Below are 57,671 nucleotides of genomic sequence, written 5' to 3' on the forward strand. Positions count from 1 at the left end.
TGGGCACCCTCTGGCATTTATCTTTTCCGTTTATGCAAGCCGGTCACATAATACAGGACTACCAACAGTAAGATCCAAATCGGACCAACGATTAGAGCGATTCTTGTATCTGCTGAAAAACCGAGTACGATCATTACGAATACTAAAAAGGCTAAAGTGAAATAAGAAGTGAATGGGAAAAGAGGCATCTTGTAAGATAAGCCTTGTTTTTCTCCCTGACTCATTTTTCGTCTAGACATAATCTGTGTGACAAGTATCGTTCCCCATGTCCAGAGGGCGCCGAATGTAGCGACACTTGTGACGTAAGTGAAAACTTTATCGGCTTCCATGTAGTTAAGGTAAACGCCGAAAAGTAGTACGATAGCCGAAACGATAATGGCCACGCCAGGAACGCCTGACTTTGTTGTACGTTCGAAACTTTTTGGTGATTCACCTTGCTGTGCCAGGTTGAATAACATTCTTCCCGTACTGAAGATCCCGCTGTTACAAGATGAAAGGGCTGCTGTCAGTACGACAAACTGAATGATTCCTGCTGCGCCTGGTATACCGATTTTATCAAACATCATAACGAATGGGCTGTTTTCTCCATTCATTTCATCCCATGGAGTGATGGATAAAATGACCGTCAGAGCTAAAACGTAAAAAAGTAAAATCCGATAAAAAACGGTATCGATGGCTCTTTTTAAAGATTTTTCAGGGTTTTTAACTTCACCTGCGGTTACACCGAGCATTTCAATTCCCAAATAGGCGAACATGACCATTTGGAACGAGAGGATGACCCCAGAAATCCCATTAGGGAAAAATCCGCCATTTTCAACAAGGTTGCCGAAACCGACCGCGATTCCGCCATTCCCCAAACCAAAGATGATCATTCCGAAGCCAAGGACAATCATCAGGATGATCGTTACGATTTTAATAAGGGCGAACCAAAACTCCAATTCGCCGTAAGCCTTTACAGCAAGAAAGTTAATTGTTGTCATGATGGCAAGTGCGGCTAATGCCCAAGCCCATTGCGGAGTATCAGGGAACCAAAATTGCATGTAGATTCCGACTGCCGTAATTTCAGCCATACAGGTGGCGATCCAAACGAACCAGTAATTCCATCCGGTTATATATCCGGCAAGAGGACCGACAAATTCGCTTGCGTAACGGCTGAAGGAGCCTGCGACTGGATTTTTTATTGCCATTTCACCCAGAGCACGCATGATAAGATAGATCATAAGTCCGCCAATGGCATAAGAAATGATGATGGCTGGACCGGCTAATTTAATGGCAGATGCCGAGCCGAGAAATAAACCGACTCCAATGGCTGCGCCAAGAGACATTAATGCGATATGTCTTTCTTCCAAACCTCTATGTAGTTGAGATTCTTTGGAGTTTTGCATAATTTTCCCCTTTTCTATGTTGGAGTTTAATTTTCTCTATCTAGCATTTTATCACTAGTAGAGGTGAATACATATTATTTATTGATTTTTCACATAATATTACAATTAAATAATATATTTTAATAGTTAGAATGTAAAGAAAAATATGAAAACGCTTACTAAGAAAGTGTTCCAAAGATTTTTCATCGTAATATAATCTCTAAAACTAATTATAATGCTATACAAACAAAAAATAATTATGTGATTTTTCTAAAAATTTAGACATTTGAAAGTGAAAAAAGGCTGTCCCGAAGATAAGGGACAGCTTGAATCGTTTCATCATTGCCAGATGGCGGAGGCCCATTCAGGATGATCAATGAAAGGGTTGCGATTATGCTGATATTGATTATAAATGATCTCATTTCGGTTAGGCTCGAAGGCATCTACAGGATCCTGTTCATTCCACTCCAGTAAGACAGCCAATTTACCATGATAAGGGGCGGTACCATTGTTCACTTGATTATTCAGCTCCAAATTGACTTCCCCTGCATCACCTTCGTAACGAACCGCCATATAAAACAGCATCCGGGCGACATCACCTTTGACGCTATCGCGAGGTTCCCACGAATCAGAATCATAGTAATTTCCTGTCGCTTCGGAATGTTCAGAACCTCCATTATCAAAGTCCAGGTTGTTTCTTGTACTGTTGACGGAGACATCAGCAGGCCGAAGGTGATGCAGGTCGGTGCCGGGTCCTAAAGAGGTACCAAAATCACCATGTGATTTTGCCCATACATGCTCACGATTCCAATCATTAACACCTGATCCGTTCAGCGTTTTTCCTTGGGAACGCCCTGTATAAAGTAGAATGACATTATTGGCGTTATTTGGGTCCTCATCGGTTATCCGTAAAGCTTCCCAGACATTTGAATATGATATTTCCGTATGGTCATCGATGATTTCATGGAGGGCTTTCTTTAATGACGCCCCTGATTTTCCGCTGGCTGAATCATAGTATGAGCCAACCCCCGGTGTCTCCGGTTCCGGTGAATCATTCCCTGAAGACATGGCAGATACATCTTTTAAGCCAGGATGGGTGAAATAGGCACTCAGAGTACCGGTGACGGTGACTTTTTTTCCTTTTAATGCAGGATTTGTTTTTAACCCAAATTCTGAGCGGAAGGAGGATGGAACCTGAACATAAACCATATTGGCAATGTTTGTTTCCGATGAGCTGTCTGCCAGTGCTATGGCATAATCATTCGGATAGCCGCTCGTAATGACGGTATTGGCTGACGTGGGCTGTCCCACCACATATCCATTGACCGCTTTAATCGTGCTGTCTTGATTCGCAATGGCTTGGGAAACGGAGTAAGGAGATGACAAGCTGCCATCGCCAGCCGCGGCTAGTGATGGAGTAATGAAAAGAGCGGGAATAAAGAAAGCGAGCACGAGTAAAATGGACAGGGCAAATCTTGGTTCATGTTTTGTGAACATGTGATTCCTCCATAATTCGATTCATACCCATTTCCAGAGAAATTGGCATGTATATGTAAAGTTATGGATATTAGCCGCTTTTTCCTTCTGGATTGTCAAAAATGAGTGAAAACAGCTAGTGATACTTAGCGGAATTTAGTGAAATAGCCCGGGAAATATCGAAGGCTGTCATGGAAATGACACGAAAAAACCGTCAGCATGCTACTGACGGTTTTTTTTACTCTGTTTTATAAGAAGACTTTGAATGAAACTCAATAAAAATGATCCGATTAAAGCCCCCCAAAAAGAATCTATTACAAAGCCACTGACAACATAGGAAGTGATTTGGAATGTGAAGGCATTGATAATGAAAGAAAACAACCCGAACGTCAGGATGGTGATCGGCAATGTGATAAGTTGGAGGATGGGTCTAACCAGCAAGTTCATGATCGATAATATAAAAACCGCCAGCAAGGCAGTTCCGTAAGATTTGATCGTGATGGAGTCGAGAAGCCAGTCAATAACGAGCAATACAAGCCCGTTGATAAGAAAACGCATGATTATGTTCATGAAAAACTCCTCCTGAAGTCACTTTCTACAAGTCATTATACTAAAATTTGATGAATTTCAGTTATATGTTTGCAGAATTGTCACAAAAAAAAGAGGATACGATATGCATTCCCCCAGAATGGAATAGACGCTTTTCATTTAAAAGGTCCAGTCGATTTCAAAAATCCGCTCCCTTTCCGCCGACCGTCTGCCAAGCCTCCTCGGCGCATGCGCCTGTGGGGTCTCGGCTAGCCAGTTATTCGGCAGGAGTGTCGCAAATTTCTTCAATCCAATATAGGTTTCATCAATATAAAAGTAAACCATGAAGGTAAGCAAGTCTTGTTTTAAAAACACGGTTCGGCTACAGGCTTTTTATTTAAAAGGTCCAGTCGATTTCAGAAATCCGCTCCCTTTCCGCCGAAAGAGCCCCATTTGTCTACAAAATGGGATTCATGAGGTTCTCTTTAGTTGTTGGCAATGATCTTTTCGAATTCACTTAATTCCAAAGTGTTTTTTAATTTGGGATTGGTGTTTAAGGAAAGCAGGGCACTTTCAATAAGAAAGGTTCGCGGTTCAACGTTTTGTAATAGTTCCTCTTGGATAAAGTGAATCAATTTTAAGTTTTTAACCCGTTCCGCTTCATCATCTTGGCAAAGCCTCAAGATCATCTTTTTTAGGTCATTTGCAGAGTGCAGGAGTGCTGTATGAAAATCCTGCTGGTTATGGAAGCACTCAGGCAGCCATTGCTTGATGAGATCGGGTTCCAAAAGCTGTGCATTTGACTTGCTGACATCTTCGAAAATCGATTTAATCCTATCGACACAATAACGGATAATTTCAGTAGGGTTGAACTCGGGCTCTTTAGCCAAGGCATTAAAATGAATCGTTTGATGCATCATTCCCGAGTAAAGAATGGCACAGTCCAAAATATAAGGTTTTTTATCAGCACCGAAAATATCCAGAAACCGTTTTGATAACCAATGGATATGCTGGAATTTAGCATGTGTTATGAAGTTCTTAAGTTCGTTATCATTTGAAATCATTACTTCTTCATATAAGAAAAAGATTTTGTTGTTTTTGTTTGAGTGCATTTGTAATTCTGATTGTTTGATGAATATTTCAATATCTGCAAGGTTTTGCCCAATCAGCAATTCATTCCGCTCTTTTTCGAATTTCTCTTGCGAAGTTAAGAAGACTGCCTTAAGCAACTCGCTTTTAGAAGAAAAATAGTTGTAAAATGTTCCTTTTGAAATGCCGCTATAATCTAAAATATCCTGAATGGAAGTTGCTTGGTAACCCTTTTCAATAAATAATTGGTGCGCATATTTAACTACCAGTTGTTTGCGCTCATTCATATATATCACCCTTACTCTTATTGGACGGTCATTTTAACGTAATAGTATCTTATTTTCTATATGAACACAAACCGGTATGTTTACAAATTCTATAGCAAAATAAGGGGGATGGCCTTTTGTTTCAGCTGATTCAGGAAGGGTTCTGCTGAAAGATAGGATTCACAAAAAGCAATGAAAAATTCAGTTTCCATGCATGCATCCGGTTATTCTCATTCTGTAAATAAAGGCTGAGGAAGTGAACAAAGTCACAGGAGAACAATTTGGTTTGTTATAAGATGAATAGAAGGAAAGAGGTGAAGTAGTTCAAAGTATCTATGATTATTCGTTAACCATTCTCGATTGCTATCCCATTGGTAGGAGAAATGATAAAATCACTCGTCATGAAGGAAAATCGCCTATAAGGGTCGTATACCATTATTAGGAATGGGGTTATGTGGATAGACTGTTACCCCAACGTTTATACCTTTTGCACTATCCATATTATGGATTTGTTTGGTGTATATCATCAGTGAGTTAATAATGAATTGATTATTATATTAAAATTATTATAAATAAGTATTGATTTTTTTCTGAGAAGCTTTATCATTATATACATAAATAATAATGAAAAGGTGGTTCAATTATGTCGAATAAGAAAAACCTTACTACAAGCTGGGGAGCCCCAGTTGGAGACAATCAAAACTCTATCACTGCCGGCGAACGCGGCCCTGTGCTCATTCAAGATGTACACTTATTGGAAAAGCTAGCCCACTTCAACCGTGAACGTGTCCCTGAACGTGTGGTTCATGCGAAGGGTGCCGGTGCATACGGCACTTTCGAAGTAACGAACGACCTTTCTCAGTACACGAAAGCTAAACTTTTCAATGGTGTGGGCAAGAAGACGGATCTATTTATCCGTTTCTCCACGGTTGCAGGTGAATTGGGTTCTGCAGATACAGTCCGTGACCCGCGTGGATTTGCCGTTAAATTCTACACCGAAGAAGGAAACTACGATATCGTCGGTAATAATACGCCAGTATTCTTTATTCGCGATGCGATTAAATTCCCCGACTTCATCCATACACAAAAGAGAGATCCTAAAACACATTTGAAAAACCCTACGGCTGTTTGGGATTTCTGGTCACATTCACCGGAATCTCTGCACCAAGTGACGATCCTGATGTCCGATCGGGGCATTCCTGCTACACTTCGTCATACACATGGCTTCGGTAGCCACACATTTAAATGGGTGAATGCAGAAGGAAAAGGCGTCTGGGTGAAATACCACTTCAAAACAGAACAGGGCATCAAAAACCTCGATGTGGATCTTGCTGCAAAACTAGCAGGGGAAAACCCTGATTACCATACGGAAGATCTTTTCAATGCCATTGAAAAAGGGGACTTCCCTGCATGGAAATTATATGTTCAAATCATGCCTCTGGAAGATGCGGATACATACCGTTTCGATCCATTCGATGTGACGAAGGTATGGTCTCAAAAAGATTATCCGCTGATTGAGCTTGGCCGTATGGAATTGAACAGAAATCCTGAAAACTACTTTGCAGAAGTAGAGCAAGCTACATTCTCACCGGGAACATTCGTACCGGGAATTGAGGCTTCCCCGGACAAGATGCTTCAAGGGCGTCTATTCGCATACGGAGATGCACACCGTTACCGTGTGGGCTCGAACCATAACCAGCTTCCGGTTAACCGTCCGAAAGTGGAAGCGAACAACTATCAGCGTGATGGCTTCATGCGTGCAGATGACAATGGCAAGGGATCGGTTTATTATGAGCCGAATAGTTTTGGCGGCCCTGCCGAATCAACGGAAAATAAAGTCACTCCTTTCGAGGTGACAGGGAAAGCTGCACAAGTTGGTCATAATAGTGATGATCACTACACTCAAGCAGGTGACTTATACCGTCTATTGAGTGCCGAAGAGAAAACGCGCCTTGTTGACACGATCGTGGGCGCAATGAAACCTGTGGAATTAGAGGAAATCAAGCTTCGTCAAATCGGTCATTTTTATAAAGCCGATCCTGAATACGGAACACGCATAGCAGAAGGTTTAGGTTTATCAGTACCGCAAGAAGTGTAATATATGGTACTCCCAATCTGGTAAATGCAACAGGCATCCATTCATGAATGGATGCCTGTTTTGTTTACGCAGGACGCCGTTTTTAAATGACATCCGACAAGTTCGGTAAGAATATATAGTTATAAATGTCTTCAGGGAAAGTTTTGCAGTCAGATTAATTGGGGGCCAGTTAAGATTAATGGTAAAGGGTGGTATTAATGACGAGTAAAAAGGTTCGGGTGTTAGTGGGCAGTCCAATTTACCCAAAACCACATATTTTACAAAAGTTCCTGCTTTCACTCAAACGGTTGGATGCGGCGGGGAAGGAACTTGCCTATTTCTTCATTGATGACAATGAAGATGAGCGATCAAGCAAGATGCTCGAAGATTTCAGTCAGGAGCAGAACAATGTCAAATTACTGGCATCCAATCAAAGCGATGTTTATGTGTGTAATGGCACTACCCATTACTGGAATGAAAATCTGGTATGGAAGGTCGCGGATTTCAAAAATATGATAATCGAACACGCGATTAAAGAACAATATGATTATTTATTTCTAATCGATTCAGACCTCCTGCAGATGAGTCATTGAGAGGACGGCTCATCGAATGGAATAATGGCAGCGAAGACTTCTCTGGCTGGAAAGCCAATATTAATGGGGTGGATCTGAATGATCAATTTCCCGCCGAATGGGAACTGGAACAAGCCCGTAATAATGTAACGGAGCCAGGTCCGGCTAATTATCCAGGGGAAGGGCCGCTTACACAGCCAGAGGCTATTGCAATGTCAGAGTTGACAAAAAAACGTGATTTTGGCAAAGTCCTTGCGTTTCACACCCAAGGAGAGGTGATTTTTTGGGGGTTTGAAGGTTTGGAACCACCCGAGTCGGAAACGATAGTCAATGAGTTTGCGAGGGTCAGTGGATATGAGCCTGTTAAATCCGCCAATAGTTATGCAGGGTATAAGGATTGGTTCATTCAGGATTGGCGCAGGCCGGGATTTACCGTGGAGCTGGGCAAAGGAACGAATCCCCTCCCCATATCACAGTTCGATGAGATTTATCAGAAGTCGCTTGGGATTTTCTTGGCAGGGTTATATATGTGAAATCTGACCAAATGAAAAAGCTCAACTCCGTTTCCATGGGGTAGAGCTTTTTAGTCTTATAAACTATTAGACTTGAAACGATGAGGGCTGCTGCAAAAAATAAGTAAAGTTATGCTTTACTTATCGATTGCATGATTAACTCGCTTTTCAACTTGAAATGAACGGGCATTTTCCATGCCTCGGTGATTTTGCAGCCCCTACCAAAAGGAAATCTAATAGTTTTACGTTAAAGAAGTTTACCTTCCTTAGCGCTAGTATTGGCCCCACCTACGCCAGATACTGTGACGGCCACGCATGCCATCCAACCTAATTTCATTATAATAGAAAGCGCTTACATTTTCAAAAATTATCGTAATGCAAATTTCGACATTTGCTTCATTTCAGCAGAAGATAATGGGGATTCGATTCTTTGCGGAGTGAATTTCACCGTAATCAATGTTGAATGGGGAGGATCCAGTGAACGGGTCAGCTTATGAGGTGTTTTTTTAAAAAACTTAAATCAATAGCTGTATTTATATTTATAAAAGTAATACTAAGTGTAAATACGAATAAATATTTATGTTTATTCGTTTATAGTTCGTATATAATGTTTTTGAGGAATTAAGGAGGAGAGACTGAATGTATAAATCGAAAAAGATTTTATTATTAGGCTCGGGTGAATTGGGGAAAGAGGTCATACTGGAAGCTCAGCGACTTGGTGTGGAGACCGTTGCTGTAGACCGCTATGAACATGCCCCTGCCATGCAAGTCGCTCATCGCAGTTATGTGATCGATATGCTGGACGCGGAACAACTAAGGGAAGTTGTAGAAAAAGAACACCCCGATTTGATTGTACCGGAAATAGAAGCCATCGCCACATCCGAATTAGTCAAGTTGGAAGAGGAAGGCTTTCATGTCATTCCGACAGCAAGAGCCGCAAAATTGACGATGGATCGTGAAGGGATCAGGAGGCTTGCTTCTGAAACTCTGGAGATTCCGACAGCAGCCTACAAATTCGCAAACACTTATGAAGAATTTGTCCAAGCTGCCAAGGAAGTTGGATTTCCCAATGTCGTAAAACCACTGATGAGTTCTTCAGGTAAAGGGCAAAGTGTGTGCCGTACGGAAGGTGACCTGGAGGATTGCTGGAAAACCGCGATGGAAGGCGGCCGGGTTCAAAATGGACGGGTGATCATTGAAGAATTTATCCGTTTTGATTCGGAAATCACGCTGCTTACTGTCAGGGCCGTAAATGGTACCATGTTTTGTGCTCCCATCGGTCACATTCAGCAGGGCGGGGATTATATTGAATCCTGGCAGCCGCATAATATGACAGAAGCACAAATAATGGAAGCGAAAAGAATTGCCCATGCCATTACGGATGAACTTGGCGGGTACGGATTATTCGGGGTAGAGCTGTTCCTCTCAGGGGATAAAGTCTATTTCAGTGAAGTTTCCCCACGTCCGCACGATACGGGGCTAGTGACATTGGTGACTCAGAATTTGTCCGAGTTTGCCCTCCATATTCGGGCCATTCTAGGATTCCCCATCCCGGAAATCAAGCTGATCAGTCCGGGTGCCAGCCGTCCATTAAAAGCGCAAGATGAGTTGTCGGAATATTCAATAGTCGGTGTTGAACAGGCTTTGGCTTTACCTGATACACAAGTGCGTCTTTTCGGAAAACCTGTTACAAAGGCAGGTAGAAGGGTTGCGGTCGCCCTGTCGTCTGCCGATTCCATCGAGGTTGCGAGAGTGAATGCGGCCCGTGCTTTGGAATGTTTAGTTGTAGGGAAAGAATAGTGAAAAAAGCGCTTCAGATTGTCGGACAAGAGGAAGCGGATTTCTGAAAACGACTGAAGGCTTGGCAAAAGGTTCAACTGAAACGTTTTATAAAAAAAATGTAGGTAAACTCACTTTCTTTGACTTTGTCTGCTGTCTGACTATGAAGCATCCTAATTCGGATGCTTTATTTCTTTACTCCATTAATAGCACATTAAACTCCTGACAACCACCCGATTTGAAGACGCAAAATGGCCTGTAATATACCCCAGATACTGATGGTTGCTATGAATAACCAATTCCACATGCTGTCTTTACTTTGTCTTAACAATTATCCTGTCGCTTTTTTACATAGCCTTGACATTGAGTTCATTTTCTTCACCTATAGTTAAATTAAATAGAAAACATTAACGGGAGGTCATTCATTTGAATCGCACTTGGAGTAAAAAGGTTTTACCCATCACGCTCGTTTCTGCATTGGCATTTGGAAGTTTATCATGGTCCGGTGCGGATCGAGTTTCGGCAAAGGGGAACCCAAATAAAGAACCGGAAATCAAGAACGTCATTTTCCTTATCGGTGACGGCATGGGAGTTTCCTATACCTCCGCTTACCGGTATTTAAAAGATAATCCTGGTACGAAGGTGGCAGAACGGACAGAGTTTGATAAATACTTGGTTGGCCAGCAGATGACTTACCCGGAAGACTCTGCACAGAATATAACGGATTCAGCTTCAGCCGCTACGGCAATGTCTGCAGGAGTGAAAACTTATAACGCTGCCATTGCAGTGGATAATGATAAATCCGAAGTCAAAACCGTATTGGAAGCAGCAAAGGAAAAAGGAAAAGCGACGGGATTGGTTGCCACTTCGGAAATCACTCATGCTACGCCTGCATCTTTTGGCGCCCATGATGAAAATCGGAAAAACATGAATTCAATCGCAGACGATTATTATAACGAATTAATCAAAGGTAAACATAAAATTGACGTCCTATTGGGCGGAGGGAAGTCCAATTTTGTCCGGCCTGATGTCAATTTGGCGAAAGCCTTCGAAAAAGACGGTTACAGTTATGTGACGGATAAAAATCAAATGCAAAAGGACAAAAATGAGCAGGTCCTTGGTTTATTCGCTTCTGAAGGACTTCCGAAAATGATTGACCGCCCAAGTGAAACGCCTTCTTTGGCAGACATGACAAGTTCGGCGATCCAGCGCTTGAATAAAGATAAAGATGGATTCTTCCTTATGGTCGAGGGAAGCCAGGTCGATTGGGCAGGACATGATAATGATATCGTAGGTGCAATGAGTGAAATGGAAGACTTTGAAAAAGCATACAAAGCGGCCATTGAATTTGCGAAGAAAGACAAACATACCTTAGTGGTGGCTACTGCGGATCACTCTACAGGAGGATTCTCGATCGGAGCAAAAGGAATATATAACTGGTACGGTGAGCCAATCAAGGCAGCCAAGCGCACTCCTGACTTCATGGCGGATGCCATCGTCAAAGGCGCTGATGTCGAAAAGACGTTAAAGCAGTATATTAACCAGAATGTAGTGAAGCTGACTGACGGTGAAATCAAAACGGTAACTGAAGCTGCCAAATCAAAAAATGTGACGAATGTCGATAATGCCATCGAAGCCATATTCGATAACCGGACCAATACTGCCTGGACTACTGGGGGACATACGGGTGAAGATGTTCCGGTCTACGCATACGGGCCATATAAAGAACGTTTTGCCGGGCAGGTCGATAACACGGATCAAGCCAAAATCATTTTTGAGCTATTAAAGAAATAATGACTTTAGGGAGGGATTCAATGAACAGACTGATGATTGGTGCCCTGTTATTAACGGCATTTGGTGCTCTTAATACCCAACCAGCTTACGAAGAAGAAACGACAGCTAAAGAAAAAACAGAGGAAATTGCACGACCACTGGAAAAAAGGGATGTCTATGTTCCGAATCCGCAGCTTCCTGATGATATATACTTGAACAAGATCGGACAGAACGTTTCCGATGCCAAAGGCGAATTAACTTTGAAGGCCTATAAAAAAGTGAATGAAACGTTGAATGTTGGCCCGATCGAGGTTAAAGTCAAAGAAATGAAAGTGATGCATGCCACTCCGGATTACAGTATGATCGATTTCTTCCACGGCTATACGCATGATGAAGATTTCGATATCGTAAAAGTGAACGTGGAAATCAAAAACAATTCGGATACAAAAATTAAGTTTTCGCCAGTTGCTTTCCTTGAAACGGACAGAGGAGAACATCTGACATGGGAAGATGAGATCTATTTGGAAGAACTTACTGGTGAAATAGAAGGAAACGGTTCAAAAAGCGGAAACATTGGTTTCATTCTAAATGATGGAAACATAAAAGGCATATCCGTCATGTCAAGTGATGCGGTGGATGACGAAGGGAAAGTCCTTGCAAAAGGCAAGTCAGCTGAATTCACTTTTTAAAGGATATGTATAATTGCCTTGGAAAAATAAAATACTAGAACAAGTGATGGGGATTACTATCACTGAACGGAATATCCAAATCCTAATGATGAGGTGACACAGAATGAGTTATAAAGATCAATTAGATCCACATTCTCAAAAGTTTCACCATAATTGGACAAGACCTAAGCGTTCAAAATCTCAAGTTAATGGCCATACGCAAGAATCGCAAACAAACATTATACTAAGAAGCAATGCAAAGGCTCACAGGTGGTAACGGATATTTCCGATAAAGAAGGAGGCTCCCAGCGGGTCTTCTTCTTTATATTTAGAATCATCTTAAACTAATCAAGGCATACATGGCTTTTCATTCATAATTATGATACCATTTACCTTTAAGATTATAGTGATTAGCTTCCGTGAAACCGTATTTTGATTCCGATTGAAAGTTTCACCTTATACAAATAGAGGACGTGAATTGTAATGATTAAAATTGAAATCCCTGCAGCGGATATAAGCATCAAACAAAGAAAGCAAGTGATTGAAGGAGACGAGCCTGTCATTCCTGAAATTTACGGGTTTATCGATTTTCATTTGATTCCCCGTGATAAAGGCGGCATCATCTTGTTTTACAATGAAAACGATGAGCTGATTTTTGTCGGTAAAGCACGTAAATTAAGACCAAGGGTCAAGAAGCATTTCGAGGATAACGTATCTCCGCTTAAAGAGCATCGTAATGAAGTCAAGAAAATTGACATTATTTTAGTTGAAGATGCTATGGAACGTGAAATCTATGAAACGTACATGATCAATAAACTTCATGCTAAATACAACGTCGATAAAGTGTTTTATAAATAAGAAACACCTATGAAAAGCTGACTGCATATGCACTCAGCTTTTTTATGTTTACATATGTACAAAAATAATTTCGTACATTTACAGCAGCTACATGTTAGGTTAACAATGTTGGTTTATATTTAGAGTATTCCAATACATTCTCGGGAGGAAGCTATTGAAGAAAATACTTTGTAAAAAGGTGTTAGTTATCTCGATCGGGACAGTGATTGCCTTTGGGAATTTAACTTGGTCCGTATCACAAGCTTCTAAGCTGGCGAAAAAGAGAGAGATTGAAACTTTTGAACAAAAGACAGCAACATCTTCAGGGTGGGAAATGGCGGAATAAGCACAATGGCCAATAATTTTTTCCTCGATTAGCAACAAAGAAAAAGAAAAATGTATTGGATAATGAAACGTTGTTAATGAGCAGCTGTTTGTAAATATAGAAGTACATTAAAAAGATTAAACTGCAATGGAGGTTCCTTGCACATGATGTAATGTGTGATTGGGCTTCCATTTAATTTTATTGTTTTAATGTCAGCCCCTTTCGTTTATCCGTTTGTCGGTGCAAGCGTGGTTACATGGGTTCAGGAGAAGTATTCGTAAGCAATTTTGAAAAAAACTTGCAAATAGTAATGATTACGTTTTATTATTAGAGAGTGTTTTTATATGGAGATTGCTTTGATATTTAAATCGTAATGATTTTGATTTAATTGCAGCAAAGAAATTAGGTAAAGGAGTGGTATGGGATGGAGATGAAGAAAATTCCGGTTACGGTATTGAGTGGATACCTTGGTGCGGGAAAGACGACGCTTTTGAATCATATTCTTGAGAATCGGGATGATCTGAAGGTTGCCGTCATCGTTAATGATATGAGTGAAATCAATATTGATGCTTCGCTGGTCAAACAGGGAGGGTTTACCCGGACGGATGAAAAACTGGTGGAAATGCAGAATGGCTGCATTTGCTGTACGCTTCGTGAGGATTTGATGATTGAAGTGGAGAGATTGGCGAAACAAGGGGACATTGATTACATCGTGATTGAATCGACTGGGATAAGCGAACCGGTCCCTGTAGCCCAAACCTTCTGCTATGTTGATGAAAGCATGGGAATTGATTTATCGAAATCTTGCCGGCTTGATACGATGGTTACCGTTGTTGATGGGTATAATTTTTGGCAAGACTTCACTTCCGGAGAAACGCTTATTGACAGGATGCAGGCAACTGATGCTGCGGATGGCAGGGAAGTGGTCGATCTATTAATAGATCAGATAGAGTTCGCCAATGTCATCCTATTAAATAAGGTCGATCTGATGGATGCTGATTCCGTTGCGGAATTGAAGGCGGTTCTACATAAAATGAATGCCGATGCGAGAATTATCGAAACAGACCATTCCAAGGTGCCGCTAAAGGATGTATTGAATACACATTTATTTGATTTTGAAGAGGCAAGCCAAGGAGCCGGCTGGATAAAGGAATTGAATGAAGAGCATATCCCGGAGACCTTGGAGTATGGGATTTCTTCCTTTGTTTACAGGAGGGGAATACCCTTTCATCCAGAACGGCTGATGGAGTGGTTGGAGAACTGGCCCGTACAAGTGGTGAGGTCGAAGGGATTCCTTTGGCTGGCATCGAGAAATGATACGGCAGGCTTGCTTTCGCAGGCAGGACCGTCATTGACTTTACAAGCAGCCGGTAAATGGATTGCAGCTTACCCTGAGGAAGAACAGCGCCAAATTTTAATGGAAGCACCTGAATTATTGGAACGGTGGAATGCAGTTTACGGTGACAGGATGACGGAGCTTGTGATGATTGGCATTCAAATGAATCAACAGGAAATCGAAAATGAATTGGATCAATGCTTATTGACGGAAATGGAGATGCAGCAGGATTGGTCTCTTTATGAAGATCGATTGCCTGCATTTACGGAAATCGTTCATTAAAAAACTTTAGGAGGAAATAGAAATGAGAGTAAACATTACGTTAGCATGCACAGAAACAGGGGACCGAAATTATATTACGACGAAAAACAAGCGGAATAATACGGACAGGATCGAATTGAAAAAGTACTGCCCGCGATTGAAGAAACACACGCTCCACCGTGAAACGAAGTAATTTTAAGGTTTAAATCGTAATGATTATGTTTTAACAAGAGAGAATGGATGTAAAAGGAGGGAAGATTGGCTGACGCCAGTCATCCTGTCGCATGATTTACGCTGCGCGGAATGTGGTTATCCAACTGTATCGCAGTCGCTGCAGTGGGGACCTGGTTTATATGTCACGGGTGCATTGGATGAACTTGAAATGGGACGGATATCCAGGAATATATCGGGAGCAAGACAGGCATCGGAACGAATCGTGAATAGTTTATAGATTTTTCATACATTCAAGATCTTAAAAAAGGAGAATATAAATGGCGAAAAAATCCAAGGTGATAAAAGCGCAAAAACAGTTGGCAATGGTCGAAAAGTATGCAGAACTTAGAAAGGAATTGAAGGAGAAAGGGGATTATGCCGCATTGGCCAAACTCCCTCGTGATTCCTCGCCTACAAGGGTTCACAATCGTTGTGGAGTAACGGGGAGGCCCCGTGGATATATGCGCAAATTCAACATGTCGCGTATCGTTTTTAGGGACCTTGCTCATAAAGGGCAACTGCCGGGTGTCAAAAAGTCAAGCTGGTGAAGCGGGGAGTTCAGAATCATTCATAAGAAAAGGGCCATTGTTAAAAAAGGGCCCATCAGTTTGGCGACAAAAGGGGGATGGAGTCCGAATAAGGGGCATTGTAGTGCTTGTTTATACGGACGAAACCTCATTAGATTGAAGAATATTTGCAACACTCCTGCCGAAAAACTGGCTAGCCGAGATCCCACAGGCGCTTGCGGTGAGGAGGCTTGGCAGACAGTCGGCGGAAAGGGAGCAAAATCAGATATTAGCTGGAATGTTTCTGGAAAAAACAGTAAGCTGGTCTCATCCCAACTTATATTTAAGACCAGTTTATCCTTTAAGTTTTTCACCTGTAATCCTCATTAGATTGAAGAAATTTGCGACACTCCTGCCGAAAAACTGGTTAGCCGAGACCCCACAGGCGCATGCGCCGAGGAGGCTTGGCAGACAGTCGGCGGAAAGGGAGCGGATTTCTGAAATCAACTGGAATGTTTTCTAGAAAAAACTGAGGGCTGTCTCATCCCAACTTATATTTAAGACTAGTTTATCCTTTAAGTTTTTCACCTGTAATCCCCATAAGATTGAAGAAATTTGCGACACTCCTGCCGGAAAACTGGCTAGTCGAGACCCCACAGCTGCTTGCGTTGATAAGGCATGGAAGGCAGTCGGCGGAAAGGGAGCAAAATCAGATATTAGCTGGAATGTTTCTAGGAAAAACAGTAAGCTGGTCTCATCCCAACTTATATTTAAGACTAGTTTATCCTTTAAGTTTTTCACCTGTAATCCTCATAAGATTGAAGAAATTTGCGACACTCCTGCCGAAAAACTGGTTAGCCGAGACCCCACAGGCGCTTGCGCCGAGGAGGCTTGGCAGACAGTCGGCGGAAAGGGAGCGGATTTCTGAAATCAACTGGAATGTTTTCTAGAAAAAACTGAGGGCTGTCTCATCCCAACTTATATTTAAGACTAGTTTATCCTTTAAGTTTTTCACCTGTAATCCCCATAAGATTGAAGAAATTTGCGACACTCCTGCCGAAAAACTGGCTAGCCGAGACCCCACAGGCGCTTGCAGTGAGGAGGCTTGGCAGACAGTCGGCGGAAAGGGAGCGGAATCTGAAATCAACTGGGACTTTAAATAACTTGTTTACAGTCTGAGGAGCCCTTGTTAAAAACAAGGGCTCCTTCTTTCAAAAGTGTTGCTTACTTGACTGCCTTTAATGCTTGTTCGGATATATAGAAGTCTTTTCCGTTGTAAACGGTGATCGCATTAATTTCTTTTTGTTTAGTGGATTTAGGAGTCTTGCTGATAACGATATTCTTATTTGCAGGCAACTCCACTTTTTGCTGCCCCTTTTTCGCTACGAAAACCGGGTTATTCGGGTCTGTAACATCAATGCGGGTTGAATATCCTTTTTTCTCAAAGGAATCTTTGGCATTCATGTATAGTTTGTTCGATAATTTTTGTAAATCAAAGCCCATGAATTCGGCCATTTTTTTAGCGAGGTCTGTATTCTCCACCAATCCAGTCGGTTTTGAAGGGCCATAAGAATACAGGAATACGTCTTCCCCTGTATGACCGCCCGTTGTAAAGCCAATGTTGGCACGGTTAGCAAGCAGCTTTGTCATTTCAGCACCTACGTTTTTAGAAGAGGTAAGTTTTGCTGTTTCTTCAGAAGTCAGATTATCCAGTCCATACAGTGCTGCAACTTCTTTCAGATTGGAATGATCTGGTTTTAGCTTACTTAAGGCCCCTTCAACAGTCATTTTCGCTTTCTTTAATGGATCGATATAAGCTGATACGGGTGTTTCCGGGTAGGAGGAGTTCGTGTTTACGTTACCCATTGTAATTCCGCTGTTCCCATGGTCCGTTACAGCAATGACCATCGTGTTTCCGTCATTTTTTGCAAACGTAAGGGCTTCGTTCACGGCATCATCAAAAGCTAAAGTATCACTAATCATTCCGATCGTGTCGTTTCCGTGAGCAGCCCAGTCAATCTTGCTTCCTTCAACAAATAAGAAGAAGCCATCTTTATCTTTTTTCAAGGTTTTAAGGGCTTTATTGGTCATTTCAGCTAAAGTGGGTTCACTTGGCTTTGTTGTTTTACGATCTAAATCATATGCCAGGGCGCTAGGTGCAAAGCTTCCCCAAATTTTATTCGATTTGGATTTTAACAGCTCGTCACGGGTTTCAACAAAATCATATTTGTCTTCATCGAGCACTTCCAAAAGGTTTTCTCCATCAATTCTTGCATTTTTTGTTTTACCTGGTAAAAGGGATTCTTTGCCCCCTCCCAAAACGACGTCAATCCCCTGATAAACCTGCTGTTCCGCAATATCACCATAATTGCTTCGATGTGTCACGTGAGCGGAGAAGCCGGCAGGTGTAGCATGCTGGATTTCAGATGTAGAAATGATGCCAGTAGCCTTTCCAGCTTGTTTCGCACCCTCCAAAACGTTAGCGACTGGTTTATGGGCATTTTTCGGATTAACCGGATCGAGCCCTGGAGAATTGACGATGGTTGGCAGGACACCGACAAATTTATCATTTGATTTATTTCCTGTCGCAAGCGCTGTTGCTGCAGGAGCGGAGTCGGTGATCGCCGATTCAGCCGAGTATGTACGCATGCCGCCAGACAGCATTTCGTCCATGGCTAGATTATCGCCTTTATACCACCTTGAAAGGGTTGTGGCTCCTGTGCTTGTTCCATCCATCACCATCATGATGACGTTGGTTGGTTCTTTTTTCTTGTCTTTAGCCTGAACATCTTCCTTCATTGTTGAAATACCAAGTGATGATATGGCCACCGCGCCCGCTAAAGTAAATCCAGCTACCTTTTTGCTCACTTTCACCAAAATGCATACCTCCAAAAATATGATTACATTTAGGATAAATGCAGTATATTAAGAAATTACTTCATGTAAGTAAAGAAAGGATTTTTATCTGTAAATTTTGTTTGAAGAAGCCACTTGCAGAGTGAACGTTAAAAAAAGCAGAAGTCTATAAGACTCTGCCTTTTTAGGATGGTTTTTACCTTTGGAAAAATTCAATCCACTCTTTTTCCGGCCCATATACGTAGAAATAACGATAACCATTCGGAAGGGTGACGATCTCTTCATCAATCAGTTCGGTGTTATCCAAGCTTTTGATCCGGGCATATTCTTCTTCGATATCATCCACGGTAATGGCAAAATGGTGGATCGTTGCTTCGGAGGGAAGGGTGTCGCTATATCCCTGAATCAATTCTATTTCTGTTTCGTCCGACTCTTCGTAACCGAGGAATGCCAGTTCGATCACTCCATTAGTATGAATCATGCGTTCCTTTAATTTCAAATCCAGCACATCTTGATAAAAGGCGATGGACTTTTCGAGATCTTTTACAACAACGCCAATGTGATCGACCCTTTTTACAGCCAAGAAATCTTCCTCCTTCATTAAATCCGGATGCAACTTGCTAAAGCATATATAAGATTATTCGGAATTGAATTACTTTTTTATAGCCGTTTTTAGATATTTTTTTAAAATGATGGTAATAAAGGATAAAAAATGGTAAATGTTAAAAAGGTGACAAATTGGGATAATACTTTTCTTCCGTAGTATCTCTTGATAGATTCTTTTCTTGGGAATAAATGAATTCATCATTTTCCAGGGCAAAAATTTGTTTCTAAATGGAATAGCCGATATACTATGGAAACAACTCCATTATTAATGGATAGGAGAGGAGAGGTAGTATGGGAAAAATTCGTGAAGGTGAAGTTTTCACTCTTACTGATGACAGTGATGAAGGCCATGAAGTTGAGGTTTTAGGTTCATTGGATGTAGAAGGAACGGAATATGTAGCAGTAGGCTTGCTTGAAGATATTGAAGAGGATACGGATGAAGATATCGATATTTTCTTTTTCAGGGTCGAAGGCGAAGGTGAACTGCTCGATATTGAATCGGATGAGGAATTCGAAAAGGTATCATTGGCGTTTGAAGCGGCATTTGAAGCGAAAGAATGACAAGATAAAAGACGGCACAATGTGTGCCGCCTTTTTTATATGTATAAGGAAAGTACCGGCCCCGCCTTCGCCAAATACCATGATAGCCACGCGTGCTATCCAGCCTTACTTAAGTATAGGGTTGTATTATTGATAGGACGTGTACACCGTATGAAGATTTTGTTAATAAACGGAGTATTTTTCCATCTCATAGGCATAGGATAAAAAAAGTGGAGGTGATGGAATGGCCGTTGTAAAGCACACTGATGCCGATATAGCCTTATTGGCAAGATTGCTTAGGGCGGAAGGCGAGGGCGAAGGTGATCAGGGCATGTTGATGATCGGTAATGTAGGGATCAATCGGATTAGATCGAATTGTTCCGATTTCAAAGGGCTGAGGACGATTCCAGACATGATCTATCAGGAGCATGCCTTTGAAGCTGTACAGAAGGGGTATTTTTATCAGCGGGCAAGGGACAGGGAAAAAAGACTTGCACGCCGAAGTGTAAATGGTGAAAGGATATGGCCCTCGAAATTTAGCCTATGGTACTTCAGGCCACAGGGAGATTGTCCGGCAACCTGGTATAATCAGCCCCTGGTTGGGCGTTTCAAGCTCCATTGCTTTTATGAACCAACAGGTACAGAATGCCCGAATATTTATAATACATTTTAAGGAACAGGCTGAACCATACGGGGGTTTAGCCTCTTTGTGCATCAATCCTTAACTTGTATAAAACATATGATAAAACTGGCAAATGATTTACTGATACTGTAAAATTGAGACTGTAAATTTCCGGATAAGAAAGGAATAAAAAATTGATGAGTAAAAAGCTTATTGATTATGGACAAGGGCAAATGGGAGAACAGCCGGAGGATAGTACGGGGAAATTCAAGTCTTTCATGGAGAACAACCCGGACGCCATTTCCATTGTTGATCTGGAAGGAAAGACCCTTCAGGTGAATGCAGCTTTTGAAGAGTTTTTTGGATGGACGAATGATGAGCTCATTGGCATGCCGTTTCCAATTATTCCTGATTTCTTGAAGGAGTCAGTCAATGAATTGCATGACCAAATTAAGGCTGGGGTACAAAAGAAAGGCTTTGAAACGGTCAGGTTAAGGAAGGATGGCCAGTTAATCGATGTAAGCATCTCCCTGTTTAATATCCGCGATAATGAAAATGAGCCGTGCGCATTGGTTTTCGTTTATCGGGATATTACGAATCAAAAACTTGCTGAAGCTGCCTTGAAGGAAAGTGAACAAAGGTATCGCAGTTTAGTGGAGGTGTCACCTGAAGCGATTTTTGTACATCGCAATGGGATCATCGAGTATATGAATCCCATGGGGGCAAAAATGCTTGGGATGGATAGTGTGGAAGATATTATCGGTAAATCGGTTTTTCAGTTCGTCCACCTGGAGTCCCGGGAAAGTGTACAAAAAAGAATCGAAATCATGAGGGACGATCATCAGGCGGTCGGTTTACTGGAACAAAAGTTCATTCGGCTTGACGGACAAGAATTTTATGGTGAAACACTCGGTCTTCCGATTATTTATAATGGGCAACCAGCCATACAGGTATTCTGTAGGGATATTACAGAGCGTAAAAAGACCGAAGAGCTGCTCTGTAAATCCAATATGTTATCGGCGGTAGGACAGATGGCTGCAGGCATCGCACATGAAATAAGAAATCCATTAACTACGGTCAAAGGGTTTTTGCAATTATTAAGGGAAGACCCTGAGCAAAAGGACTATCTTGAAATGACGGTCAGTGAAGTTGAAAAAATCGAAATCCTGGCCAATGAGTTTTTAAGTTTAGCAGAGCCTGAAGCGAAGGTTTGTGAATTCATTCAGCTTAATGAGATATTGGACAGTGTGGTTACGTTAGCCGAGTTTCAAGCGATATTGAATGATGTCGAAATCATCAAGGCATATAATACGGATTCGGCATCTGTCTTTGGCGAACCGAATCAGTTAAAACAAGTATTCACGAATGTCGTCAATAATGCGATAGAAGCCATGCCGAATGGCGGCAAACTTCATATACAGTTAAACCATGAAGGTGACTCTGCGATGATCCGGTTCATTGATCAAGGCTGCGGAATTTCAAATGAGCGCATGAAGCATCTAGGGCAGCCTTTTTATAGCACATCTGAAAAAGGAACAGGGTTCGGGCTCATGGTCAGCACCAAAATCATCCATGAACATAATGGGGAAATTCATTTCACCAGCGAAGTGGGAGAAGGGACGATTGTAGATATCAGTCTCCCTATCAATGAAAGTTCACAATGAAAAGTGACGAGAAGCCATGCTCTCGTCACTTTTTGGTTCAAAGTTTAACGATCGTCCTGCCTCTTGCTTCCCCTTTTAGTAGGGTAGGAAGGACGTCAGGCAATTCCTCAAGTGTAATTTCCTGTTGAACGAGCTGTTCCAAATCCTCCAGTTTAAAGTCGGTGGCAAGGCGATGCCAAACTTTCAATCTTGTATCCATCGGGCAATTGACCGAATCGATCCCAAGTAGATTAATACCTCTTAGGATGAATGGAAAGACGGTGGCAGGAAGGCTTGTCCCGGCTGTCAATCCGCTGACCGCCACAGCTCCGCCATACTTGATTTGACTAAGGACCGAAGCTAACGGTTCACCGCCGACGGGATCTACCGCCCCGCTCCACTTCTGTTTGCCCAGAGCCCGCAGCTTGCCATCATATACATCTTCACGCGATACAATGGTCGCCGCACCGATTGCCTTCAAATATCCATGTTCCGATTCCTTTCCTGTACTAGCCTCAACGGAATAGCCAAGTTTGGAAAGGATCGAGACGGCAAAACTGCCGACCCCGCCAGTTGCACCAGTGACAAGAACGCTCCCTTGCTCAGGTGTGAGGTTATTTTCTTCCAGCCGCAGTACCGATAGTGCTGCAGTGAAACCGGCCGTTCCGATGATCATCGCCTCTTTCATTGTTAGGCCATCAGGAAGCGGGACGACCCACTCTGCAGGAACACGGGCAAATTGACTATAGCCCCCTGATTGGGAAACGCCAATTCCGTAGGAGGTCGCAATGACATCGTCTCCTTCTTTAAAGCGGGAATCCTCAGATGAAATGACAACACCAGCCATATCAATTCCCGGAACGATCGGATAGCTGCTGACAATGTTTCCATTTGGAATAGAAGCAAGGCTATCTTTATAGTTCACACCGGAATAATGGACACGGATGAGCACTTCGCCTTGAGGTAGATCATCAAGTGATAGCTGCTGAATGTTAACGGTGAATTGATCATCTTGCTTATTCACGACTAATGCATCAAATTGCTGAATCATGGTTCGTTCCCCCTTATAATAATGAATCTACCCCATTATAAAAGAAAAAATAGAAGAATGTATAATGATACAATTCGAAATAAGTAGCGCTTCCTTTTCTTTCTGCTTCTAAAAATGGTACTATTAGATTTGATTCAGTTCATATTAAAGGAGATGTTTAACATGGCTAAAAAAGGATACATACTTATGGAAAATGGGGAAAAAATCGAATTCGACCTTTTCCCGAACGAAGCACCTAACACAGTGGCTAACTTCGAAAACTTGGCAAACACAGGATTTTATAATGGCGTAGTCTTTCACCGTGTAATCCCTGGTTTCGTAAGCCAAGGCGGAGATCCAACAGGTACAGGCGCAGGCGGAAGCGGAACGCAAATCAAATGTGAAACAGTAGGAAACCCTCATAAACATGAGGCAGGCAGCCTATCTATGGCACATGCCGGAAAAGACACAGGCTCAAGCCAATTCTTTATCGTGCATGAACCACAACCGCATCTTAACGGTGTTCACACAGTATTCGGTAAAGTGACATCTGGACTTGAAACAGCCAAAGCTATGAAAAATGGCGACAAAATGGAAAAAGTCGAAGTTTTTGACGCTGAATGATGGAAGCGAAAAGAGGGGGCATTATGCTCCCTCTTTTTTTTGCGCTGTTCATGAGCGAAATTATATAAAGTCATTTAGGTGTGATGCTTTCAGTGAAACGATAGTTGACCCTTGTCAAAGTTTCTGAAATATCCCATAATCTTTTCGATGTTTCTTCATTATATAAGGTGTCGATGATCTCGTCTTTTCTGGGAAAACCTTTTCTTCCCTTCTTTCCATCGGGTCCGATATACTCCCCGCCTGTCAATGAAGGTTCCGTTGCGGCATAAAGAGTAGGCAATGCTCCCATACTTGCCGGCTGGGTAATGGTTTTGGAAAGAAAGTGCACGAATTTATTTATGGGTTTGCCAGAACCGCGGGACATGAGATTAGTATGGGAAAGGCCCGGATGACAGGCAAGACTGATCGGGGTTGCGCCATGCTGGTTGAATTTATTTTGTAATTCGCGGGCGAAGAGCAGATTGGCCAGCTTGCTTTGCCCATAGTATTTCATTGGTTTATAACCGTTTTCACCATTTAGATTTTCGAAGTCTATATATCCATTGATGGCGGCCAAGCTGCTCAATGTGACCACACGCGATTTTGGCGTAGAAAGGATACACGGAAGAAGTAGGCCTGTCAAAGCGAAATGACCGAGGTGATTGCAGCCGAATTGCAGCTCGAAGCCATCCTTCGTCCTACTGTAGGGCGGAATCATCACACCTGCGTTATTGATGAGGACGGAGAGAGATTCATAGTTTTCCTGAAAGGAAGCGGCAAAATGCCGAATGCTGCTCAAATCACTTAAATCCAGCTCCATCACACGTACATTAGCCTTTGGGTGGACCGATAAGATTCTATCGACCGCCTTTTCACCCTTTGAAGCATTCCGGACCCCAAGGATGATCTCTGCCCCCTTACCGGCCAGTGCAAAAGCCGTTTCGAAGCCAAGCCCGCTATTTGCACCAGTAATCACAATGGTTTGCCCCGATACATCTGCCATTTCTTCGCCATTCCACTTTTCAATCATCCAATCACACCTTTCCACACAGTCTTTACCTATCATATACCCAAATAATTCCTATATGTCACATTCTGTGCGGGGAACAGTGTGCTGTCGTCTATTTTTTTAAAAGTTTAGCCGCCCATTAAGTAATCCATTATATTTTTCACGATCAAAATGACGGTCACGATGATAAATAATACTCTTACATATGCCACTCCTTTCTTAATGGCAAATTTAGAACCGGCTAACGCTCCTGCTATCATGGAGATCCCCATTGGGATTCCGTAGGAAAAGTTGACGATATCAAGGAATATGAACATGATCAGTGCCGCCAAATTACTTCCAAAGTTCAAAAATTTGGCATTTCCTGCAGAGTGCAAAAAATCAAAGCCAATCATTAAAAAGGCAAACAAAATGAAGGATCCCGTTCCAGCGCCTAAAAAGCCATCATAAAAACCAATGGCAAATATAGCGAACGCAAATAGTGCAGCCTTTTGCCATGTGAGTGTATGGTAAGTCGACTTCTGGCCCCAGTCCTTTTTAAAAAAGGTATAAATGGCAATAGCTATTAATAGAACCAAGATCATTGGCTTTAATAATTCAGGCGAGACGAAATTGACAACCCAAGCTCCCAGCAGGGAACCTATGAAAATCAATGGGAAAAGTTTTGAAACCAATTTGAAATCAACCTTACCTGAGCGAATGAAGGCAATGGTGCTTGTTAAAGACCCCATGGAACTTGCTAACTTATTCGTAGCGATCGCTGCTGACGGGGAAAGTCCTGAAAATAATAAAGCGGGTATCGAGATCAGGCCGCCGCCGCCGACCACGGAATCAATGAATGCTGCCAAAAATCCAAAAAACATCAGCAGCAAAAGTGTCGAAATATGTATATCTTCCATCCAAGAAGCCTCCGTATCAATGGCATTATGGCTGAAATGCTTGTTTTGCTGAAGCCATAAACCACGTTTTTTTATATTAGTCACTATTTAGATAGTAACTAATGTGGACCGTCCTGTAAATAAGAATATTTGAGTCATACTGTTTGATATCGAATAGATTTCGATAAGAGATTTGGTATGATAGGCATATAACTTACTAAAAGCACTAGGAGGTACTATGCAAGATATCATTCAAAAACTACAGTCTCTCGGGTTTAGTCAATATGAAGCAAAGGCTTATGTTTCTTTGGTTCGCCAAGGCCCAACCAGTGCCTATCAAGTAAGCAAGGAGTCAGGGATTCCAAGGGCACGCATCTATGAAATATTAAATGGCCTGCAAGAAGAAGGAATCGTCTTAAAAGAGGAGATCAATGACTCGATAAAATATTCACCGCTGCCAGTCGATGTTTTTTTGGAATCGGTTCAATCAAAATGGGACAATACCTATCAATCCATCAGCCATACATTAAAGCAATTCGAGAAAAACGAACCGAAGTCCGACAATCGTGTAATGACGCTTAAAGTTGAAGGGCACATCCTTTCCTTCTGCCGTACCTTGATTCACAAAGCCGAGAAAAGGGTGGTGGTTTCCCTGTGGGACGAGATGTATGGAAAACTTGAACAAGAGCTAATAGGAGCCGCCGCGCATTGCACGCTCAAGGGGATTGCATTTCAGGTTGAAAAACCATTATCAGGTATAGATAAACATCGCCAAACAAGCTATGTGGAAAATATCGGGGAAAACAAATGGTTCATCTTATCCATTGATGGCAAGGAGACGATTTACGGCCCTTCGCCCGAAACGAGAGAAACGGCGTTCTACACAGATGATCCCATTCATATCAATTTTCTCGAAAATTACATTTGGCATGATATCCTCGTTAACCGCTTGGTTAAAAAGGATGAAGAAGATGCCGAGAAATGGATTTCAAGTGAAAGAGACCGTTTTTTCTCCCTATAAGATTTGAAAAAAAGCTGATAACCCCATATGCAGGGGATATCAGCTTTTTTATTTTTGTAACGGAGTCATTCGGATAAAAGGGTTTTAGGAAATTTAATGGCCGTGGGCAAGCTGGATTTATCTCGATAAGACCTGTAAGACACAATCGTATGATTATGCGCTTGAACATCCAACTGGAGAACCTGTGAGCTTTTCATTTCCAAATAGTACGTAACGTCTTCTTTTTGTAAATGATAAAAGGAAAAAGGTATCCCTAAAAGGTTTTTCCTGATTAGTTTTGTTTCGGGCTGATTGATGATGTGCTCACTCAATTCAGCTATCGTAACAGAAGTTGTTCCTGTAATGGCTGTTATTTTTTCTTTTGCATAATCGACTGCATGACTGAAAGTGCCGGCAATGTTCTTCAAGATTCCGTTCATGGGTGCATCTCCTTTGAATTAGGCTATGTATGTAGTATTATACGCGGTTAATGGTTTATGCAAAAAATCGGCAATGATGATATAGAATCGTCACTTTATGAACATGATTAAGAAGTGTGCGACAAAATCAATAAAATGGGAATCAAGAAAGGACAGAAGGTCAAAGAATGAGGAATAAAAAAATATTTATGGGCCTGCTTTTCATCGCAATCCTCGCTTTTTCAGCCGTGTTCATTCAGATGAATATGGATGGCAATTCCAGAGCGGAAAAAGGGAAAGGCGCTGATGCAGATAAGCATGAGAGAATAGAAAAATTGCTGAATAGTATGACGCTTGAAGAAAAAATCGGACAGCTTATGATGGTCGGTTTCAAGGGAACTGAAAAGAGCGATGAAATTACCGAACTCATCGAACAAAAACATATAGGGGGCGTCATTTATTTTGACCGCAATATGAAATCACCTAAACAAGTGGCCCGGTTATCCAACTCGCTCCAGCAAACGGCCAATCAAAGTGCACATTCGCTTCCGTTGATGGTGGCCATCGATCAGGAAGGCGGGGACATCATCAGGATGAAGGAAAGGGTATCGCCCCTCCCAGCACAACAGGATCTTGGTAAAAATGCCTCTATTGAAGACATGTACAAGGTGGCCAGATTGAATGGGACAGAACTGGGATCCATGGGGATTAACATAAATTTTGCCCCTGTACTTGATCTATCAAAAACGGATAAACGTTCATTGGGGCAAGATCCGGAAAAGGTCTATCAATACGGAAAGAAAGCCATTCAAGGCTTGAATGATGTATCGATAACGGGTGCATTGAAGCACTTTCCCGGCAACGGACGCAGCGAAATCGATCCGCATGTCGAAACTTCATCCGTGGAGGCCAACCAACTGGATCTGGAAAATTCGGATATCTATCCCTTCAAGCAAATCATAAGTGAAATGGATAACCAAAAGTTTTTCGTGATGGTGACCCACATTAAATATCCGGCCTATGATAAAGAAAAACCAGCAAGCCTTTCTAAAATCATCATAGAAGACCTGCTTCGGGGGAAGCTCAAATATGAGGGTCTTGTCGTTACCGACGATTTGGAAATGGGGGCTGTGAACAAGTATTTCTCCTATGATGAGATAGGGAAGCAGGCAATCCTCGCAGGAGCTGACCTTTTGCTTGTCTGTCATGAATATTCCCATGAGCTTGAGGTATATAACGGGTTACTGCAAGCAGTAAAAGCAGGGGAAGTTCCAATGGATAGAATTAACGAGTCAGTGAAAAGAGTGCTGACATATAAACTTAACAACATGAAGCAAGCGAAAGCTGACCCGGATCAAGCGGGAAAAGTCGTGAAAAATCCCCAAAGCATAAAGTTCATCGAAAGCCTGAGCGGGGATGAATAAACGCGAAACCGCTCTCTCCAAAGGATGTTTTTGTTTAATTCAGCCCATAGAGGGAACACTATATAGGACTAACTTGAAGGAGGAAACTAACATGCCATCAAACAAAATGCTTGGAACCGTCCTGATAGGAGCAGCCGCATTTTTAATGCGCAATAAGAAAACCCGTGAAAAAACCATGAGTCAAATAAGATCTCTGGCCACCCCGGAAACCATTGATAAAGTGAAGAGCCAATTCCAATCAATAACCAAAACAAAATCAAGTAACCCTTCCGTACGTTAAAGCAAATTGACCCCATTAGTTATTCTTAATGGGGTCAAACTATAGACAAATTAGAGAAGTACCAGTTTTTAGTTCCCGCTGATTGAAGAATTCGCTCCCTTTCCGCCGACTGTCTGACAAGCCTCCTCGACGCAAGCGTCTGTGGGGTCTCGTCTAGCCAGTCGCAAATTTCTTCAATCTAGAAAGGGTTCCATGCGAGATAATCAAGTTTAAAATCATGGTTCGGGGTGCGAGCATTCCGAAATCAAATTGACCCCAAAGTTTTCTTATTGGGGCTTTTTTATTGCTTAATATTCTCTTAAAACAACTAATACGATTTAAAATCACCGTGAAACCTTCAAGCTGGTGAAAGGAAAAAGGAAAAGCACTCGTTTCTTTCGAAGACCATGGATAGGCATTCAGAAGTACAAGTGCTTTCATGAAGGATCAATGATCATTCAGCTTCATCTTCACCGTCATTTTCTTTATTGAACCAAAGCGGGTCCTCATTATCGACTTCACCATTATAATTAATCAGGATTTCTTCTCCTGCTTTTATGTCGGTGTAAGCAAAGAAATCAAACGTATGATTCTTGAAGTTTATGTCATACGTAGCGTTGGGTGTATAAGAATGATTAAACAGCATGCCATAGCCTAAAAGCATGGCAGTATGGTTAATTCCATATTCAAACGCATAATCAGCCAGCAATGTCTTCTCAATGAAAACATGCTCCTCGTTCGGATATGCAATGACAGGTGCCTCATGCAAAAGCTCACCTTTTTTAATATCTCGTGTTGCGAATACGCCTCTATTGAACTCGCCATCACTGAGTGTGGAAGTTTTAACTTCAATCATGTTCGTCACCTACTTGTTCTATTCAATATAGTCCAGATCATCTAAGCTTGACAGTTAATAAGAAGAAAAGCAACTATTTTACGGAATTAATCATTTTCAGTAAAAGAATCAGTTTGTTTTTATTGAGGCTCCACCTGTACCGTAGGACGGAATTCTTCGCATGAAGGACGAAAAAAGGGAACGAACGTCCGAAATGATCCTCGGATGGTAGACCGATACATAAGAAAAAACACCTCCGCTAGCAGGGAAGCTAGGGAGGTGTTTGATATATAGGTAAATCTCTTAATTCACACCGACAGCTGTAAAGGCATTTTTGACAGCTGTGACTTCTGCACTGCTTGAACCGTATAAATCAGAGGCCGATTGTATGACCGCCGCCCTTGCTTGTGAAAAAGTCGACGAGGAAGTTAAATATGTTGTGTTTGCCCGATAAAAGATGGTTCCTAGTTTATCAATGCCGATTCCGGACACACTCACGCCATGGTGGGTTCCGCCTGCAGAGATTAAATAAGCTGCCTTATTAATGATCCCGCTGTTCGTGTGGACTCCGCCATTATCACCCGTTCCTGTATAACGGTCCGAATAATGGTCAGGGTCCCCATTCAATGTTGGATTAGCCATCGAGCGGAGTGCATCACCTGAAATGTTAGGTGTGTAAATATCTTCCCCGACCAAATAATCGGCTTTGGCACTTTGATTCTTAAATTCTACGACCGTGCCAAAAATATCAGATATGGCTTCATTCAAAGCACCGGATTCATATTGATAGGTAAGGTTCGATTCTGAGGAAGTGACGGCATGCGTCAATTCATGTGCAACGACATCGAGACCGCCGGACAATGGGATGAATGTAGTGCCATCTCCATCACCGTAAACCATTTGGGTGCCATCCCAGAAAGCATTATTGTATCTTGAGCCATAATGGACGGTTGATTTCAGGATGGTTCCATTACCATCATAGGAGTCCCGGCCAAATGTGGATTTGTAATAATCATAGGTTTTACCCGCATAATAATGGGCATCCACCGCAGCTTTATCGGCAGAAGCAGTAAAAGCATTTGTTGTGTTGGAAAAGAGTGTACCAGGCAATCTTGAACGGTTATTGGCGTTATACGTGTAGATGCCTTTACCGCGTGTATTGTCTTGTAAGTAGTATTGACCGTTGGATAAGGTAGTGTTCAGCGACACCGTATTGTTTAAGACGCCAGTGCCCGTTCCGACGGAGTTGGTCCCGGTCACTTCATCCAGTGTATTATATTTATTCAGGATTTTACCCGTTTTGACTGAAATGAAATAATTATGATTTCCTGGTTCCGGACTTAAGAATTTCAAATTGACTTTATATACATAATCGGCCTTGCCTTCATTTGCGTATACATACAGGTCAGATTCAGGTGATTGCTCGTAGGCAGGGGTGAACCCCAGATCCGCTTCAGCTATTTTGATAGCTTCGGATTCACTGATGCCTTTTTTAGCCTTTTTCCCTAATTTCGTGTTTAGATTGGCTTCAACCGTACCGGACACGACGGTCAATACACCTTTAGCGTCAATCAATACGGCTTGTGTGGAATTCCATACAGGTACGCCTTTATAGGTTTGTTGCAATTTAAGGACGGTATTGCCCAGTTCATCCTTGCTCTCTTTCTCGATCGTGAAGGAGTCCTTCGCCTTTTGCTTTTCTAGCTTGTAAGACTTTTTGTTTTCATCAAAAAAGGTAAGAATGATATCTTCTGCCGTTTGCTTTGAGGGGTCTGTAAGCTTCCCAGACTTGTATTCTAGCGAATCCCTATGCTTATTGTACTTTTCAACACTTAATACATTTTTTGCCGCTAAAGCTTCTTGATGGGGAATAGCAGAAAATAATAGACCGATGGATAGTGCAGTTCCTAAAAATACCTTACCTTTCATAACACTCAACTCCTTCATGAGAATATCTCATTTTTACATCGTTTCGTAATTATTATCAAATAGAGAAAACTCGCAAAAAATATGACATTTAAAGGAATAAAATGGTGAAAAATGGATTTTAATAGAAATATTCTTTGATTATATTCTTTTAGTAATATTTGTTAAATGTATTTAAATTAATCCAAATGAATAAATGTGCAAAAAAACATTGCATAAAGTGCAAAAAAACATGGCGTAACGTGCAAAGAAATTTGTCTATTGAGGGCATTTTTTTTGATAATTTGTTGAATAGTGCGCTTTGTAAAAGTGGCATGAAAATTGCATATATCCAGAAAAGGAATTCGAATTGTAAATTAGGTCTATTTGAGAGTCTATGAAATAGGAAAATTTATTAAATGATTTCCCCATATATGAAAGCGCTTATATAGAAAGGGATGAAAAATTATGATACCAAAACAAGAAAATGACATCTTGCATCCTCCAAAGCAAGAAGAACAAGGGTTAAAGCGCGGTTTGAAATCCCGCCATTTAACGATGATTTCCATTGGCGGGGCTATTGGTACCGGGCTGTTCCTCAGCAGCGGTGCAGCCATTCATACAGCTGGGCCAGGCGGGGCATTACTTGCTTATGCCTTAGTTGGGGCAATGGTGTACTTCGTGATGACGAGCTTAGGGGAATTGGCAGCCTTTATGCCGACAAGCGGCTCTTTCAGTACCTATGGATCGAAATTCGTCGATCCGGCATTTGGTTTTGCCTTGGGATGGACGTATTGGTTCAATTGGTCGATGACGATAGCCGCAGAGTTGGCAGCCTCGACAATGATCATGAAATTCTGGTTCCCGAATAGTCCATCATTGTTATGGAGTTCATCATTCTTGGTGCTCATTTTCCTATTGAACTATTTATCCGTTAAAGGATATGGTGAAGGGGAATTCTGGTTTTCCTTCATAAAAGTAACCGCCATCGTTATTTTTATTATCGTCGGGCTGCTAATGATCGTCGGCATTATGGGCGGCGAAGCGGTAGGCTTTAAAAACTTCACCGTCGATGACGCTCCTTTCCCGGGCGGGTTCATGGGTGTCTTCATCGTTTTCATAGCGGCGGGCTTTTCTTTTCAAGGTACTGAAATTGTCGGTGTGGCGGCCGGGGAAAGTGAAGATCCTGCACGGAATATACCGAAGGCCATTAAAAGTGTCTTCTGGAGGATCTTGCTCTTTTACGTATTGGCAATCTTCGTAATAGGACTGCTTATCCCATATACGAACTCAAGTTTGCAGGGTGATAACGTCATGGTAAGTCCATTCACGCTCATTTTTGAAAAAGCTGGAGTCGCCTTTGCCGCTTCGCTTATGAATGCCGTCATTTTAACAGCGGTATTATCTGCAGGTAACTCAAGTCTATATGCATCAACGCGTATGTTATACTCAATGGCAAAAGATGGGCAAGCACCGCGTATTTTTGCAAAACTTAATAAACGCGGCGTACCGGTTGCAGGCATGATTTTGACATGCTCCATCGGCATGCTGGCCTTTTTAGCCTCCATATTCGGCGATGGTAAAGTGTATATTTGGTTAATGAATGCCATCGGAATTACAGGATTCATCTTTTGGCTCGGCATTTCCATCAGCCATTACCGTTTCCGGAAAGCGTTCATCGCTCAAGGCCATTCATTGGAGAAGCTGCCATATAAGGCATTATGGTTCCCGATCGGACCGATCTTTGCCATTTTAATCGGCATGATCGTCATCCTGTCCCAAAATATCCAAGCTTTTTTCTCAGACCATATCGATTGGGGCAGTGTTGTAGCTGCATACCTGGGAATCCCGCTTTTCCTTGGTCTATGGCTTGGCTATAAATTTATAAGAAAAACTAAATTCGTTAAACTTGATGAAGTCAAATTTGACTTTGACAAAAAATATGAATGAACGAGCTTTAGTAAAAGCAGCCGGACAATGCAGTTTTAAATTGTCCGGCTTTTCCTTGTTTTCTATAGGCTCATCATCAAAAGCCAGGAAGCTGATTCCTGGCTTTTGATTTTTATTAAATGGGAATTTATACAAAAATCATGGTAGGTGTTATATGATAATCGTAAACTCGGCTAAATTGCATGTACGGAACGACTGGAAGGCTTTTACTATTTTCAAGGGAAAGGGAAGGTGCACGCCTGATGACCTTATTGACTCATTTAAAAGTATTGGACTTTTCAACGTTACTGCCAGGCCCATTTGCCACTTTGATGCTAGCGGATTTAGGAGCGGATGTTTTGAAGGTGGAGAGGCCGGGGACAAAGGATTCATGGGGTGTGAACCAATATCTTAACAGATCGAAGAAGTCGATCACACTGGATTTAAAACAATCCGAGTCTATCGAATCCGTAAGAAACCTAGTTAAGGAATACGATATCGTCATTGAACAATTCCGTCCAGGTGTCATGGAACGTCTGGGACTGGGGTATGGGGCATTAAAATTGATCAACCCGAAGCTGATTTACTGTTCCATCACGGGCTACGGCCAGACTGGTCCCTATAAAGACCGGCCGGGACATGATATCAATTATATTTCGATAGCAGGCTTATCAGGATATTCCGGTACGAAAAAGGACGGCCCGGCAAAAAACGGAACCCAAATAGCAGATCTTGCCGGAGGCTCACTGCATGCTGTCATCGGAATATTATCTGCAGTCATACATAGGGAAAGAACAGGATTCGGCCAAGCCATCGACATCAGCATGACCGACTGCAGTTTTGCCTTGAATGCCATATCCGCACCTCTGAATTTACAAGGGGGCCTTGAACTTGAACCAGAAAAACTGATGCTGAACGGAGGGTCTTTTTATGACTTTTACGAAACGAAAGATGGACGCTATTTTTCGGTAGGCAGCCTTGAGCCCCCTTTTCGAAAAGCATTATGTGAAGCGATCGGTGCACCCGAATTATATGAACTGAGCATGGAAAGCGATGAAGAAAGCGGAATCAGGTTTAAAACGGCCGTCCAATTTGCTTTCCTCGAAAGAGATTTTCATGAATGGCAGGAGATATTCGCTGATTTCGAGGCCTGCGCAGAACCAGTGCTGACCTTCAGCGAAGCGGCCGAACACCCCTAGTTGAAGGAGAGGGGAATGATCGTCGAGGTACCTGACGGAAAAGGAAATGTCCAGAAGCAAATCGCCTGCCCGATCAAAACATCGGTTTTCACCCCTGAATATAAACATGCAGGCTTGAGGCCAGGACAAAACAACACAGAAATCCTTCGCACCCCCAATCGCTAAATAAAGATGTAAAGGCTATCACTTTTCCGAGTTTTCGGAAGGTGATAGCCAGTTTTTTTTTGAATGCCGAAAAAGAAGGAGGAGGGGCGAAAAAATCGTTCCAAGATCGAAATGGAGCGGAAGGAGAACAATTATCCTCTTATCACTTGTGGAAGGCAACATATTATGACTGTGAAAATTTACTAGTTATAAGCAGTGTGGGCAGGGTATCAGAGTAGCATCCTGGTAAGGAGGGTTAGTTAAATATGTTTGGTCTCTCTGATATCATTAAATTTCTATTTTCCTTTTTTTTGATCATGCCGATCGTTACATTGATACATTTGAGCGGGCATATTTTCTTCGTTACGATCTTTGGGGGATCGGAAAAGAAAATATTGATCGGCTGTGGCAATAAGCTTTTCGCCTTTCGGAACATAGAGGTGAGGAAATACTATTTTTGGAATGGGACTTGCGAGTTCAAGGGATTGAAACATGATAATCGATTGACGAATACGCTGATCTATTTAGGAGGAGCTATCTTTAATTTAGTCAGCATGCTGATCATATATAGCTTGGTGTATCAGAATATCCTGGACAGCTCGGTAATCTGGTATCAATTTATCTATTTTTCTTTCTATGTTATGTTTTTCTCCTTGTTTCCGATGTATTTCTCGGACGGATCGCCTAGTGATGGGAAGGCTGCGGAATTGGCCTTGAGGAACAGGCTGGAAGATAGGGTTACGGATGATATATTCGTGAAGAAAATGGAGGAGGATGATAGCTGCAAGTAAAAGGGAACGTGCTGGTGGCCGTTCTTTTTTTGTTTGCTTTCAGTTTTAGGGTTTTAAGTATAAACCTAATCGGCACGCTTATATTGAAGCCGATTAGGTTGTTCACATCCTGTAAATAAGTTTTAAATTCTCCGTAAAATAATCATTCCCATACTTCTTTTGCTACATCAACGACGAATTTCAGTTTTTCCCATTGCTGTGCTTCGGTCAGCTTGTTGCCGTGATGTGTGGAGGCGAAGCCGCATTGAGGGCTTAAACATAATTGTTCGAGCGGAACGAAGTGCGAGGCTTCTTTAATGCGTGCCTTAACAGCTTCCTTGTCCTCGATTTCCCCATTTTTTGAAGTGATGACACCCAGTACGACCCGTGCACCGCCATTTGGAATGTATTCCAATGGTTTGAAATCCCCTGAGCGTTGATCATCATATTCCAAGAAGAATCCATCCACGTTCTCTTTTGCCAATAAAGTAGGGGCGATACGGGCATAGCTTCCTTCAAACGCCCATGTCGACTGGTAGTTTCCGCGACAGAGATGGGTAGTGACGATAAGGTCTTCCGGTTTTCCTTCCAATGCACCATTAATTACTCGAAGTGCTAGGTCAATTAATTGTTCCCTCGTATACTTTCCATCTTTGAACTGGAAATCCGGAGCTGAAAGTCTGGCAATATATACATCATCCAATTGAAGATAACGCACACCTGCTTCATAAAAGGCTTTCAAAGCATGCTGATAGGCTTTGATGATATCATTTGCATAGTCTTCAATATCAGGGTAGACGTCTTCATTATGAATGCCTGCAGCAAATAATTGATTCGGACTGGGGATGGTTTGCTTGGCAACGGCACGTCCGTTCACGATTTTGTCCAATTCAATGAAATCACGAATGAAGGGATGTTCAGGGTTGAATGAAACCTTCCCGGTATTGCGAACATTATATCTCTCTGTTTCCACACCATCGAATGTGAGGCCTTTTTCAGTTACATATCCCTCGATGCCATTTAAATGTTCGAGGAAGTCAAAGTGCCACCATGTGCGTCTGAACTCACCGTCCGTAACGGCCTCTAAACCAACTTCAATTTGTTTATCGACGATCCGTTTGATTTCTTCGGTTTCAATTTCACGAAGCCGCTCAACTGAAATGGTACCTTCCTTAAAGTCCTTTCTGGCAATATGTAAACGTTCCGGTCTTAATAAACTACCGACGTGGTCCGCTTTGAATGGTGCTTTCGTTAATGTGATTGACATGTTGATTCCTTCTTTCCTTTAAAAAATAAAAAACCTCTTCTTAAAAATAAGAAGAGGTGTTGGCAACAAGGCTATATACTCTTCTTATCTTCAAGTTTTTACACTTCTGGAATTAGCACAGTACAAGATTCAGTCTGTTGCTGAGGCATCAAAGGGCCAGTCCCTCCACCTCTCTGGATAAGAGTTGTCTATTAAATTAACTATGACTATACAGGTAGTTTTTATGAAGGTCAAGGGGGGAGCTTGAATATTTCGAATATACCGTTTATTAATCCGGGCTGAAATGTTAACGGCATCAGGGAATCCGGCATATGCTTTGATTGGGGAGGGAATGCAAGGATGAGTCCATTCGAAAATGGCATACCGATTACGGTAACTGAAGCCATGATAGAGAGAATCATAAAAATGAAATCATCTGGTCAGGATATTAAAGTCGAGATTACGCCAAGGCATATTGTGCTTTCCGGAACGGTGGAAGTGAAAAAAATGATGTTTAAGAAAAACGTAGCTTTCCGGATTACATTAAAACCAGTTCATGTGGAAAAAAGAACGATTTCATTTGAATTAGTGGAAGTGGAACCCATTGACATGAATTTCATCAACCAAAGGATATTTAACAGACCGCCATTTTTTGAATATGAAAAAAGAGCGATCAAAATGGATGTTAATGCTTGGAGCATCGTGAGAAAAATCCCCATTGGCACAATTAAATCGTATGAACTCGCCGAAGGTGCATTGAAAATGAAACTTTCTTTATGATTCAAGGGGATATTTTACATATATCCTTAGCCGCAATCTATAAAGGGTGTGCCAGGTATGATAGTGTTAAGAAGACATGGTTCTGAAAAAAATGTGTTTGATAAATCAAGCTCTTTAAAATATACTAAATGACTTGAAGTTTTGAGTTTTTCTGGGAATAAGGAGGATAATGATGGATCAGAAGATTTTGCCTGCTTCAGCAAGCATGAAGGATTTTGAAAGATTTCTAGAAAGTTCCTATGAAATAGGTGTGTTTCTTGATTTGCATATCTCACAATTGAAAAATGTAAGTATGATGGCAAAGCAGCATAATAAGAAAATGATTTATCATGTCGATTTGATCCATGGCATAAGAAGTGATGAGTACGCGACAGAATTCATTTGTCAGGAATATAATCCCTATGGGCTGATCTCGACTAAATCAAGCGTTATATTGAAGGCAAAGCAAAAAGGGGTCATTGCCATCCAGCGAATCTTTTTAATAGACTCACATGCGCTTGAGAAAAGTTATAAGCTGGTGCAGAAAACCAAGCCGGATTATATCGAAGTATTGCCGGGCGCCATGCCATGGATGATAAAAGAAGTGAAGGAACGATTGCAGACACCGATTTTTGCAGGTGGCCTCATACGTACTTCGGATGAAGTCCTGAATGCCCTTGATGCCGGCGCCTCGTCAATCACCACTTCAAAAACTGAATTATGGGATATCGTCTAATAGGGGAAATTGAAAAAAATTACAGAAAAATAGATTAATTTTTCATAAATTATTGACAGCGTTTTCATAACCTAGTATATTTTACAGTACAAGTTAATATATGTGACGGAGACTAGGAGATTCACAACAGATCTATTCATAATTTTTTTATGAAGATAGTTCTGCTGTGGATCTCCTTTTACTTGTTGGCAAGGTTTAAAAAATTATCAGGGGAGGGGTTTTATCATGACTCCATTTTGGGGAGAAGTGTTAGGCACGATGATTTTAGTTTTATTCGGAGCAGGTATTGGGGCAGGTTCATCCTTAAAGGGTTCCTATGCAAAAGATGCTGGCTGGATCGTTATCACGATTGCGTGGGGATTGGCTGTTACCATGGGTGTTTTTGCAGTGGGTTCCATAAGCGGGGCGCATTTAAACCCGGCGGTCACAGTAGGGTTTGCCATTATTGGAGAATTTCCATGGAGTGATGTGCCCGGTTACATAGTTGCCCAGATGATTGGCGCGATACTCGGCGCAACTCTAGTATTCCTGCACTATTTGCCACACTGGAAAGCTACGGATGATCCAGGGGCGAAGCTTGGTGTATTCGCGACTTCACCTGCAATCCCGCACACATTTTCAAATCTATTAAGTGAGATGATTGGAACTTTCATCCTTATTCTTGGTTTACTATTTATAGGAGCCAATGATTTTACAGAGGGTCTAAACCCATTCGCAGTCGGGTTATTGATTGTCGTGATCGGGATGTCACTTGGGGGAACGACTGGATACGCCATAAACCCGGCCCGCGACCTGGGGCCGCGCATCGCTCACTTTTTGCTGCCGATACCTGGTAAAGGCAATTCCAACTGGGGCTATTCATGGATTCCGGTCATTGGACCGATTGTAGGGGGTTCACTTGGTGCCGTTTGTTATAAGGCATTCTTCATGGGGGAAATGACGGCAGGATTTTGGTCTGTTATGGGTGCAAGCCTGGTACTATTGATAGTAGCCTATGCTTTTGGTAAAAAACAGTCACATGAAATGGATAGCAGAAATATCGCTAGTTAATTAAAAGGAGGGGCATACACAATGGAAAAATACATTTTATCATTAGATCAAGGAACAACAAGTTCGAGGGCGATTCTATTTAATGAAAAGGGGGAAATCGTCCATTCCTCCCAAAAGGAATTCACGCAGCATTTCCCTAAACCAGGCTGGGTCGAGCATAACGCCAATGAGATTTGGGGATCGATCCTTGCGGTGATTGCCGGTGTACTATCTGAATCCGGTGTAAAGCCAGAGCAAATTGCCGGTATCGGGATCACCAATCAGCGTGAAACGGCAGTCGTTTGGGATAAGGAAACAGGTGCCCCTGTCTATAATGCGATTGTATGGCAGTCCAGGCAAACAAGTGGAATCTGTGATGAGTTGAAGGAAAAGGGACTTAATGATTTATTCCGGGATAAAACGGGATTGTTGATAGATGCCTATTTTTCCGGAACGAAAGTGAAATGGATCCTCGATAATGTGGAAGGGGCACGGCAAAAGGCAGATGAAGGCAAGCTGTTATTCGGCACCATCGATACTTGGCTGATCTGGAAGCTATCAGGAGGCAAGGCTCATGTAACGGACTATTCCAATGCATCCCGGACATTGATGTACAATATCCATGAACTGAAATGGGATGAAGAACTGCTTGAGATATTGACTGTACCAAAGTCGATGCTGCCGGAAGTGAGGCCTTCCTCTGAGGAATATGCACGTACGATCGAATATCATTTCTTCGGCCAATCGATCCCGATCGCCGGGGCAGCCGGTGATCAGCAGGCAGCATTATTCGGCCAAGCCTGCTTCAATGAAGGAATGGCTAAAAATACGTATGGAACAGGCTGTTTCATGCTCATGAATACAGGAACCAAGGCTGTCAGCTCCGAACACGGACTATTGACGACCCTTGCTTGGGGATTGAATGGGAAGGTTGAATATGCACTGGAAGGCAGTATATTCGTAGCTGGCTCCGCCATCCAATGGCTGCGCGATGGCCTGCGGATGCTGCATGATGCCAAGGACAGTGAAACCTATGCAAAACGGGTGGAAAGTACGGATGGAGTATATGTGGTACCAGCTTTCGTAGGACTTGGAACTCCATATTGGGACAGCGAAGTGCGGGGAGCCGTTTTTGGTTTGACGCGCGGCACGTCAAAAGAACATTTCATTCGCGCCACACTTGAATCACTTGCGTATCAAACGAAGGATGTCCTTGATGCAATGGAGGCAGATTCAGGAATCGAGCTGCAAACATTAAGAGTGGATGGCGGGGCAGTCAAGAATGACTTCTTGATGCAATTCCAGAGCGACTTATTACGTGTGCCCGTCGAGAGGCCGACCATAAACGAAACTACAGCATTAGGTGCTGCATACTTAGCCGGCCTTGCTGTCGGGTATTGGAAGGATCAAGAAGAAATCTCCCGGCAATGGGCGGTGGACAAAACCTTTGAACCATCCATGGAAGATCAAGAAAGTGAAAAATTATATGACGGCTGGAAGAAAGCCGTACATGCCGCAATGGCGTTTAAATAAAAAACAACATGAATTCTTTCTCAAATGAGCTGGAGTATGCTATAATGAAATCAAGTTAATAACTCGGCCGGAGAACAGGAGAGACCATGAATGCGTTATCGAATTCGATAATGTGCATTTATGGTCTCTTTTTTTGTTTTTAATGGCAGATTAGGGATATTAATATCTATATAACTTATGCGAACAAATGAACCAATTGAATATAATGACCGAATTCACGAGTAAAAGTGCAGAATTCACGAGTAAACGCAGAATTCACGAGTAAATAGCACGAATTCACGAGTAAATCGTGAGAATTCACGAGTAAATAGCACGAATTCACGAGTAAATCGTGGGAATTCACGAGTAAATCGTGGGAATTCACGAGTAAATCGTGAGAATTCACGAGTAAATCGTGGGAATTCACGAGTAAATCGTGAGAATTCACGAGTAAACGCAGAATTCATACAAAAAAACAATAGAATGCAATACTTAAGGAGGAGTCAGGCATGAGGTTTTCAAATATATATCGGGTAGAAACGGTCGAAACTCTGAAAAAAGAGAAGTTTGATGTGGTTGTCATTGGTGGGGGAATTACAGGTGCAGGGATCGCTCTGGATGCAACGACCCGTGGGATGAAAGTGGCTTTGGTTGAAATGCAGGATTTTGCTGCAGGTACTTCAAGCCGCTCGACAAAGCTTGTTCATGGCGGATTGCGGTATTTGAAGCAATTTGAAATAAAAATGGTTGCCGAGGTTGGTAAAGAGCGAGAAATCGTTTATGAGAATGGACCGCATGTGACCACGCCGGAATGGATGCTGTTACCGATGCATAAAGGAGGTACCTTCGGGAAATTCAGTACCTCGATCGGGCTTCGGGTCTATGATTTTCTTGCAGGGGTTAAAAAATCTGAACGCAGGAAAATGCTTTCGGCGGATGAAACACTAAAACGGGAGCCTCTCGTTAAGAAAGAGGGACTGAAGGGCGGAGGCTACTATGTTGAATATCGGACGGATGATGCACGTCTTACGATTGAAGTCATGAAGGCGGCTGTCGATAAAGGTGCAACACCGATAAATTATACAAAAGTAGATAAATTGTTATATGAAAACGGTAAGGTGAACGGAGTCCAAGTGGCCGATTTGCTTTCAGGTGATGCTTATGAAATATATGCAGACAAAGTTATTAATGCAGCAGGTCCGTGGGTGGATTCCATTCGTGAGAAGGACCAATCGAAACAAGGGAAGACGCTGAAGTTATCCAAGGGTGTTCACGTGGTCATCGACCAATCGAGATTCCCGTTGAAGCAGGCGCTTTATTTTGATACGCCTGATGGCCGGATGATTTTTGCCATCCCGAGAGCCGGTAAAGCTTATGTAGGGACTACGGATACATTTTATGATGGTGATCCTGCAGTGCCGACCGTTACTTCCGAAGACCGTGCCTATCTATTAAAGTCCATACATTATATGTTTCCAGAAGTGAACATTACGGATGATGATATCGAATCCAGCTGGGCTGGGGTAAGGCCTTTGATTCTTGAAGAAGGGAAAGATCCTTCTGAGATATCAAGGAAAGATGAAATCTGGGAGTCCGACTCTGGCCTTATCACGATTGCGGGCGGGAAATTGACCGGTTATCGCAAAATGGCAAAAACGACGGTCGACCTTTTGGCAGGGAAGCTTGCCCAGCAGTCCAATAAAAAGTACCCAGCCAGCAGCACTAAAGGAATGCCGATTTCTGGAGGGGATGTCGGAGGGTCAAGCAACTTCTCCAATTATATCAAGCAACATGTTCAAATGGGCGTTGACTCAGGTCTCGCTGTAAAGGACGCCAAAGAGATATTAGCCATGTACGGGTCCAACGCACCTGTGTTATTCGATATCGCCAAAAACGAAGGAGACGGAGGAGCGACTAGCGGCATTCCAAAGAAATTGTTCGTACAGCTGAAATACGCAGTGGATCATGAAATGGCCGCAACTCCGGTGGATTTCTTCTTCCGCAGGACGGGGACATTGTTATTCGATATCGATTTAGTCCAAACGCATAAACATGCAGTGATCGATTATATGGCTCGATATTTTGGATGGACGGAATCAACAAAAATGGAGAGAACCAAACAATTGGAACAGGAAATATTGGGTGCGATTAAAGTATCTTGACTTATGTGCAAAAAACACGACGCCAGCGGAATCGCTGGCGTTTTTCTTGTATTCGTAATGTGATTATCGGGGTATTTGCAAGTGGAAAAATAAAAATGTTAATGTAAGGTTTCCTTACGCGGAAACTATTGTTTAATACATCAAGATGAAATATAATCATTAAAAGATAAATTAGAATTTTCAAACTATAAAGGGGGAGCTTAATTGTCTGAATTTATTACGGCTTTAAATGGAGTTTTATGGAGTTCACCAGTCATTTATATTTTATTGGGAGTAGGTTTATTATTCTCGATTTTAACCCGTTTTCTGCAAGTGAGGCATATTAAGGAAATGGTCCTCTTGATGTTCCAAGGGAAAAGTTCGGAAGCGGGGGTTTCCTCATTCCAGGCTTTATCCATAGCCCTTTCAGGTCGGGTCGGTACAGGTAACATTGCAGGAGTAGCCACGGCTATCGCCTTTGGTGGCCCCGGTGCCGTTTTCTGGATGTGGGCCATCGCCTTCATAGGTGCGGCCAGTGCATTTGTGGAATCCACTTTAGCTCAAATTTATAAAGTCAAACAAGATGGACAATATCGGGGAGGCCCTGCTTATTATATTGAAAAAGGGATAGGGTGGAAGTGGTTTGCTGTCCTTTTTGCATTTGCAGCCCTTATAGCCATGGCCATCCTTATGCCAGGTGTTCAATCCAATTCGATTGCTGCCGGGATGGAAAATGCATTCGGCATCAAGCCGGTATTCACTGGTTTGGCCATCGTTCTTTTACTTGGCTTCATTATATTCGGCGGTGTAAAACGGATAGCCAATGCTGCAACCTTAATCGTGCCTTTCATGGCCCTTGGTTATATATTGCTATCTGTTGTCATCGTCCTAATGAATATTACGGAATTACCAGGAGTCATCTCTTTGATATTCAGAAGTGCTTTCGGGTTGGATTCTGCATTTGGGGGAATCATTGGCATGGCGATAGCTTGGGGAGTGAAACGCGGCGTTTATTCGAATGAGGCCGGCCAAGGGACAGGAGCTCATCCGGCGGCTGCGGCTGAAGTATCACATCCAGCAAAGCAAGGTCTTGTTCAAGCATTCTCGGTTTATATCGACACATTGTTTGTATGTTCCGCTACAGCCTTCATGATTTTATTTACAGGCATGTATAATACACAAGCGGAAAATGGTTCATATATCGTCAATAATTTGGGGGATGTAACACCTGGTCCAGGGTATACGCAAGCGGCAATCGATAGCGTAATCCCAGGTTTTGGTGCTGGCTTTGTTGCAATCGCCCTTTTCTTCTTCGCCTTTACGACGATCATGGCCTACTATTATATCGCTGAAACCAATATCGCCTATTTAATGCGCAACCGGAATGGTAAATCGGCCATGTTCGCCTTGAAGCTCATCATCCTGGCGGCCAGTTTTTACGGATCCGTGCGTACGGCAGAGCTGGCTTGGGCATTAGGTGATGCTGGGCTAGGAATTATGGTATGGCTCAATGTCATTGCCATTTTAATTCTTGCTAAACCGGCGCTCATTACGTTAAAGGATTACGAAAAGCAAAAGAAAGCTGGGATCGATCCGGTTTTCAATCCAAAAGCTTTAGGTATAAAAAACGCCGATTTTTGGGAGCGTGAATACACCGGCGACAAGGAAAACGTTTCCTGAGGGAAAATGCCCTAAAATTAATTCAATATAAAAATTTACATAAAAAACCAGCTCGGGTTATTTGCGAGCTGGTTTTTTATAGTTTTGCGATAACCAAAGGGGATTATATGTTAGCCAAATTAGTCCAAGAAATTGTGAATATAACCAATGAAGTAATCGGCGATGATGTGCTTATTACGGATAAAACGGACTGGTTCTTGGCTCATGCGATGAGTTGAGAAATTCTTGTAGGGGGTACTCTACAAAGTGGAAGAACCATTGAAGTTATGGGGCTCAGCAAACTATCGAAAGGGGAAGTCAAGGATTTCGTTCACACTGGGAATCCTAAAGCATCCGGATAAGATGAGTCCAGTAAATAGGTAAAGAATAAATAAGGAGAGAAGAAACTGGCAGATCTAGCCGCGTTTCTTCTCTCCTTCGCTTATTGAATCACCCGAACTCAAAAACGGGACGTTCTTTAAGATCTCTGCTTTATAAGCTGTAAGTCGATGTATAGTTGCATTCTTGAATGAAAGTCATCAAAATCGATTGAGGTGAGATCGGTTATTTGATTCAATCTATATTTCAATGTGTTGGTATGAATGTATAGCTGTTCCGATGTCGGTTTGATCCGGCAATTGTTCAAGAGATATATTTCCAGTGTTTGAAGGAGTTTGGTTTGGCTTTCCAGGTCCTTCTTTTGAAGAGTTTCTAAATCCGTATTGATATAATTCGTTTTAGCATGATGGTTGGAGATCATTTCGAGGTAACGGAAAATCCCAAGCTTGCTATATTGGAAGGGAAGCTGTTCAGGTTCACCGATGAATTTGGCTGAGTTGATCACTTCCAGGGCTTCGAGATAGGATTTTCTTAATTGAAGAATCGAAGAGTACTCATTTCCGATTCCCGGGAATACCTTTTTGTCAGTGAATTGGGAAAGAACGGTGTTCGTTAAATCATTTGCGCTATCGGTTAGCAGGTCTTTCCCTTTTCCGTTGCTGCCAATCAGGACGATGATCTTCAATTGGTTTGTGAATACATGGGTGAAATGATTCAGCGCATTGGCGAACAGACTGACTGTATCCGCTAATTCATCGAAATGTTCTGCATCGGATTGAGCGATGGTAAAGACATTGACAAGGAAAGTTTCCGGAATGAGAAGACTCATATTGGCGGCTTCCCATTTTATTTGGTTTTCCGTTTGATAGACTTCGTCAATGACCTTTTGATAAAACTCGTTTTTTTCTTCATCTTTTTTCATGTTTATCTGTTTTTTCTGATAAAGGAGCTTGCCGATATGATGGGAAACTTCATGTAAAAATTCCAGGTCGGAATCAGTCATCATTTCCGTTTCTTGGACCCAAATGAACCCGAAGACCTGTCCTTTATGAACAGCGCTCACAACGACCCTCTGATTTAACCCGATTTCCTCGATTTGTTTCACCCTAAAAGGATGCTCCACTGTTTTAAGCTGTTCGACAATGCCCTCATCCATGAATTTTTCCAGGATTGGAATCGGCCAATGCTTTGTGAAGATCGTTTGCCGATTGGCTTGGTCGAAGTGTTCGATATAATATGAACTATATGCCAGCAATAAAAATTGGTCATTTTCGATGACGACTGGTTTTTTTAAATAAGTGCTGACCATATCCGTTATATCGTTGATGTTTGTTAGAGTCAGGATTTTTTCTAATGACATATATGGCCCCCTGCAGTTTTTTGAAGTGTATGACAACTTAGTTTAATAATACTTTTAAACTAATGATGTGTATAGGGGCAAGAACAAAGAAGGAACGGTATATGAAAAAATACCGTTCCTTTTAGGGGTTTTATTATTGTTTTAAAGTTTTTTCGAATTCTTCGAATTTCGCTTCTACTTCTTTTGATGGTTTCGCTGTTAGAAGACTGACCAGGATGATGGCAATCAAGCTAGCGCCAAAACCAGGAATCATTTCATAAAGCGTATCGGATAATCCTGCCATCGACCAGATAATTACAGTAGCGGCACCAACGATCATCCCTGCTAAAGCTCCCCATTTTGTCATCCGTTTCCAGCATAGGCTCAGTATGACCAATGGACCGAATGAAGATCCGAATCCAGCCCATGCATAGCCGACAAGTCCAAGGATCGTGTCATTCTGTTCCCAAGAGAGAATGAGCGCTATGACGGATATGGTCAGTACGGAAAGTCTGCCCAGGAAAACAAGCTCTTTATCTGAAGCGGAACGGCGGAAGAAGGTTTTGTACATATCCTCCGTTAATGAGCTGGCCGTAACCAAAAGCTGCGAAGAAATCGTGCTCATGATGGCTGCCAATATTGCGGAAATCAAGAAACCAGTGATAAGCGGGTGGAATAGTATTTCCCCTAACTCTATGAAAATCGTTTCAGGATCAGCTAACTTCAGATTGTTCTGATGGAAATACGTGATACCGATGAATCCAGTCAGCATGGCACCGATACTGGAGAAAATCATCCAGCCCATCCCGATAGTACGGGCTTTCTTGATTTCTTTAATAGAACTGATTGCCATAAAGCGGACAATGATATGCGGCTGTCCGAAGTAACCAAGTCCCCAAGCAAATAATGAGATGACTCCTAAAAAGCTCGTCCCCGTAAAAATATTCAATAGAGCTGGATCAATGGAACGTGGCGTGTCAATCGCAGGACCGAAACCGCCAATATGGAAAAGGGTGACGATCGGTACAAGAACCAAGGCGACAACCATGATGATCCCTTGAACAAAGTCTGTCCAGCTTACTGCCAGGAATCCACCGAATAAAGTATAGGCAACGGTGACGCCTGTCAAGATCCATAGGCCTGTATGGTAATCAAGGCCGAATGTACTTTGGAATAAGACTCCGCCGGATACCATTCCGGAAGAAACGTAAAAGGTAAAGAATACGAGGATAACCAAAGCCGAAATGAGCCTTAAGATCTGTGAGCCCTCGCCGAAACGATTTTCCAGGAAAGCGGGGATCGTAATCGAGTTATTGGCGACTTCCGTATAGGTTCTCAATCTAGGTGCAACATACAGCCAGTTCATATAGGCTCCTAATGTGAGACCGATTACAATCCAGATTGAACTTAGTCCTGTTGCGAACATTGCACCAGGCATACCCATTAAAAGCCAACCGCTCATATCCGCGGCACCGGCGCTCAATGCAGTGACGGCAGGACCAAGACCACGGTCGCCCAGCATATAATCATTTAAATTGGAAGTTCTTTTGTATGCGAAGTAACCGATGAGAAGCATGCCAGCCATGTAAATGCTGATCGAAATTATTAATGCGTAATCCATAAAAGACTCCCTTCTTGATGAAATATATAATTTTTTGTTTTAAAAGAGGAAGCAACCTATTTGTCACTTCCTCCATTTACCTTCATTTTGGCTTCCGTATCCAGAATGGAGGATACGGAAACTATAAGGGTTTCAAATCATCTTCAAATTGCTTAATGGAACATTATCAGAATGTTTCAGATGTTGTTTTTGCTTGCATATGAAGCTGCAAGTAGTCCGGTCCGCCTGCCTTGGAATCAGTTCCTGACATGTTGAACCCGCCGAATGGCTGATAACCTACGATCGCACCAGTACAGCCGCGGTTGAAATACAAGTTCCCCACATGGAATTCTTCGCGTGCTTTTTCCATGTTAAGGCGATTTGTCGTAATGACAGCCCCAGTCAAACCATATTCAGTGTTATTGGCAATCTCAAGTGCTTCGTTGAAGTCCTTGGCTTTTGTGAAGGCAACGACTGGTCCGAAGATCTCTTCTTGCATCAAGCGGGCTTGCGGATCGACATCGGCAACGATTGTCGGTTGAACGAAGTAGCCTTTAGAGCTATCTCCTTCTCCGCCTGTCAGGATGCGTCCTTCTTGGTTCCCGATTTCAATGTAGCTCATGATTTTGTCAAAAGCCGCTTGGTCGATAACCGGTCCCATGAAGTGATTTTCTACAGGATTACCAACTGTAAGTTGTTTTGTTAATTCAACAGCGCGAGCTAATACTTGATCATATACATCTTCAACGATGACAGCACGGGAACAAGCAGAACATTTTTGTCCAGAGAAGCCAAATGCAGATTTAACGATCGATTGAGCAGCCAATTCAAGATCTGCCTCTTTGTCGACGACGATTGTATCTTTTCCGCCCATTTCAGCGATGACACGCTTCAGCCAAATTTGGCCTTCGTTCACTTCTGAAGCACGTTTGTAAATGCGCAGACCTACATCACGTGAACCTGTGAAGGAGATGAAACGTGTTTTAGGATGATCGACCAGGTAGTCGCCGACCTCTGCTCCGCTTCCTGGAACGAAATTCAACACACCTGCTGGAAGGCCTGCTTCAAGCATCACTTCAACGAATTTCGCAGCAACGATAGGAGTAGTAGAAGCTGGTTTCAACAGGATTGTGTTCCCGGTAACGATAGCGGCAACAGCTGTACCTGCCATGATCGCAAATGGGAAGTTCCAAGGAGAAATGATGATGCCTACTCCTAATGGAATGTAATCATAGCGGTTGAATTCCCCCGGACGGCTTTGAACAGGCACACCATCTTTAAGAGTCAGCATTTGGCGAGCATAGAATTCAAGGAAATCGATTGCTTCCGCTGTATCAGCATCAGCCTCATTCCAAGGTTTTCCTGCTTCTTTCGTCAATAATGCAGAGAATTCATGCTTGCGTCTGCGAATGATGGCAGCCGCTTTGAATAAAACGTCAGCGCGGATTTCCGGCTTCACTTTTTTCCAGCTTTCAAAAGCGGTAACAGCTTCCTGCATGGCTTTTTCAGCAAGATCCCTATTCGCTTTCGATACGCGGCCGATGACCTCTTGCTTATCTGCAGGGTTATATGAAACGATTTTCTCATCAGTCGTCACTTGCTCTGCCCCGATATAAAGAGGGTAGTCTTGCCCTAAGTAGCCCTCGACAGTTTGAAGTGCTTCCTGATATGCTTTTTTGTTTTCCTCGTTTGTAAAATCAACAAATGGTTCGTGTTTATATGAAATCATTGATAATCACACCTTTTAATAGATTTTTTGTAACAATTAATAATGTTGAAAGTATATTTAGCTTCTGACCATCCCTTTGAAGGCAAAGGCAATATTGGATGGCCTTTCTGCAAGCCTTCTCATGAAGTATCCATACCAATCCAGACCGTATGGTACATAGACGCGCATTTTGTAACCTTGCTTGACCAATTCGTATTGAGTCTTGTTCCTCATGCCATAAAGCATTTGGAATTCGAATTGTGTATTTGGGATGTCATATTTCTTGGCCAGCTCTTTTGTATATTCGATGATTTTGTCATCATGTGAGGCAATGGCCGTATAATTTCCGTTAAGAAGACTTTGCTTAATCAACTTTTTATAGTTTTCGTCCACATCATTCTTCTCGGGAAAAGCAACCTCTGGAGATTCCTTATAAGCACCCTTTACGAGACGCAGGAATGGCTTATATTGGCCAAGGTCCTCCAAATCTTTCTCTGTGCGGAATAAATATGCTTGTAGAACAGTGCTTATGCAGCTGTATTTTTCTTTGAACTGTCTAAAGATATCGATTGTTGCCTGACAGCGAACTTCATCTTCCATATCGATCGTGACCATGACTTTATGTTTTTCGGCTGTATCAAGAATTTTCGTCATATTCTCAATCACTAGTTTATGATCGATATCAAGTCCCAAAGAAGTCATCTTCAGAGAAACCTGTGAATCAAGTTTTTCCCTGCTGATCATTTCGATGGTTTCGATGCATTCTGCCGTCCGTTCCAGAGTCACTTCCTTGGAATCAACGAATTCCCCAAGATGGTCGACTGTAACCGACAAGCCGCTATTATTAAGTTGTTTAATGAATTTAATGGAACTTTGGAAATCAGTTCCCCCAATGATCTTTCCAGCAGCAAAATTTCCTCCGCTTTTTTTAGCAATATTATTAAGCAGGTTATTCTTAGATAAAAATAAGAAAAAGTCCCTTGTAATGGCTTCCATATAAAGCGCACCCCCTAAGAAGATGTATTTCTTAAATTAAGCTTAAGGTTTTTCGACAATATTCTCAATGTTCTCAAAAAACAATAATTCTGTCATTTCTTTGTCGGTTTTGGACAAATGAAAAGGTTTACATTTCTGCTGATGAACGAAGGTTTATCTTTTGACTTAAAGAGAAACGCTAGAGGTAAAGCCTTTATTATTGATTAGGACTTCTATGAATGCGTTTAAAAGTGGCAGCTCGACCATAATCATCCAATGCGTTATAATGGACCATATTTAACAGAATAGGTCAATGTTCGAAGAAAAAACGATAAATGGAGCGTTCAGACGTAAAATCGGTGAAAAACCGTAAAAATAAGTACATCGGCAAGCCGGGGAGGATAATGAATGGATGCTGTTCTTGAAGAACTTAGAGAAACATCGGGATTGATAGTAGGATTAATAATGGCCCTGGTAATTATGGGGCTGATCGGTTATGCCCTTACGAATGTACATGAATCCATCGTTGCACCTGTGGTTCAGTTCATAAAGAAAATGGTCGGCAGAAAATAGCTCAAGAGGAATACATTACTTTTTGTCCCTAATCGATAACTAGCCCTTGTTAAAGAAATCCCTGCAGGGTTTGTCTAAAAGGGACAAAGAACCCCTATATAACATATCAGCCGAGAATGAAGAAAATCCCCCGCTCCTAATGGAAGTGGGGGATTTTAATTCAAGGTCGTTGAATCTCATCTGAACATTGAAAAGCTGGGGCCGTTGGAATGAAGGTTATTTCCGAAAGGAAAGCTTGGATTTTGGGAGCGTGGATAGGATAGTATGAACAAGAATTGAATAATACATTTAGGCCCGGCCATAAGCCAGGGCCTTTTTGTTTACAAATCAAAGTAGTCATCTGCCTTTGCGCCTGTATCTAAACTTCGAACCGCCTTCATGATTTTCTTTAAAACCCCGGCTGACGGCACATACTTGGGATCGCTGCAAACTCTGCTTATCGTATTGCGTGAGATTCCTGACGCACTTACGAACTCCTCTTGGGTATATCCGTGCTTATCGATTAATTTACCGACCTTGCTTCGCGGCTTTCTCTTCCCGAATCTAAACATTTGATAACCTCCTAGAATGATTTACTAGCAGTCTCGTCCAGCTTTCACAAAAATATACACATAGTTTCCCAAATGTTTGGGATGAAAAATTGAAAAGCGGTTCCCGGGTTGGTTGTATGATGAAGTTTCTATTTCTTTGAATTTATTTCCATTTAAATTATAATAAAAAATAGGCAGCGAACACAGACTGAATAATGCAAGTGAATGGTTAATACATATGTACCTTAGGGGGAAACCATGGGAAGAATAGTTCATTTCGAAATTCATGTGAATGACATGGAACGGGCAAAGACGTTTTATGGAGAGGTGTTCGGGTGGTCATTTCAAGACTGGAGTGATTATGCAGGGATGCCATACTTTGGAGCGGCAACTGGCAATGAGAATGAACATGGTATCGATGGTGCTTTGATGCAGCGTCAAAGTGCTCCGCCGGAAACACACCAAGCGTTAAATGCATTTGCGTGTACCATTGGCGTGGAAAATTACGATTTAACGGAAGCAAAAATTATTGAGAATGGCGGCAAGCTCGCAATGCCCAAATTTGCCCTTCCCGGGATGGCTTGGCAAGGATACTATATCGATCCCGAAGGCAATACTTTTGGAATTCATCAACCCGATGTGAATGCAAAATAGAGTGGATAATGGGTGAATTAAAACATGGAATCAAAGAAAGGCGGACGATCTGCCTTTCTTTAATTTTTTACGTGTAAGACTGACTCTGGAATTAATATAAAAAGAGGGATTGTCGTCCCTCATCAGAAGAATGTTTAAAATTACTAATTTGTATCTTATAATAAGCAGCTAACTTTAAAGATTGCGAGAATCATCCAAGATTTAATTGAAGGAAAGGTGTTTGGTTGAAGTGAATGTTGAATCTTTTTTTTCCGAGAACATTAAAGCGGCACTTAAGAATGATCCGCCCGGTGCATGGATGCCAGATCTGCCAGATGGTTGTATTCGCTTGAGTTCAGGCTATCCTGATCCTGCTCTCGTTCCTGCTGAGGAGCTTAAGGAAGCTGTAGCCAGACTTCTTGATGAGGAGCAGGATTTGCCGCTCCATTATCTCGGAAGTCCGCGAATTCCAAGACTAAAGCAGCAAATCCAAAAAAGGTTGGCAGAGCGTGGAATTTGCGTTTTGGAAGAACAGCTTTTGATTACATCAGGAGCTTGCCAGGGGATTGATCTTATTGCCCGCGTTCTTCTTGATGATAAAGCGGTTGTAGCGGTAGAGTCGCCCACCTACATGGAGGCTTTGGAGATTTTTCAAAACTATACGGAACGGATCATTAGTATACCTATAGATGAACAGGGACTCCAAACATACCGTTTAAAGGAAATGCTGGATGAGAGAAAACGCACTGGTCAAACCCTCCCGCGTTTTTTATATACAATCCCAACTTTTCAAAATCCAACTGGAACGACTATGACAATTGAGCGCCGGAAGCATTTAGTGGAGCTTTCCATCGAGTATGATTTCCTCATTTTGGAGGATGATGCATACGGGGAATTATCCTTCGATGAAAATCCGGTCCCAATAAAATCTATTGATAAATGCGGGCGAGTCCTGCAAGTCGGGTCATTATCCAAGGTTGTTGCGCCAGGAATGCGGATTGGATGGATAGCGGGAGAAAGTGAATTCATCAAGGCTTTTGAGTGGTTTAAAAAAGATTTAGACCATCCGTTTGCTCAAAGTTCAATGGCTGTATACTTAGAAAACACCGATTTTGAGAAACGGCTCGACCTTTTAAAAAATACGTATCGTTCTAAATGCACTGCGTTAATCCATTCGATGGAACAATTCCTTCCAGAATCCCTTTCTTGGTATGTACCAGATGGCGGTTACTTTGTATGGGTGAGAATACCAGGGGTGGACACATCGCAGCTATTATCACAGGCCTTTGCTGAGGGTGTTTCATATGTTCCGGGGAAATACTTTTTCTTGGATCAAAACGATGGAACCGAGTTTCTCCGGCTCTCGTTCAGTTATGCCAATGAGAAAGAAATGATCGAGGGAATACGAAGACTAGGACAGCTTATCGCATCTAGTTTGTCCTGAATGATTGTTAGTTTTGTAATCTATAAGTTATTTCGATGTATTTGTACGCCTACTTCCTTAAAGGGGTAGGTTTTTTATCTTTATATCTGAGTGAAGCGAAAATATGTTGTTCCGACCATGAGAGAGGAAATGGTCCATACATTACATTTAAAAAGCATGAAAATTTTATCGAAATGCTTGAAGGAGATATTAGGGGGGAGTGGTGGACAAATTGACAAAAAGAAAAAACCCTTGATATATCAAGGGTTTTCGAAATGGAGCATAGCGGGATCGAACCGCTGACCTCTACGCTGCCAGCGTAGCGCTCTCCCAGCTGAGCTAATGCCCCGAATTGAGGTACAATAATTATTTTATCGGATTTTGGTGAAAAGTCAATATAAAATATGAGATTTTTGCAAAAATGATAAAAAACCCGTTTGAGTGCAGTCAAACGGATCAGACTAGAGACTCGAGTTAACCTGCAGATTTTTTGCTAGACGATTGGGATGTAAAAGACCTGCCGCAAAAGATTACCAGTAAACTAACGAGATTGAAGAAGGTTCTTTCACATGAGAACTGGAGCCAGCTTTCCCACTGAATAAACTGAAATTGAGATCATGTTGATCCATCTCTGGGATTATTTTTTCATTTATCATGTGCTTCATCAGGTTCTATCATTTTTTTTGCTTATCCTGAATTATATCCGTGATGGTGTATGTTTTAACATCAACACGTGCAATGGAGAGATCCCGGTTTAATACATAAGCCTGATCCCCATCCTGGCTAAAGACGATTGCTTGCCTTGGTTCTTTGAACCCCCCGATTGTTTTAACTATGCGGTGATCAGCGACATTGATCACGTCAATCGTATGATCAGCTTTGTTGCTTGCGAAAAGGAGTTTATCATCAGGCGATAGAGCAGCGCCATATGGCTCGCGTCCCACTTTGATTTCACCCTTTATATTACCGTCTAGCGTATCAACTGAGGAAATGCTGTTGCGTCCGCTGTTGGCGGCATATAATGTTCTTCCATCAGCGGTAATCGAGATTCCGCGAATACTGGAGAACCCTGTTATTTCACGAATGATTTTTTTGGTGGTGGCATCAACGATAGACACTTTATCTCCTTGAAAGTTCGTGACAAAGATATATTTTCCGTCCGAAGAGACTTTAATGCCCTGCCTTGGTTGGGCGAAACCGGTAATGACGTCAATCGGTTTTCGTTTTTCCAGATCCACGATCGTGACGGAATTGTGTGCTTGATTGTTCACATACAATGTCTTGCCATCCGGACTGACAGCGGTCCCGAATGCACCTGGACCAACGACAACTTCATCTTTCAAGGTGAAGTTCTTTAAGCTGTAAAAACGAATCGTACCGAGCGTACTGTCTGAGACGACAAACTCTGAGCCGCCATCAATAAACACGATGTTTCTCGGTGAACCGAAGCCATCGATCTTTTTACGCAACTTGCCTTTGGTAAGATCATAGACCAGGATGGATTGTTCACGGCTATCCGAGACAATCGCTATTTGTTCATCCGGACTTACGGCAAGGGAATTGTTGGTGATGTGGGTGTCAAAGCCTGTCGCCAACTCTGGACTTTTACTTTTAGCAGAAGAAGCACCTATTACATTTGGTATGAATAACACAAATAATAAGGGTATCCATATACTTTTTACCTTCATTTTTTTAAACATCACTCACCTCGGGAAATTATTTTCTTGATAATTGTTTATATCCCTGTCAATATCATGCTGGTTGTCCTGACCACCTTCCTTTAAAATGTTTAAGCAAGCCGGAGTTCGTCCTTTCACTATATATAAACGTATAGAGCAGGATATCGGTTTGGTCATTTTGCAAATTCATAAAAAATATATAGAGTGGACCCCTTAGATAAATAATGGATTAGGCCACAGTGAAGTCACGTAACACTAGACTTCCTCACTGAGCGGTGGATGATAGTAAATATCCATAAATAGGTGTTGGATTCTAATGCTGGAGATAAAAACTGAGGATTGTGGAAGTTTCGATTGGATTAAGCAGGCAATTAGCCATTAATTGATGCCCTATTGGACTTGCAAAGGGGTCAAAAATGGTTTAACAGAGGTATGGAGGAAAGTTGAGGAGAATTTCAAAAGGGGTTCGGAATGTTTAATTCCCAACCCTTTTTATCTAGTGAACCGTTTAGTGCAGTCAAACGGCCTTTTTATTATACATTTTCGATTTCCACCCGTGCAATTTCCTTAAGATTGGAGACGGTGTAATACACTTCCGATGTTCTGACTTTGTGATCGACCAGAACTTTAAGGGTCAAAAGGTGGTTGTCATTTGCCACATCTTTGATTCTAAGATTTTTGATGAATATTTTTTCGTCTTTGATTTTTTTCAGTACGATTGCAATGTCATCTTTATTTTGTACGACCAGCTGCAGAAAGATTTCTTTTTGCCGTAACTTCATCGGTCCGAGCCAGGTGACGATTGCGGGCACCAATTCCACACTAATGATCAATAATATGACGCCGGCTATGGCCTCGAGAAAAAAACCAGCTCCAACGGCAATCCCGATCCCTGCCGCTCCCCAGATGATGGCGGCTGTCGTTAAACCGGATATGCTGTTGTTGTCACGCCGGAGTATGACGCCAGCACCTATAAAACCGACGCCGGAAACGATCTGGGCTGCAAGACGCAAGGGGTCCATTGTGATATTAACGTCGTCGCTACCCGGGAATTTATAAGCGGATTCCATGGAAACGATCGTTAATAAACAGCTGACGATTGAAATGACCAGGCTCGTTTTTAATCCAACGGGTTTTCGTTTCATTTCTCGCTCTAGGCCGATAATTAGTCCAAGGAGAGCTGAAATCCCCAATTTGATAAGGATTTGCAGTTCCGATTGAGGGTCGAATGTCCAATCCATTTTGTTTCACCACTTCCGAATTATTATCGAAGAATAAAATCGTCTGTTGCCATATACCCGTTTTTCAAAAAAAAACTACCCTAATAATTTTAACATAGTAGAATAGAGTTCTATGTAACGTAATTCCGTTGAAAGGAGGAATCCAAGTGCAAATGCCAAAAGTGAATCCCTATGTAGCGTTGGCGATCGGTGTGGCATCCGTATCGTTTTCGGCCATCCTTGTTAAACTGGCAACCGCTCCATCTGGTGTTATCGCCTTTTACCGTTTATTATTTACCGTCCTTCTTATGTTGCCGGTTTTCATGGTGAAATACCGCCATGAACTTAAATTCATTGAAAAAAAGGATTGGCTGTATTCGATTGCGGCAGGAGTGTTTTTGGCTTTTCATTTTATTTTATGGTTTGAATCGCTTAATTACACATCGGTCGCAAGTTCAACTGTCCTTGTAACCCTTCAGCCTTTATTCGCTTTTGCCGGAGCCTACCTGTTTTTTAAAGAAAGATTTTCAATGAAGGCAATATTGAGCGGCATCATTGCGATAGCAGGCAGCCTTGTCATTAGCTGGGGTGATTTGAGAATCAGCGGCATGGCGCTTTGGGGAGATATTCTTTCGCTTATCGCATGTGCGCTCGTAACCGGATATTTACTGTTTGGTCAAAATGTCCGAAAACGCGTCTCTTCTATAACATATACATTTGTCGTGTATGCAATCAGCGCCGTCGCCTTGTTTTTCTATGTGATCTTCAAGGGAGAGGCATTGGCGCCTTATCCTGCTTCCGATTGGATCTATTTCGTTTTGCTTGCCATCTTCCCGACTTTATTAGGACATTCTTTATTCAATTGGTCATTAAAATGGTTAAGCACATCGACGCTATCGATGGGAATCTTGCTAGAACCGGTGGGAGCGACAATTCTGGCTTACTTCATATTGGATGAACCGATACTCTGGACGCAGGTCCTTGGAGGTACCATCATATTGGGTGGTTTGATGATGTTCTTAAAGGATGAAAAGAATAGCAAGGATCATGAAGAGGCGCAAGTCTCCGTATAAAAGCAGTAAGTCTCCCGACTTACTGCTTTTATCTAATATGGATGAAACAAATAGGTGATCCGTGTGAAAATCAAAGCGAAAGTAAAGCTGAATAAAAATGTCGTACCATTCACCTTGCCTTTTTCTCTGCTGAACTTGATGGCTTCATAAAAAGCGGTACTGAATAAGTAAAGGGCCATACTGTAGGAAATGAGTAATCCGATTAATGGCAGATTCATTGCTTCACCTCATGGAAAAAAGATAT

The 57,671-nt window shown here is 42.2% G+C and carries 57 protein-coding genes, 1 tRNA gene, 1 pseudogene and 1 riboswitch; of the genes and pseudogenes, 35 read left to right on the forward strand and 24 right to left on the reverse strand.

Features of this window, described 5'->3' with window-relative positions:
• Window positions 1-17: 17 nt before the first annotated feature.
• From J7I90_RS18030 to J7I90_RS18050, 5 genes are all read right to left on the reverse strand, one after another.
• On the reverse strand, window positions 18-1,385 hold the full coding sequence (locus J7I90_RS18030) for an amino acid permease (protein ID WP_214773137.1): 1,368 nt from the start codon (window positions 1,383-1,385) through the stop codon (window positions 18-20).
• Between the two features lie 318 nt (window positions 1,386-1,703).
• Window positions 1,704-2,861, reverse strand: coding sequence for an endonuclease (locus tag J7I90_RS18035; RefSeq protein ID WP_214773138.1), 1,158 nt, complete (start codon window positions 2,859-2,861; stop codon window positions 1,704-1,706).
• 201 nt (window positions 2,862-3,062) lie between these two features.
• Complete coding sequence (locus tag J7I90_RS18040; protein WP_214773139.1) at window positions 3,063-3,410, reverse strand: phage holin family protein; 348 nt, start codon at window positions 3,408-3,410, stop codon at window positions 3,063-3,065.
• Between the two features lie 138 nt (window positions 3,411-3,548).
• On the reverse strand, window positions 3,549-3,725 hold the full coding sequence (locus J7I90_RS18045) for a hypothetical protein (RefSeq protein WP_214773140.1): 177 nt from the start codon (window positions 3,723-3,725) through the stop codon (window positions 3,549-3,551).
• A 128-nt stretch (window positions 3,726-3,853) separates the two neighbouring features.
• Entirely contained in the window at window positions 3,854-4,744 is an 891-nt protein-coding gene (locus tag J7I90_RS18050) for a TetR/AcrR family transcriptional regulator (RefSeq protein ID WP_134782527.1), read from the reverse strand.
• 622 nt (window positions 4,745-5,366) lie between these two features.
• On the opposite strand from J7I90_RS18050, the gene katA reads away from it, so the two are divergent.
• From katA to J7I90_RS18120, 14 genes and pseudogenes are all read left to right on the forward strand, one after another.
• On the forward strand, window positions 5,367-6,821 hold the full coding sequence (katA, locus tag J7I90_RS18055) for a catalase KatA (protein WP_034310374.1): 1,455 nt from the start codon (window positions 5,367-5,369) through the stop codon (window positions 6,819-6,821).
• 197 nt (window positions 6,822-7,018) lie between these two features.
• On the forward strand, window positions 7,019-7,393 hold the full coding sequence (locus J7I90_RS18060) for a glycosyltransferase family 2 protein (protein ID WP_214773141.1): 375 nt from the start codon (window positions 7,019-7,021) through the stop codon (window positions 7,391-7,393).
• Window positions 7,372-7,905: pseudogene (locus tag J7I90_RS18065) on the forward strand (M14 family zinc carboxypeptidase); the annotation flags it as partial. The gene J7I90_RS18060 and the pseudogene J7I90_RS18065, both read left to right, overlap by 22 nt.
• A gap of 257 nt (window positions 7,906-8,162) precedes the next feature.
• Window positions 8,163-8,381, forward strand: a complete 219-nt coding sequence (locus J7I90_RS18070; RefSeq protein WP_214773142.1) for a hypothetical protein — start codon at window positions 8,163-8,165, stop codon at window positions 8,379-8,381.
• 142 nt (window positions 8,382-8,523) lie between these two features.
• Window positions 8,524-9,684 carry a phosphoribosylglycinamide formyltransferase 2 gene (purT, locus tag J7I90_RS18075; RefSeq protein WP_214773143.1) on the forward strand — a complete coding sequence of 387 codons (1,161 nt, stop codon included), beginning with the start codon at window positions 8,524-8,526 and terminating at the stop codon, window positions 9,682-9,684.
• A 405-nt stretch (window positions 9,685-10,089) separates the two neighbouring features.
• Window positions 10,090-11,457 carry an alkaline phosphatase gene (locus tag J7I90_RS18080; protein WP_214773144.1) on the forward strand — a complete coding sequence of 456 codons (1,368 nt, stop codon included), beginning with the start codon at window positions 10,090-10,092 and terminating at the stop codon, window positions 11,455-11,457.
• A gap of 20 nt (window positions 11,458-11,477) precedes the next feature.
• A complete protein-coding gene (locus J7I90_RS18085) occupies window positions 11,478-12,125 on the forward strand; it encodes a DUF4352 domain-containing protein (protein ID WP_214773145.1) in 648 nt (215 codons plus the stop codon).
• A 103-nt stretch (window positions 12,126-12,228) separates the two neighbouring features.
• A complete protein-coding gene (locus J7I90_RS18090) occupies window positions 12,229-12,381 on the forward strand; it encodes a YpzG family protein (protein WP_072272311.1) in 153 nt (50 codons plus the stop codon).
• 200 nt (window positions 12,382-12,581) lie between these two features.
• The gene (locus tag J7I90_RS18095) at window positions 12,582-12,962 is read left to right on the forward strand and encodes a nucleotide excision repair endonuclease (protein WP_214773199.1); all 381 of its coding nucleotides are present in this window, start codon (window positions 12,582-12,584) and stop codon (window positions 12,960-12,962) included.
• A gap of 154 nt (window positions 12,963-13,116) precedes the next feature.
• Window positions 13,117-13,287, forward strand: a complete 171-nt coding sequence (locus J7I90_RS18100; protein ID WP_214773146.1) for a hypothetical protein — start codon at window positions 13,117-13,119, stop codon at window positions 13,285-13,287.
• Between the two features lie 403 nt (window positions 13,288-13,690).
• A complete protein-coding gene (locus J7I90_RS18105; protein ID WP_285289445.1) occupies window positions 13,691-14,884 on the forward strand; it encodes a GTP-binding protein in 1,194 nt (397 codons plus the stop codon).
• A 22-nt stretch (window positions 14,885-14,906) separates the two neighbouring features.
• Window positions 14,907-15,056, forward strand: coding sequence for a 50S ribosomal protein L33 (rpmG, locus tag J7I90_RS18110; protein ID WP_214773147.1), 150 nt, complete (start codon window positions 14,907-14,909; stop codon window positions 15,054-15,056).
• A 298-nt stretch (window positions 15,057-15,354) separates the two neighbouring features.
• Window positions 15,355-15,624 (forward strand): 30S ribosomal protein S14, encoded by a 270-nt coding sequence (gene rpsN, locus J7I90_RS18115; protein ID WP_214773148.1) that lies wholly within the window; start codon window positions 15,355-15,357, stop codon window positions 15,622-15,624.
• Between the two features lie 563 nt (window positions 15,625-16,187).
• Complete coding sequence (locus J7I90_RS18120; protein WP_214773149.1) at window positions 16,188-16,532, forward strand: hypothetical protein; 345 nt, start codon at window positions 16,188-16,190, stop codon at window positions 16,530-16,532.
• A gap of 274 nt (window positions 16,533-16,806) precedes the next feature.
• Here J7I90_RS18120 and J7I90_RS18125 read toward each other — a convergent pair whose 3' ends face one another.
• Together J7I90_RS18125 and J7I90_RS18130 are read right to left on the reverse strand one after the other, a co-directional pair.
• A complete protein-coding gene (locus J7I90_RS18125) occupies window positions 16,807-18,456 on the reverse strand; it encodes an alkaline phosphatase (RefSeq protein WP_311381016.1) in 1,650 nt (549 codons plus the stop codon).
• 178 nt (window positions 18,457-18,634) lie between these two features.
• Window positions 18,635-19,039 carry a VOC family protein gene (locus J7I90_RS18130; protein ID WP_214773150.1) on the reverse strand — a complete coding sequence of 135 codons (405 nt, stop codon included), beginning with the start codon at window positions 19,037-19,039 and terminating at the stop codon, window positions 18,635-18,637.
• A gap of 296 nt (window positions 19,040-19,335) precedes the next feature.
• Between J7I90_RS18130 and J7I90_RS18135 the strand changes: the two genes are divergently transcribed.
• The 3 genes from J7I90_RS18135 (at window position 19,336) to J7I90_RS18145 (ending at window position 21,870) form a co-directional block, all read left to right on the forward strand.
• Complete coding sequence (locus J7I90_RS18135; RefSeq protein ID WP_034310405.1) at window positions 19,336-19,605, forward strand: DUF1292 domain-containing protein; 270 nt, start codon at window positions 19,336-19,338, stop codon at window positions 19,603-19,605.
• Window positions 19,606-19,828: 223 nt separating this feature from the next.
• Window positions 19,829-20,257 (forward strand): cell wall hydrolase, encoded by a 429-nt coding sequence (locus tag J7I90_RS18140; RefSeq protein WP_096339263.1) that lies wholly within the window; start codon window positions 19,829-19,831, stop codon window positions 20,255-20,257.
• A 146-nt stretch (window positions 20,258-20,403) separates the two neighbouring features.
• Window positions 20,404-21,870, forward strand: a complete 1,467-nt coding sequence (locus J7I90_RS18145) for a PAS domain-containing sensor histidine kinase (RefSeq protein WP_214773151.1) — start codon at window positions 20,404-20,406, stop codon at window positions 21,868-21,870.
• Window positions 21,871-21,907: 37 nt separating this feature from the next.
• On the opposite strand, the gene J7I90_RS18150 is transcribed toward J7I90_RS18145, so the two are convergent.
• Window positions 21,908-22,900 (reverse strand): NADPH:quinone oxidoreductase family protein, encoded by a 993-nt coding sequence (locus J7I90_RS18150; RefSeq protein WP_214773152.1) that lies wholly within the window; start codon window positions 22,898-22,900, stop codon window positions 21,908-21,910.
• A 162-nt stretch (window positions 22,901-23,062) separates the two neighbouring features.
• Between J7I90_RS18150 and J7I90_RS18155 the strand changes: the two genes are divergently transcribed.
• Window positions 23,063-23,503, forward strand: a complete 441-nt coding sequence (locus tag J7I90_RS18155) for a peptidylprolyl isomerase (protein WP_053536682.1) — start codon at window positions 23,063-23,065, stop codon at window positions 23,501-23,503.
• A gap of 70 nt (window positions 23,504-23,573) precedes the next feature.
• Here the strand turns inward: J7I90_RS18155 and J7I90_RS18160 are convergent, their stop codons facing one another.
• Window positions 23,574-24,512 (reverse strand): oxidoreductase, encoded by a 939-nt coding sequence (locus tag J7I90_RS18160; protein WP_214773153.1) that lies wholly within the window; start codon window positions 24,510-24,512, stop codon window positions 23,574-23,576.
• A 107-nt stretch (window positions 24,513-24,619) separates the two neighbouring features.
• Window positions 24,620-25,390 (reverse strand): sulfite exporter TauE/SafE family protein, encoded by a 771-nt coding sequence (locus J7I90_RS18165; protein WP_214773154.1) that lies wholly within the window; start codon window positions 25,388-25,390, stop codon window positions 24,620-24,622.
• A 217-nt stretch (window positions 25,391-25,607) separates the two neighbouring features.
• Between J7I90_RS18165 and J7I90_RS18170 the strand changes: the two genes are divergently transcribed.
• Window positions 25,608-26,390 carry a TrmB family transcriptional regulator gene (locus J7I90_RS18170; RefSeq protein ID WP_214773155.1) on the forward strand — a complete coding sequence of 261 codons (783 nt, stop codon included), beginning with the start codon at window positions 25,608-25,610 and terminating at the stop codon, window positions 26,388-26,390.
• Window positions 26,391-26,455: 65 nt separating this feature from the next.
• Here the strand turns inward: J7I90_RS18170 and J7I90_RS18175 are convergent, their stop codons facing one another.
• The gene (locus J7I90_RS18175; RefSeq protein ID WP_214773156.1) at window positions 26,456-26,809 is read right to left on the reverse strand and encodes a hypothetical protein; all 354 of its coding nucleotides are present in this window, start codon (window positions 26,807-26,809) and stop codon (window positions 26,456-26,458) included.
• A 167-nt stretch (window positions 26,810-26,976) separates the two neighbouring features.
• On the opposite strand from J7I90_RS18175, the gene nagZ reads away from it, so the two are divergent.
• Together nagZ and J7I90_RS18185 are read left to right on the forward strand one after the other, a co-directional pair.
• Window positions 26,977-28,212 carry a beta-N-acetylhexosaminidase gene (nagZ, locus tag J7I90_RS18180; RefSeq protein WP_214773157.1) on the forward strand — a complete coding sequence of 412 codons (1,236 nt, stop codon included), beginning with the start codon at window positions 26,977-26,979 and terminating at the stop codon, window positions 28,210-28,212.
• Between the two features lie 91 nt (window positions 28,213-28,303).
• On the forward strand, window positions 28,304-28,492 hold the full coding sequence (locus J7I90_RS18185; RefSeq protein WP_034310424.1) for a hypothetical protein: 189 nt from the start codon (window positions 28,304-28,306) through the stop codon (window positions 28,490-28,492).
• Between the two features lie 433 nt (window positions 28,493-28,925).
• On the opposite strand, the gene J7I90_RS18190 is transcribed toward J7I90_RS18185, so the two are convergent.
• The gene (locus J7I90_RS18190; RefSeq protein WP_034310428.1) at window positions 28,926-29,327 is read right to left on the reverse strand and encodes an SET domain-containing protein; all 402 of its coding nucleotides are present in this window, start codon (window positions 29,325-29,327) and stop codon (window positions 28,926-28,928) included.
• Between the two features lie 282 nt (window positions 29,328-29,609).
• Window positions 29,610-31,235, reverse strand: coding sequence for a M4 family metallopeptidase (locus J7I90_RS18195; protein ID WP_214773158.1), 1,626 nt, complete (start codon window positions 31,233-31,235; stop codon window positions 29,610-29,612).
• Between the two features lie 444 nt (window positions 31,236-31,679).
• On the opposite strand from J7I90_RS18195, the gene J7I90_RS18200 reads away from it, so the two are divergent.
• The 4 genes from J7I90_RS18200 to J7I90_RS18210 all read left to right on the forward strand — a co-directional run bounded on the left by J7I90_RS18200 (window position 31,680) and on the right by J7I90_RS18210 (window position 35,274).
• Window positions 31,680-33,161 carry an amino acid permease gene (locus J7I90_RS18200; RefSeq protein ID WP_214773159.1) on the forward strand — a complete coding sequence of 494 codons (1,482 nt, stop codon included), beginning with the start codon at window positions 31,680-31,682 and terminating at the stop codon, window positions 33,159-33,161.
• 242 nt (window positions 33,162-33,403) lie between these two features.
• Complete coding sequence (locus tag J7I90_RS18205) at window positions 33,404-34,339, forward strand: CaiB/BaiF CoA transferase family protein (RefSeq protein ID WP_251025359.1); 936 nt, start codon at window positions 33,404-33,406, stop codon at window positions 34,337-34,339.
• Window positions 34,340-34,354: 15 nt separating this feature from the next.
• Entirely contained in the window at window positions 34,355-34,504 is a 150-nt protein-coding gene (locus tag J7I90_RS27495) for a hypothetical protein (RefSeq protein WP_251025360.1), read from the forward strand.
• Between the two features lie 245 nt (window positions 34,505-34,749).
• A complete protein-coding gene (locus J7I90_RS18210) occupies window positions 34,750-35,274 on the forward strand; it encodes a hypothetical protein (RefSeq protein WP_214773160.1) in 525 nt (174 codons plus the stop codon).
• A gap of 142 nt (window positions 35,275-35,416) precedes the next feature.
• Here the strand turns inward: J7I90_RS18210 and J7I90_RS18215 are convergent, their stop codons facing one another.
• The gene (locus J7I90_RS18215) at window positions 35,417-36,520 is read right to left on the reverse strand and encodes a 5-methyltetrahydropteroyltriglutamate--homocysteine S-methyltransferase (protein ID WP_214773161.1); all 1,104 of its coding nucleotides are present in this window, start codon (window positions 36,518-36,520) and stop codon (window positions 35,417-35,419) included.
• 81 nt (window positions 36,521-36,601) lie between these two features.
• Window positions 36,602-36,704: riboswitch (SAM riboswitch) on the reverse strand.
• 155 nt (window positions 36,705-36,859) lie between these two features.
• Between J7I90_RS18215 and J7I90_RS18220 the strand changes: the two genes are divergently transcribed.
• The 4 genes from J7I90_RS18220 (at window position 36,860) to glpK (ending at window position 40,556) form a co-directional block, all read left to right on the forward strand.
• On the forward strand, window positions 36,860-37,279 hold the full coding sequence (locus J7I90_RS18220; RefSeq protein WP_214773162.1) for a hypothetical protein: 420 nt from the start codon (window positions 36,860-36,862) through the stop codon (window positions 37,277-37,279).
• 172 nt (window positions 37,280-37,451) lie between these two features.
• A complete protein-coding gene (locus J7I90_RS18225; RefSeq protein WP_048683275.1) occupies window positions 37,452-37,994 on the forward strand; it encodes a glycerol-3-phosphate responsive antiterminator in 543 nt (180 codons plus the stop codon).
• A gap of 225 nt (window positions 37,995-38,219) precedes the next feature.
• Entirely contained in the window at window positions 38,220-39,044 is an 825-nt protein-coding gene (locus J7I90_RS18230) for an MIP/aquaporin family protein (protein ID WP_214773163.1), read from the forward strand.
• A 21-nt stretch (window positions 39,045-39,065) separates the two neighbouring features.
• Complete coding sequence (gene glpK, locus J7I90_RS18235) at window positions 39,066-40,556, forward strand: glycerol kinase GlpK (protein WP_214773164.1); 1,491 nt, start codon at window positions 39,066-39,068, stop codon at window positions 40,554-40,556.
• Window positions 40,557-40,731: 175 nt separating this feature from the next.
• Here the strand turns inward: glpK and J7I90_RS18240 are convergent, their stop codons facing one another.
• Complete coding sequence (locus tag J7I90_RS18240) at window positions 40,732-40,983, reverse strand: zinc metalloprotease (RefSeq protein WP_214773165.1); 252 nt, start codon at window positions 40,981-40,983, stop codon at window positions 40,732-40,734.
• 61 nt (window positions 40,984-41,044) lie between these two features.
• On the opposite strand from J7I90_RS18240, the gene J7I90_RS18245 reads away from it, so the two are divergent.
• Window positions 41,045-42,697, forward strand: coding sequence for a glycerol-3-phosphate dehydrogenase/oxidase (locus J7I90_RS18245; RefSeq protein WP_214773166.1), 1,653 nt, complete (start codon window positions 41,045-41,047; stop codon window positions 42,695-42,697).
• Between the two features lie 204 nt (window positions 42,698-42,901).
• Complete coding sequence (locus tag J7I90_RS18250) at window positions 42,902-44,356, forward strand: alanine/glycine:cation symporter family protein (protein ID WP_214773168.1); 1,455 nt, start codon at window positions 42,902-42,904, stop codon at window positions 44,354-44,356.
• A gap of 457 nt (window positions 44,357-44,813) precedes the next feature.
• On the opposite strand, the gene J7I90_RS18255 is transcribed toward J7I90_RS18250, so the two are convergent.
• From J7I90_RS18255 to J7I90_RS18270, 4 genes are all read right to left on the reverse strand, one after another.
• Window positions 44,814-46,034, reverse strand: coding sequence for a PucR family transcriptional regulator (locus tag J7I90_RS18255; RefSeq protein WP_214773169.1), 1,221 nt, complete (start codon window positions 46,032-46,034; stop codon window positions 44,814-44,816).
• Between the two features lie 133 nt (window positions 46,035-46,167).
• Window positions 46,168-47,634, reverse strand: coding sequence for a sodium/proline symporter PutP (putP, locus tag J7I90_RS18260; protein ID WP_214773170.1), 1,467 nt, complete (start codon window positions 47,632-47,634; stop codon window positions 46,168-46,170).
• Between the two features lie 166 nt (window positions 47,635-47,800).
• Window positions 47,801-49,342, reverse strand: a complete 1,542-nt coding sequence (gene pruA / locus J7I90_RS18265; RefSeq protein ID WP_101223545.1) for an L-glutamate gamma-semialdehyde dehydrogenase — start codon at window positions 49,340-49,342, stop codon at window positions 47,801-47,803.
• 57 nt (window positions 49,343-49,399) lie between these two features.
• Window positions 49,400-50,317 (reverse strand): proline dehydrogenase family protein, encoded by a 918-nt coding sequence (locus J7I90_RS18270; RefSeq protein WP_034310470.1) that lies wholly within the window; start codon window positions 50,315-50,317, stop codon window positions 49,400-49,402.
• A gap of 387 nt (window positions 50,318-50,704) precedes the next feature.
• Here J7I90_RS18270 and J7I90_RS18275 point away from each other — a divergent pair, with 387 nt between their 5' ends.
• The gene (locus J7I90_RS18275) at window positions 50,705-50,869 is read left to right on the forward strand and encodes a hypothetical protein (RefSeq protein ID WP_214773171.1); all 165 of its coding nucleotides are present in this window, start codon (window positions 50,705-50,707) and stop codon (window positions 50,867-50,869) included.
• Between the two features lie 320 nt (window positions 50,870-51,189).
• Here the strand turns inward: J7I90_RS18275 and J7I90_RS18280 are convergent, their stop codons facing one another.
• Window positions 51,190-51,420: a helix-turn-helix domain-containing protein gene (locus J7I90_RS18280; protein WP_053536661.1), complete on the reverse strand. Its 231-nt coding sequence runs from the start codon at window positions 51,418-51,420 to the stop codon at window positions 51,190-51,192.
• Between the two features lie 237 nt (window positions 51,421-51,657).
• Between J7I90_RS18280 and J7I90_RS18285 the strand changes: the two genes are divergently transcribed.
• Together J7I90_RS18285 and J7I90_RS18290 are read left to right on the forward strand one after the other, a co-directional pair.
• Window positions 51,658-52,053 (forward strand): VOC family protein, encoded by a 396-nt coding sequence (locus tag J7I90_RS18285; protein WP_214773172.1) that lies wholly within the window; start codon window positions 51,658-51,660, stop codon window positions 52,051-52,053.
• A 229-nt stretch (window positions 52,054-52,282) separates the two neighbouring features.
• The gene (locus J7I90_RS18290) at window positions 52,283-53,476 is read left to right on the forward strand and encodes an aminotransferase-like domain-containing protein (RefSeq protein ID WP_214773173.1); all 1,194 of its coding nucleotides are present in this window, start codon (window positions 52,283-52,285) and stop codon (window positions 53,474-53,476) included.
• A gap of 255 nt (window positions 53,477-53,731) precedes the next feature.
• Here the strand turns inward: J7I90_RS18290 and J7I90_RS18295 are convergent.
• From J7I90_RS18295 to J7I90_RS18305, 3 genes are all read right to left on the reverse strand, one after another.
• Window positions 53,732-53,804 (reverse strand) — tRNA-Ala (locus tag J7I90_RS18295).
• 325 nt (window positions 53,805-54,129) lie between these two features.
• A complete protein-coding gene (locus tag J7I90_RS18300) occupies window positions 54,130-55,155 on the reverse strand; it encodes a beta-propeller fold lactonase family protein (protein ID WP_214773174.1) in 1,026 nt (341 codons plus the stop codon).
• Between the two features lie 512 nt (window positions 55,156-55,667).
• Entirely contained in the window at window positions 55,668-56,375 is a 708-nt protein-coding gene (locus tag J7I90_RS18305; protein WP_214773175.1) for an MgtC/SapB family protein, read from the reverse strand.
• A 152-nt stretch (window positions 56,376-56,527) separates the two neighbouring features.
• Here J7I90_RS18305 and J7I90_RS18310 point away from each other — a divergent pair, with 152 nt between their 5' ends.
• Window positions 56,528-57,427, forward strand: a complete 900-nt coding sequence (locus J7I90_RS18310; RefSeq protein WP_251025375.1) for a DMT family transporter — start codon at window positions 56,528-56,530, stop codon at window positions 57,425-57,427.
• A 32-nt stretch (window positions 57,428-57,459) separates the two neighbouring features.
• On the opposite strand, the gene J7I90_RS18315 is transcribed toward J7I90_RS18310, so the two are convergent.
• On the reverse strand, window positions 57,460-57,645 hold the full coding sequence (locus tag J7I90_RS18315) for a hypothetical protein (protein ID WP_034310479.1): 186 nt from the start codon (window positions 57,643-57,645) through the stop codon (window positions 57,460-57,462).
• Window positions 57,646-57,671 lie beyond the last annotated feature (26 nt).

Source organism: Bacillus sp. ISL-57 (assembly GCF_018613135.1).
Lineage (GTDB): Bacteria > Bacillota > Bacilli > Bacillales > DSM-1321 > Peribacillus > Peribacillus frigoritolerans.

Excerpts from the sequence above, each read along its gene's own strand:
- J7I90_RS18285 (WP_214773172.1), top strand. The coding sequence starts at position 51,658 with ATGGGAAGAATAGTTCATTTCGAAATTCATGTGAATGACATGGAACGG.
- J7I90_RS18155 (WP_053536682.1), top strand. The coding sequence starts at position 23,063 with ATGGCTAAAAAAGGATACATACTTATGGAAAATGGGGAAAAAATCGAA.
- J7I90_RS18150 (WP_214773152.1), bottom strand. The coding sequence starts at position 22,900 with ATGATTCAGCAATTTGATGCATTAGTCGTGAATAAGCAAGATGATCAA.
- katA (WP_034310374.1), top strand. The coding sequence starts at position 5,367 with ATGTCGAATAAGAAAAACCTTACTACAAGCTGGGGAGCCCCAGTTGGA.
- J7I90_RS18130 (WP_214773150.1), bottom strand. The coding sequence starts at position 19,039 with ATGAAGGAGGAAGATTTCTTGGCTGTAAAAAGGGTCGATCACATTGGC.
- J7I90_RS18175 (WP_214773156.1), bottom strand. The coding sequence starts at position 26,809 with ATGAACGGAATCTTGAAGAACATTGCCGGCACTTTCAGTCATGCAGTC.
- J7I90_RS18085 (WP_214773145.1), top strand. The coding sequence starts at position 11,478 with ATGAACAGACTGATGATTGGTGCCCTGTTATTAACGGCATTTGGTGCT.
- J7I90_RS18315 (WP_034310479.1), bottom strand. The coding sequence starts at position 57,645 with ATGAATCTGCCATTAATCGGATTACTCATTTCCTACAGTATGGCCCTT.
- J7I90_RS18060 (WP_214773141.1), top strand. The coding sequence starts at position 7,019 with ATGACGAGTAAAAAGGTTCGGGTGTTAGTGGGCAGTCCAATTTACCCA.
- J7I90_RS18220 (WP_214773162.1), top strand. The coding sequence starts at position 36,860 with ATGAGTCCATTCGAAAATGGCATACCGATTACGGTAACTGAAGCCATG.
- J7I90_RS18200 (WP_214773159.1), top strand. The coding sequence starts at position 31,680 with ATGATACCAAAACAAGAAAATGACATCTTGCATCCTCCAAAGCAAGAA.
- J7I90_RS18090 (WP_072272311.1), top strand. The coding sequence starts at position 12,229 with ATGAGTTATAAAGATCAATTAGATCCACATTCTCAAAAGTTTCACCAT.
- J7I90_RS18140 (WP_096339263.1), top strand. The coding sequence starts at position 19,829 with ATGGCCGTTGTAAAGCACACTGATGCCGATATAGCCTTATTGGCAAGA.
- J7I90_RS27495 (WP_251025360.1), top strand. The coding sequence starts at position 34,355 with ATGATCGTCGAGGTACCTGACGGAAAAGGAAATGTCCAGAAGCAAATC.
- pruA (WP_101223545.1), bottom strand. The coding sequence starts at position 49,342 with ATGATTTCATATAAACACGAACCATTTGTTGATTTTACAAACGAGGAA.
- J7I90_RS18185 (WP_034310424.1), top strand. The coding sequence starts at position 28,304 with ATGCCATCAAACAAAATGCTTGGAACCGTCCTGATAGGAGCAGCCGCA.
- J7I90_RS18040 (WP_214773139.1), bottom strand. The coding sequence starts at position 3,410 with ATGAACATAATCATGCGTTTTCTTATCAACGGGCTTGTATTGCTCGTT.
- J7I90_RS18210 (WP_214773160.1), top strand. The coding sequence starts at position 34,750 with ATGTTTGGTCTCTCTGATATCATTAAATTTCTATTTTCCTTTTTTTTG.
- J7I90_RS18300 (WP_214773174.1), bottom strand. The coding sequence starts at position 55,155 with ATGTTTAAAAAAATGAAGGTAAAAAGTATATGGATACCCTTATTATTT.
- rpmG (WP_214773147.1), top strand. The coding sequence starts at position 14,907 with ATGAGAGTAAACATTACGTTAGCATGCACAGAAACAGGGGACCGAAAT.
- J7I90_RS18305 (WP_214773175.1), bottom strand. The coding sequence starts at position 56,375 with ATGGATTGGACATTCGACCCTCAATCGGAACTGCAAATCCTTATCAAA.
- J7I90_RS18030 (WP_214773137.1), bottom strand. The coding sequence starts at position 1,385 with ATGCAAAACTCCAAAGAATCTCAACTACATAGAGGTTTGGAAGAAAGA.
- J7I90_RS18160 (WP_214773153.1), bottom strand. The coding sequence starts at position 24,512 with ATGATTGAAAAGTGGAATGGCGAAGAAATGGCAGATGTATCGGGGCAA.
- J7I90_RS18145 (WP_214773151.1), top strand. The coding sequence starts at position 20,404 with ATGAGTAAAAAGCTTATTGATTATGGACAAGGGCAAATGGGAGAACAG.
- J7I90_RS18205 (WP_251025359.1), top strand. The coding sequence starts at position 33,404 with ATGACCTTATTGACTCATTTAAAAGTATTGGACTTTTCAACGTTACTG.
- J7I90_RS18280 (WP_053536661.1), bottom strand. The coding sequence starts at position 51,420 with ATGTTTAGATTCGGGAAGAGAAAGCCGCGAAGCAAGGTCGGTAAATTA.
- putP (WP_214773170.1), bottom strand. The coding sequence starts at position 47,634 with ATGGATTACGCATTAATAATTTCGATCAGCATTTACATGGCTGGCATG.
- J7I90_RS18225 (WP_048683275.1), top strand. The coding sequence starts at position 37,452 with ATGGATCAGAAGATTTTGCCTGCTTCAGCAAGCATGAAGGATTTTGAA.
- J7I90_RS18310 (WP_251025375.1), top strand. The coding sequence starts at position 56,528 with ATGCCAAAAGTGAATCCCTATGTAGCGTTGGCGATCGGTGTGGCATCC.
- J7I90_RS18135 (WP_034310405.1), top strand. The coding sequence starts at position 19,336 with ATGGGAAAAATTCGTGAAGGTGAAGTTTTCACTCTTACTGATGACAGT.
- J7I90_RS18195 (WP_214773158.1), bottom strand. The coding sequence starts at position 31,235 with ATGAAAGGTAAGGTATTTTTAGGAACTGCACTATCCATCGGTCTATTA.
- J7I90_RS18170 (WP_214773155.1), top strand. The coding sequence starts at position 25,608 with ATGCAAGATATCATTCAAAAACTACAGTCTCTCGGGTTTAGTCAATAT.
- J7I90_RS18190 (WP_034310428.1), bottom strand. The coding sequence starts at position 29,327 with ATGATTGAAGTTAAAACTTCCACACTCAGTGATGGCGAGTTCAATAGA.
- J7I90_RS18050 (WP_134782527.1), bottom strand. The coding sequence starts at position 4,744 with ATGAATGAGCGCAAACAACTGGTAGTTAAATATGCGCACCAATTATTT.
- J7I90_RS18215 (WP_214773161.1), bottom strand. The coding sequence starts at position 36,520 with ATGTCAATCACATTAACGAAAGCACCATTCAAAGCGGACCACGTCGGT.
- rpsN (WP_214773148.1), top strand. The coding sequence starts at position 15,355 with ATGGCGAAAAAATCCAAGGTGATAAAAGCGCAAAAACAGTTGGCAATG.
- J7I90_RS18245 (WP_214773166.1), top strand. The coding sequence starts at position 41,045 with ATGAGGTTTTCAAATATATATCGGGTAGAAACGGTCGAAACTCTGAAA.
- J7I90_RS18230 (WP_214773163.1), top strand. The coding sequence starts at position 38,220 with ATGACTCCATTTTGGGGAGAAGTGTTAGGCACGATGATTTTAGTTTTA.
- J7I90_RS18165 (WP_214773154.1), bottom strand. The coding sequence starts at position 25,390 with ATGGAAGATATACATATTTCGACACTTTTGCTGCTGATGTTTTTTGGA.
- glpK (WP_214773164.1), top strand. The coding sequence starts at position 39,066 with ATGGAAAAATACATTTTATCATTAGATCAAGGAACAACAAGTTCGAGG.
- J7I90_RS18255 (WP_214773169.1), bottom strand. The coding sequence starts at position 46,034 with ATGTCATTAGAAAAAATCCTGACTCTAACAAACATCAACGATATAACG.
- J7I90_RS18105 (WP_285289445.1), top strand. The coding sequence starts at position 13,691 with ATGGAGATGAAGAAAATTCCGGTTACGGTATTGAGTGGATACCTTGGT.
- nagZ (WP_214773157.1), top strand. The coding sequence starts at position 26,977 with ATGAGGAATAAAAAAATATTTATGGGCCTGCTTTTCATCGCAATCCTC.
- J7I90_RS18270 (WP_034310470.1), bottom strand. The coding sequence starts at position 50,317 with ATGGAAGCCATTACAAGGGACTTTTTCTTATTTTTATCTAAGAATAAC.
- J7I90_RS18035 (WP_214773138.1), bottom strand. The coding sequence starts at position 2,861 with ATGTTCACAAAACATGAACCAAGATTTGCCCTGTCCATTTTACTCGTG.
- J7I90_RS18275 (WP_214773171.1), top strand. The coding sequence starts at position 50,705 with ATGGATGCTGTTCTTGAAGAACTTAGAGAAACATCGGGATTGATAGTA.
- purT (WP_214773143.1), top strand. The coding sequence starts at position 8,524 with ATGTATAAATCGAAAAAGATTTTATTATTAGGCTCGGGTGAATTGGGG.